58 protein-coding genes (2 of these 58 cut by a window edge) are annotated in these 57123 nt (G+C 47.0%); 27 read left to right on the top strand and 31 right to left on the bottom strand.

Annotated features, from left to right (window positions below):
- From H3L97_RS08875 to H3L97_RS08855, 5 genes are all read left to right on the top strand, one after another.
- Window positions 1-770: the 3' portion of a paraquat-inducible protein A gene (locus tag H3L97_RS08875; RefSeq protein WP_097113206.1), read on the top strand. It extends 532 nt beyond the left edge of the window; only the last 770 of its 1302 coding nucleotides appear in the window; its start codon lies off the left edge, out of view; it ends in the stop codon at window positions 768-770.
- A gap of 150 nt (window positions 771-920) precedes the next feature.
- A complete protein-coding gene (gene pqiB / locus H3L97_RS08870; RefSeq protein ID WP_097113205.1) occupies window positions 921-2642 on the top strand; it encodes an intermembrane transport protein PqiB in 1722 nt (573 codons plus the stop codon).
- A complete protein-coding gene (locus tag H3L97_RS08865; RefSeq protein WP_097113204.1) occupies window positions 2639-3178 on the top strand; it encodes a PqiC family protein in 540 nt (179 codons plus the stop codon). Before pqiB ends, H3L97_RS08865 begins: the two co-directional genes overlap by 4 nt.
- Window positions 3179-3223: 45 nt before the next feature.
- Window positions 3224-3706: a hypothetical protein gene (locus H3L97_RS08860; protein WP_097113203.1), complete on the top strand. Its 483-nt coding sequence runs from the start codon at window positions 3224-3226 to the stop codon at window positions 3704-3706.
- A 442-nt stretch (window positions 3707-4148) separates the two neighbouring features.
- Window positions 4149-5162: a tRNA dihydrouridine synthase gene (locus H3L97_RS08855; RefSeq protein WP_224446365.1), complete on the top strand. Its 1014-nt coding sequence runs from the start codon at window positions 4149-4151 to the stop codon at window positions 5160-5162.
- A 7-nt stretch (window positions 5163-5169) separates the two neighbouring features.
- Here the strand turns inward: H3L97_RS08855 and H3L97_RS08850 are convergent, their stop codons facing one another.
- The 8 genes from H3L97_RS08850 to mpl form a co-directional block, all read right to left on the bottom strand.
- On the bottom strand, window positions 5170-5712 hold the full coding sequence (locus H3L97_RS08850) for an RDD family protein (RefSeq protein ID WP_097113282.1): 543 nt from the start codon (window positions 5710-5712) through the stop codon (window positions 5170-5172).
- A gap of 215 nt (window positions 5713-5927) precedes the next feature.
- On the bottom strand, window positions 5928-6875 hold the full coding sequence (gene miaA, locus H3L97_RS08845) for a tRNA (adenosine(37)-N6)-dimethylallyltransferase MiaA (RefSeq protein WP_097113202.1): 948 nt from the start codon (window positions 6873-6875) through the stop codon (window positions 5928-5930).
- Window positions 6876-6964: 89 nt separating this feature from the next.
- Window positions 6965-7888: an agmatinase gene (gene speB / locus H3L97_RS08840; protein WP_034295711.1), complete on the bottom strand. Its 924-nt coding sequence runs from the start codon at window positions 7886-7888 to the stop codon at window positions 6965-6967.
- 202 nt (window positions 7889-8090) lie between these two features.
- Window positions 8091-9983: a biosynthetic arginine decarboxylase gene (gene speA / locus H3L97_RS08835; RefSeq protein ID WP_097113201.1), complete on the bottom strand. Its 1893-nt coding sequence runs from the start codon at window positions 9981-9983 to the stop codon at window positions 8091-8093.
- Between the two features lie 63 nt (window positions 9984-10046).
- The gene (locus H3L97_RS08830) at window positions 10047-10463 is read right to left on the bottom strand and encodes a type II toxin-antitoxin system VapC family toxin (protein ID WP_097113200.1); all 417 of its coding nucleotides are present in this window, start codon (window positions 10461-10463) and stop codon (window positions 10047-10049) included.
- Window positions 10464-10721: a hypothetical protein gene (locus H3L97_RS08825; RefSeq protein WP_097113199.1), complete on the bottom strand. Its 258-nt coding sequence runs from the start codon at window positions 10719-10721 to the stop codon at window positions 10464-10466. It abuts the gene before it with no gap.
- A gap of 46 nt (window positions 10722-10767) precedes the next feature.
- Window positions 10768-11268: a hypothetical protein gene (locus H3L97_RS08820; RefSeq protein WP_097113198.1), complete on the bottom strand. Its 501-nt coding sequence runs from the start codon at window positions 11266-11268 to the stop codon at window positions 10768-10770.
- A 126-nt stretch (window positions 11269-11394) separates the two neighbouring features.
- Window positions 11395-12753 carry a UDP-N-acetylmuramate:L-alanyl-gamma-D-glutamyl-meso-diaminopimelate ligase gene (gene mpl / locus H3L97_RS08815; protein WP_097113197.1) on the bottom strand — a complete coding sequence of 453 codons (1359 nt, stop codon included), beginning with the start codon at window positions 12751-12753 and terminating at the stop codon, window positions 11395-11397.
- A gap of 440 nt (window positions 12754-13193) precedes the next feature.
- On the opposite strand from mpl, the gene dinG reads away from it, so the two are divergent.
- From dinG to H3L97_RS08790, 5 genes are all read left to right on the top strand, one after another.
- On the top strand, window positions 13194-15344 hold the full coding sequence (dinG, locus tag H3L97_RS08810) for an ATP-dependent DNA helicase DinG (protein WP_097113196.1): 2151 nt from the start codon (window positions 13194-13196) through the stop codon (window positions 15342-15344).
- 560 nt (window positions 15345-15904) lie between these two features.
- A complete protein-coding gene (locus H3L97_RS08805; RefSeq protein ID WP_097113195.1) occupies window positions 15905-17194 on the top strand; it encodes a valine--pyruvate transaminase in 1290 nt (429 codons plus the stop codon).
- Between the two features lie 6 nt (window positions 17195-17200).
- The gene (gene ruvB, locus H3L97_RS08800; protein ID WP_097113194.1) at window positions 17201-18223 is read left to right on the top strand and encodes a Holliday junction branch migration DNA helicase RuvB; all 1023 of its coding nucleotides are present in this window, start codon (window positions 17201-17203) and stop codon (window positions 18221-18223) included.
- The gene (locus tag H3L97_RS08795) at window positions 18220-18666 is read left to right on the top strand and encodes an HAD domain-containing protein (RefSeq protein WP_097113193.1); all 447 of its coding nucleotides are present in this window, start codon (window positions 18220-18222) and stop codon (window positions 18664-18666) included. Before ruvB ends, H3L97_RS08795 begins: the two co-directional genes overlap by 4 nt.
- A gap of 2 nt (window positions 18667-18668) precedes the next feature.
- Window positions 18669-19730, top strand: a complete 1062-nt coding sequence (locus H3L97_RS08790; protein ID WP_097113192.1) for a histone deacetylase family protein — start codon at window positions 18669-18671, stop codon at window positions 19728-19730.
- A gap of 54 nt (window positions 19731-19784) precedes the next feature.
- Here H3L97_RS08790 and H3L97_RS08785 read toward each other — a convergent pair whose 3' ends face one another.
- Window positions 19785-20570, bottom strand: coding sequence for an exodeoxyribonuclease III (locus H3L97_RS08785; RefSeq protein ID WP_097113191.1), 786 nt, complete (start codon window positions 20568-20570; stop codon window positions 19785-19787).
- Between the two features lie 133 nt (window positions 20571-20703).
- Here H3L97_RS08785 and H3L97_RS08780 point away from each other — a divergent pair, with 133 nt between their 5' ends.
- From H3L97_RS08780 to H3L97_RS08740, 9 genes are all read left to right on the top strand, one after another.
- Window positions 20704-21273 carry a nucleotidyltransferase family protein gene (locus tag H3L97_RS08780; protein ID WP_097113190.1) on the top strand — a complete coding sequence of 190 codons (570 nt, stop codon included), beginning with the start codon at window positions 20704-20706 and terminating at the stop codon, window positions 21271-21273.
- Window positions 21274-21320: 47 nt separating this feature from the next.
- Window positions 21321-22352 carry an FRG domain-containing protein gene (locus H3L97_RS08775; protein ID WP_097113189.1) on the top strand — a complete coding sequence of 344 codons (1032 nt, stop codon included), beginning with the start codon at window positions 21321-21323 and terminating at the stop codon, window positions 22350-22352.
- A 49-nt stretch (window positions 22353-22401) separates the two neighbouring features.
- A complete protein-coding gene (gene pyrE / locus H3L97_RS08770; protein ID WP_097113188.1) occupies window positions 22402-23049 on the top strand; it encodes an orotate phosphoribosyltransferase in 648 nt (215 codons plus the stop codon).
- Window positions 23050-23169: 120 nt separating this feature from the next.
- Window positions 23170-23619 (top strand): Fe-S cluster assembly transcriptional regulator IscR, encoded by a 450-nt coding sequence (gene iscR, locus H3L97_RS08765; protein WP_097113187.1) that lies wholly within the window; start codon window positions 23170-23172, stop codon window positions 23617-23619.
- Between the two features lie 79 nt (window positions 23620-23698).
- Window positions 23699-24913 (top strand): IscS subfamily cysteine desulfurase, encoded by a 1215-nt coding sequence (locus tag H3L97_RS08760; protein ID WP_097113186.1) that lies wholly within the window; start codon window positions 23699-23701, stop codon window positions 24911-24913.
- Window positions 24914-25017: 104 nt separating this feature from the next.
- Complete coding sequence (locus H3L97_RS08755; protein WP_097113185.1) at window positions 25018-25569, top strand: hypothetical protein; 552 nt, start codon at window positions 25018-25020, stop codon at window positions 25567-25569.
- 58 nt (window positions 25570-25627) lie between these two features.
- On the top strand, window positions 25628-26011 hold the full coding sequence (gene iscU, locus H3L97_RS08750) for a Fe-S cluster assembly scaffold IscU (RefSeq protein WP_097113184.1): 384 nt from the start codon (window positions 25628-25630) through the stop codon (window positions 26009-26011).
- A gap of 74 nt (window positions 26012-26085) precedes the next feature.
- Window positions 26086-26406 (top strand): iron-sulfur cluster assembly protein IscA, encoded by a 321-nt coding sequence (gene iscA / locus H3L97_RS08745; protein WP_097113183.1) that lies wholly within the window; start codon window positions 26086-26088, stop codon window positions 26404-26406.
- Window positions 26407-26472: 66 nt separating this feature from the next.
- Complete coding sequence (locus H3L97_RS08740) at window positions 26473-27222, top strand: TatD family hydrolase (RefSeq protein ID WP_097113281.1); 750 nt, start codon at window positions 26473-26475, stop codon at window positions 27220-27222.
- Window positions 27223-27283: 61 nt separating this feature from the next.
- Here H3L97_RS08740 and H3L97_RS08735 read toward each other — a convergent pair whose 3' ends face one another.
- Window positions 27284-28477, bottom strand: a complete 1194-nt coding sequence (locus H3L97_RS08735) for an amino acid aminotransferase (protein ID WP_097113280.1) — start codon at window positions 28475-28477, stop codon at window positions 27284-27286.
- A 196-nt stretch (window positions 28478-28673) separates the two neighbouring features.
- On the opposite strand from H3L97_RS08735, the gene H3L97_RS08730 reads away from it, so the two are divergent.
- From H3L97_RS08730 to H3L97_RS08720, 3 genes are read left to right on the top strand one after another with little or no spacing between them, the layout of a single operon-like run.
- Window positions 28674-29387, top strand: coding sequence for an SIMPL domain-containing protein (locus tag H3L97_RS08730; RefSeq protein ID WP_097113182.1), 714 nt, complete (start codon window positions 28674-28676; stop codon window positions 29385-29387).
- A gap of 43 nt (window positions 29388-29430) precedes the next feature.
- A complete protein-coding gene (locus H3L97_RS08725; protein ID WP_097113181.1) occupies window positions 29431-30126 on the top strand; it encodes a hypothetical protein in 696 nt (231 codons plus the stop codon).
- Between the two features lie 46 nt (window positions 30127-30172).
- Entirely contained in the window at window positions 30173-30727 is a 555-nt protein-coding gene (locus H3L97_RS08720) for a tetratricopeptide repeat protein (RefSeq protein WP_097113180.1), read from the top strand.
- A 69-nt stretch (window positions 30728-30796) separates the two neighbouring features.
- Here H3L97_RS08720 and cysE read toward each other — a convergent pair whose 3' ends face one another.
- Window positions 30797-31606, bottom strand: a complete 810-nt coding sequence (gene cysE, locus H3L97_RS08715; RefSeq protein ID WP_097113179.1) for a serine O-acetyltransferase — start codon at window positions 31604-31606, stop codon at window positions 30797-30799.
- 80 nt (window positions 31607-31686) lie between these two features.
- On the opposite strand from cysE, the gene H3L97_RS08710 reads away from it, so the two are divergent.
- Together H3L97_RS08710 and H3L97_RS08705 are read left to right on the top strand one after the other, a co-directional pair.
- Complete coding sequence (locus H3L97_RS08710; protein ID WP_097113178.1) at window positions 31687-32040, top strand: Mth938-like domain-containing protein; 354 nt, start codon at window positions 31687-31689, stop codon at window positions 32038-32040.
- 133 nt (window positions 32041-32173) lie between these two features.
- The gene (locus H3L97_RS08705) at window positions 32174-33601 is read left to right on the top strand and encodes a sodium:proton antiporter (RefSeq protein WP_097113177.1); all 1428 of its coding nucleotides are present in this window, start codon (window positions 32174-32176) and stop codon (window positions 33599-33601) included.
- 61 nt (window positions 33602-33662) lie between these two features.
- On the opposite strand, the gene thrB is transcribed toward H3L97_RS08705, so the two are convergent.
- On the bottom strand, window positions 33663-34580 hold the full coding sequence (gene thrB, locus H3L97_RS08700; RefSeq protein ID WP_097113176.1) for a homoserine kinase: 918 nt from the start codon (window positions 34578-34580) through the stop codon (window positions 33663-33665).
- A gap of 89 nt (window positions 34581-34669) precedes the next feature.
- Complete coding sequence (pncB, locus tag H3L97_RS08695; protein ID WP_097113175.1) at window positions 34670-35866, bottom strand: nicotinate phosphoribosyltransferase; 1197 nt, start codon at window positions 35864-35866, stop codon at window positions 34670-34672.
- A 241-nt stretch (window positions 35867-36107) separates the two neighbouring features.
- On the opposite strand from pncB, the gene ubiA reads away from it, so the two are divergent.
- Entirely contained in the window at window positions 36108-36971 is an 864-nt protein-coding gene (gene ubiA / locus H3L97_RS08690; RefSeq protein WP_097113279.1) for a 4-hydroxybenzoate octaprenyltransferase, read from the top strand.
- A gap of 72 nt (window positions 36972-37043) precedes the next feature.
- Here the strand turns inward: ubiA and H3L97_RS08685 are convergent, their stop codons facing one another.
- The 8 genes from H3L97_RS08685 to ptsN all read right to left on the bottom strand — a co-directional run bounded on the left by H3L97_RS08685 (window position 37044) and on the right by ptsN (window position 42803).
- On the bottom strand, window positions 37044-37718 hold the full coding sequence (locus H3L97_RS08685) for a DUF3108 domain-containing protein (RefSeq protein WP_097113174.1): 675 nt from the start codon (window positions 37716-37718) through the stop codon (window positions 37044-37046).
- Between the two features lie 81 nt (window positions 37719-37799).
- The gene (gene purN / locus H3L97_RS08680; RefSeq protein WP_097113173.1) at window positions 37800-38426 is read right to left on the bottom strand and encodes a phosphoribosylglycinamide formyltransferase; all 627 of its coding nucleotides are present in this window, start codon (window positions 38424-38426) and stop codon (window positions 37800-37802) included.
- Between the two features lie 56 nt (window positions 38427-38482).
- Complete coding sequence (gene murI, locus H3L97_RS08675) at window positions 38483-39292, bottom strand: glutamate racemase (protein ID WP_371271204.1); 810 nt, start codon at window positions 39290-39292, stop codon at window positions 38483-38485.
- Window positions 39293-39333: 41 nt separating this feature from the next.
- Window positions 39334-40017 carry a 16S rRNA pseudouridine(516) synthase gene (locus H3L97_RS08670; RefSeq protein ID WP_097113171.1) on the bottom strand — a complete coding sequence of 228 codons (684 nt, stop codon included), beginning with the start codon at window positions 40015-40017 and terminating at the stop codon, window positions 39334-39336.
- Between the two features lie 3 nt (window positions 40018-40020).
- Window positions 40021-40602: a methionine biosynthesis protein MetW gene (gene metW / locus H3L97_RS08665; RefSeq protein ID WP_097113170.1), complete on the bottom strand. Its 582-nt coding sequence runs from the start codon at window positions 40600-40602 to the stop codon at window positions 40021-40023.
- Between the two features lie 8 nt (window positions 40603-40610).
- Entirely contained in the window at window positions 40611-40943 is a 333-nt protein-coding gene (locus H3L97_RS08660; RefSeq protein ID WP_097113169.1) for a hypothetical protein, read from the bottom strand.
- Window positions 40944-41029: 86 nt separating this feature from the next.
- Window positions 41030-42154 carry a homoserine O-succinyltransferase MetX gene (metX, locus tag H3L97_RS08655; RefSeq protein WP_097113168.1) on the bottom strand — a complete coding sequence of 375 codons (1125 nt, stop codon included), beginning with the start codon at window positions 42152-42154 and terminating at the stop codon, window positions 41030-41032.
- A gap of 196 nt (window positions 42155-42350) precedes the next feature.
- The gene (gene ptsN, locus H3L97_RS08650; RefSeq protein ID WP_097113167.1) at window positions 42351-42803 is read right to left on the bottom strand and encodes a PTS IIA-like nitrogen regulatory protein PtsN; all 453 of its coding nucleotides are present in this window, start codon (window positions 42801-42803) and stop codon (window positions 42351-42353) included.
- Window positions 42804-42971: 168 nt separating this feature from the next.
- Here ptsN and H3L97_RS11830 point away from each other — a divergent pair, with 168 nt between their 5' ends.
- A complete protein-coding gene (locus H3L97_RS11830; protein WP_224446366.1) occupies window positions 42972-43895 on the top strand; it encodes a SprT-like domain-containing protein in 924 nt (307 codons plus the stop codon).
- A gap of 53 nt (window positions 43896-43948) precedes the next feature.
- Window positions 43949-46006, top strand: coding sequence for a polyphosphate kinase 1 (gene ppk1 / locus H3L97_RS08640; RefSeq protein ID WP_097113166.1), 2058 nt, complete (start codon window positions 43949-43951; stop codon window positions 46004-46006).
- A gap of 72 nt (window positions 46007-46078) precedes the next feature.
- Here the strand turns inward: ppk1 and H3L97_RS08635 are convergent, their stop codons facing one another.
- The 10 genes from H3L97_RS08635 to H3L97_RS08590 all read right to left on the bottom strand — a co-directional run.
- On the bottom strand, window positions 46079-46402 hold the full coding sequence (locus tag H3L97_RS08635) for an HU family DNA-binding protein (RefSeq protein WP_097113165.1): 324 nt from the start codon (window positions 46400-46402) through the stop codon (window positions 46079-46081).
- Between the two features lie 216 nt (window positions 46403-46618).
- Window positions 46619-49054: an endopeptidase La gene (gene lon, locus H3L97_RS08630; protein WP_097113164.1), complete on the bottom strand. Its 2436-nt coding sequence runs from the start codon at window positions 49052-49054 to the stop codon at window positions 46619-46621.
- Window positions 49055-49240: 186 nt separating this feature from the next.
- Complete coding sequence (locus H3L97_RS08625) at window positions 49241-49624, bottom strand: diacylglycerol kinase (protein WP_097113163.1); 384 nt, start codon at window positions 49622-49624, stop codon at window positions 49241-49243.
- Window positions 49625-49637: 13 nt separating this feature from the next.
- On the bottom strand, window positions 49638-50744 hold the full coding sequence (locus H3L97_RS08620) for an anhydro-N-acetylmuramic acid kinase (protein ID WP_097113162.1): 1107 nt from the start codon (window positions 50742-50744) through the stop codon (window positions 49638-49640).
- Window positions 50745-50750: 6 nt separating this feature from the next.
- Window positions 50751-51530: a peroxide stress protein YaaA gene (gene yaaA, locus H3L97_RS08615; RefSeq protein ID WP_097113161.1), complete on the bottom strand. Its 780-nt coding sequence runs from the start codon at window positions 51528-51530 to the stop codon at window positions 50751-50753.
- A gap of 39 nt (window positions 51531-51569) precedes the next feature.
- Entirely contained in the window at window positions 51570-53015 is a 1446-nt protein-coding gene (locus H3L97_RS08610) for a sensor histidine kinase (protein WP_097113160.1), read from the bottom strand.
- A 136-nt stretch (window positions 53016-53151) separates the two neighbouring features.
- A complete protein-coding gene (locus tag H3L97_RS08605; RefSeq protein ID WP_097113159.1) occupies window positions 53152-53835 on the bottom strand; it encodes a response regulator transcription factor in 684 nt (227 codons plus the stop codon).
- A gap of 152 nt (window positions 53836-53987) precedes the next feature.
- Window positions 53988-55856, bottom strand: coding sequence for a PglL family O-oligosaccharyltransferase (locus H3L97_RS08600; RefSeq protein WP_097113158.1), 1869 nt, complete (start codon window positions 55854-55856; stop codon window positions 53988-53990).
- Entirely contained in the window at window positions 55853-56212 is a 360-nt protein-coding gene (locus H3L97_RS08595) for a DUF2069 domain-containing protein (protein ID WP_097113157.1), read from the bottom strand. Before H3L97_RS08595 ends, H3L97_RS08600 begins: the two co-directional genes overlap by 4 nt.
- Before the next feature lie 83 nt (window positions 56213-56295).
- Window positions 56296-57123 carry the 3' portion of a PilT/PilU family type 4a pilus ATPase gene (locus tag H3L97_RS08590; protein ID WP_097113156.1) on the bottom strand. 354 nt of this gene lie beyond the right edge of the window, so the window shows 828 of its 1182 coding nt (coding positions 355-1182); the start codon falls outside the window, past its right edge; the stop codon is at window positions 56296-56298.

Below are 57123 nucleotides of genomic sequence, written 5' to 3'. Positions count from 1 at the left end.
TGGCAGACATCAAAATGAGCAGCGTGTCGCAAGTGGAATTTGGGGCGGCATTTTGGTTGATGCCTGTGTTGGCATTGTTGGTGTTGCGAACCACTTTGGCGGTGCCGATTCATTGGGTGTATTACCAAATTCATCGCAGCGAAAACCACGATTTGTTTCATCATCATGCCGATGAGCCTAGGGTGTGTTGCACGCGCTGCCTGTATCATCGTCCTGTGGCTGAAAACATTTGTGGTGTGTGCGGTTCGCAACTGTTTCATCGCCGACCCAATAGTTTGAAAATTTCATTTTGTTTTTTGTTGGCGGCGACTTTGTTGTATTTGCCTGCCAATTTTTTGCCGATTATGATTTCTGCCGACCCAAGCAAAAAAATCGTCAGCACCATCATGAGCGGCATCATTTTGATGTGGCACGATGGCGATAAAATGATTGCCGCCATCATTTTCAGCGCGAGCATATTGGTACCCAGCCTGAAAATCGTGTCCATGGCAATTTTGCTGTATAACGCCAAATTTCAGCCGCGTTGGTCGGTGGAAAAATTGTCTTTGCAATACCGCATTACCGAGTGGGTAGGGCGGTGGTCCATGATAGACATTTTTGTGATTATCATTTTGATGACGGCATTTCACACGCCTGTGGCAAAAGTGATACCAGGGGCAGGGGCGTTGTATTTTTGCTTGGTGGTGATTTTGACGATGTTGTCGGCGCATTTTTTTGATGTGCGATTGATTTGGGATTGGAAAATGAAACAAAATCAATGGAAAAAATGATAAAAGGCGTTTTTAGGCAGCCTGAAATGTTTTTTGAAACGCAAACTGTTCCGCTTTCATGTATTTGGCTTGCTTTTTGAAAAAGAAAGTTGCCGAAGACAAAACCATTTTTTGTTGTGTACTTTTAATTCAAACCCATTTTGCGAAAAAATGAATACCGATTTGCAAGAAAATTCAAACAAAACCGAACCCGCCCAAGTGCGCCAAACTTTAACTTTGCTGTCGGCGGTGTGGCTGATTCCCTTGTTGGCGGCGATTATTGGCGCGTGGTTGTTGGCACAAAATCTGCGTAACAAAGGACCCGAAATCACTTTGCTGATTGACAATGCAGAAGGCATTGAAGTCAATACCACCGCCGTGCGGATTTTGAATGTGGACGTGGGGCGCGTAACGCGCGTTCGCCTGCTGCCCGACCAAAAAGGCGTGGAATTGACCGCCCGCCTTACCAAAGATGTGGAAGACCTGATGCGCGAAGACACCCAATTTTGGATTGTGAAACCGCGCATTGACCAAAACGGCATCACAGGTTTGGGGACTTTGGTGTCGGGTGCGTATTTGGCGTTTTCGCCTGGCAGCAGCCAAGTGGAAGCCAGCGAATTTAAAGTGTCCGATTTGCCGCCCGTTACCGCCATTGGGCAAAGCGGTGTTCGTCTGTATTTGTCGGGCAAAAACAGCAAAATGTTGGGTGCAGGCAGCCCCATTTTGTATGAAAGCCACATTGTCGGCACGGTGGAACACGCCAAATTCAATCCCACCACGCAAATGGTGGACTACACCATTTTCATTCACAGCCCCAACGAAAGCCTGCTGTCTTCAAACAGCCAATTTTGGCTGGAAAGCGGCATACACATTCGCACAGACGGCACAGGCGTGAGCATCAACACCCCACCGCTTTCGGCAATTTTATCGGGGGCGATTGCGTTTCACACACCGCGTTACAATGCCGATTCGCAAAAAGCGGTGCAAAATGGCGACACTTTCCGCATTTTTGACAACCGCAAAGAATTGGAAAGTCAAGCAGGCGAACGCACTTTGTATTATGTGGTGTTTTTTGATTCATCGGTGCGCGGTTTGGAAATTGGTGCGCCTGTGGAATATCGCGGCATGAAAATCGGTACGGTTGCCGATATGCCCTATTTTGATGAAAGCGACAATTTGAAATTGTTTCAAAGTGGCTTGATTCCTGTGCGTTTGCGCCTTGAACCGCATTTGATGGAGTCGGGTGGCGGCAATCAGCGCAATGTGGTGCGCGAAAGCCGCGAATATTGGCAAAATGAAATTCAGGCAGCCTTAAATCGCGGTTTGACCGCACGCTTGGCAAACAACAATTTGATTTTGGGCAGCAAAATGATTGAATTGAGCGATGCCTCTTCTGGCAATGCCGATGGCGTGTTGAAACCCGCGCGTGAATACCATGGGCATACGGTGATTGCCAGTCAAGGCGGTGGCGGTTTGGAAGATTTGCAAGCGCAAATTGGCAAATTGCTCAATAAATTTAACGCATTGCCATTGGATAAAACCATGGGCGAACTCAATGGCAGCCTGAAAGAATTGCGCCAAACTTTGAAATCGGCACAAACCTTGTTGGCAAGCACCAATCAAACCATGAACAGTGCCAATAAATTGATGAACAAACCACAAACGCAGCAAATTCCCAATGAAATCAACAAATCATTGCGCGAATTGCGTCAAACTTTGCAAGGCGTGTCGCCCCAATCGCCCATGTATCAAGATGTGCAACAAACTTTGCAAAGCATAGACCAAACCTTAAAAGACGTGAAACCTTTGGTTGATACGCTCAAAGCGCAACCCAATGCCTTGATTTTCAACAGCAGCACCCAAGACCCCACCCCGAAAGGACGTGAGCCATGAAAAAAAATCGTTTGCCCATTGCCGTGTTGGTGGCGGCGTTGAGCGCGTGCAGCAGCACCAGTGAGCCGATGCGCCATTATCAATTACCCGATAGCGCGTTCAGGCTGCCTGAAAATGCGGCTTTGCACCGTGAAATTGCCGTCAAAATTGTGTTGGCTGAACCTTTAAATGGCAATGGTCTGCTCTATCAAACCGATGATGTGCATGTGAATGTGGCGCAAAAAAACCTGTGGGCAACGCCATTGTCTGATGCTTTGGCGGCGAATCTTGCCAATAAATTGAATGAAAACACAGCGCATTCGGCATTTGTGCCACACAAATTGGCAAAAAACGCCAAAGGCAGCCTGAAAATTTACCTAGACCGCTTTCAAGGCACCCACCGTGGCGTAACCGAAATCAGTGGCTATGGGCAATGGGATGATGGCAGCAGTCGCGCCTTTCACGTTCAAACGCCACAAATTGGCGATGGCTACGCGCCCATGCTTGAATCGCTGAACACAGGTTTACAAAGCGTGGCAAAAACCTTGGCATACTGAATGCTAGCTGAATCATTTCACTTATCATTTTGACAGGAAAAAAAAATGAAAAAATCCCTTATCGCTTTGACCTTGGCGGCTTGCGCGACTTTGGCTCATGCAGAAAATGAAACCATTCAGTTGGTTGATGATTTTCGCCGTACACCAGCCCTTGCAGGCGAAGCGCAATACACCTTTTATGCAGTTGATGTGTCCGACACCATTGCCAGACGTTTGCCCAATCAACACATTTTTTCGCGCAATCAATTAAAGCAGCGTTTTTGCTGGGAATTGACGGGTTTGCCTGCCAATAAGCGTTTGTACAATGCCGATTTGTCGCTGACCGCACCGTCTGTAACCACCTTTTTGGATACGGATGGCAATCGAATCAGTTCCAATCAGCACGTCAGCCATGTTCAGTTGGAAGCGAAAGAAGGACGCATTGGCGAATGCGGTATGTTTGAAGCCAGCGACCCTGCGGGTACTTATGTGTTTCAAGTGAGTGTGGAAGGCAAAACCTATCCTGCCCAAAAAATCATTTTGCGTTAATGATTTGCAGGCTGCCATCATATTTAAAGCCCCACGCTGGTACTTTTATCATAAATTGAAAAAAGGCGGATATGCAATCCACGCCTACATCAGTTTGAAAGAGGGTTTTGTCAAGGTGCAGTATGGGGCTTTAATCAAAAACATAATTTATTGCTTTTTGAATGATTTGGTCATAGAATAACTTTGTCTGACAACAGAAAATCGCATTAGCTGTGTAATCATGGGCGGTTTATCGTCAAATGATAAATGGTGGGGATTGCGTCCACCCAGATAACACAAACGCCTGAATGATTTCGGTTTCAGGCGTTTTGCTTTTGTTGTTTGTTTGGGTTGGTGAGATTGTTCGCTACCATTGACACCATGTTTTTTCAAAACCGAAAATGGTGTAAATATGGTACACCATACCATCGGATAAGGCAGGCTAAAATAGGTAAAAAACGAAATGCAAAATACAAAAAATACAAGTAAAAACAATGAAATTATTGAAAATAATGAAAAAAGTAAGTTGCTGCTTGCCCCCATGCAAGGCTTATGCGATGACGTGATGAGAAATCTGCTCACCCAAATTGGCGGATTTGACGAATGCGTGAGCGAATTTGTTCGCATTACCCACACCGTGCATTCCAAATCAACATGGTTGCGCCATGTACCCGAACTGGCAAACCACAATCTAACGCCTGCTGGTGTGCCATGCGTGGTGCAAATTTTGGGCAGCGATGCCGAAATGATGAGCGTGAATGCCTTGGAAGCCGTGCGTTTGGGCGCAAACAAAATTGACATCAACTTTGGTTGCCCCGCACCCACCGTCAATAAACACAAAGGCGGCGCGGTGCTGTTGCAAGAACCCGAATTGGTGTATCACATCGTCAAAACCCTGCGTTTCAGGCTGCCTGAAAACGTGGATTTGACTGCCAAAATGCGTTTGGGCTACGAAAACACAGATTTGGCATTGGCAAACGCCCAAGCCATTGCCGATGGCGGTGCCAGTCTGCTGACCGTACACGCACGCACCAAAGTGCAAGGCTACGAGCCGCCAGCACATTGGGCGTGGGTCAAAAAAATTCAGCAACACATTGATATTCCAGTGGTTGCCAATGGCGATGTGTTCACGTTGGCAGATTATCAAGCCATTGTGCAAGAAAGCGGTTGCCAGCAAATCATGCTGGGACGCGGTGCCGTGATTCGCCCCGATTTGGCGCGACAAATCAAACAATTCCAGCAAAATGTACCTGTTCAGGCAGCCACGTTCAACGATGAAATCATCGTGTGGATACAGCAATTTGTGGATTTGTGTTGCGCCAAAGAAAGCAACAACAAATATCCCGTGGCGCGTTTAAAACAATGGCTGGCGATGATGAAACCCGCCTATCCCGAAGCTGTAGTGTTGTTTGAGCGCATTCGCACAATCAAGGAAATTGAGCAAATTAAACCGATTTTGCACGATTTTCGCGCCTAAAACCGTTTCAGGCAGCCTTTTTCGGCTTATCCCGATTTTGCCAATCCACCAATTCTGTGCCAGCCAAATAATCGTACAAAAATTGCTGGCGCGGATTGAATTTGGCAAAACCCCACGGCAAAATCCACCAAAGCAAAGCCAAACCCATCGCCAAACGCGGTTTCACGCCCATGCCAAAACGAAACGCCGCATACGCCACCAATGGCACAAACACCAAAAACACACACGCCCACACAAAACGCAAACGCAGTTCGCGCAAAGTGGCGCGGCTGCCTGAAACGCTTTGCAAGCCAATTTTCCACACGCGCATGGGCAAAGTTTGCTGTTCGCGCAACCAATTCATTTTAAAATAAAACCACCACGCACCAAACAAAGCCAGCGTGTACACAGGCATAAAAACATTTGGCGAAACAGCCACTTGCTGTTGAATAAACGTTTGCAGCATGCCCAACACCAGCAGCGTGAGCAGCGTAACCGAGCCAATCAACAGGCTTTCATAAGCCAGCGCAAACAAGCGGCGGCGCAGGGAAACAGGATTATGGTTCATCATCATTTTGTTTTTTATGGTTAAAAATACGTTCAGGACGCATTGCGGTTACGCGACACAATCAAAAGCACAACAAAATTTTTTATTTTATTTCAGTCATTTCAATTTTCAGGCTGCCTGAAATATTTTTCAAAGCCGTAACCATTGGGTGTCAATTCATTTGGCTTACTTTTTTAAAAAGTAAGTCGCCGAAGGCAAAAATTTGGTTGTTTGGCTTTTCAGGCTGCCTGAAAAAAGTTTTGCACAGCACACGATGTGCATTTCACTTGCTCATCAAGCGTTTGCGAAAAAGGGTCTAAAATCAAATCGCTGTGGGTTTTTCGCAACCAAGTGATTTGGCGTTTGGCGAGCTGGCGCGTGGCGGCAATGCCTTTATCCACAAACTCATGATAATTCAAACGATTTTCCAAAAAATCCCACGCTTGGCGATAACCCACGCAGCGCATGGACGGCAAATTTTCATGCAAATCAGGATAGCGTTCACGCAAAAATTGCATTTCATCTAAAAAGCCATTTTTTAACATGATTTCAAAACGTTGGGCAATTTGCGCGTGCAGTTGGGCGCGGTTTTCAGGCTGCAAAGTCAGCGTGAACAAATCCAACACAGGCGCAGATTTTTGTTCCGCAAAATGTTGGCTCAAAGGCTTGTTGGTTAAAAGAAAAACTTCCAAAGCGCGTTCTATGCGTTGGCTGTCGGCAGGTTCAAGCCGTGCGGCGGTGGTGGGGTCGCAATCTTGTAATTGTTTGTATAAAAACGATAAACCGTATTGGGCTTTATCTTGTTGTAATTGTTGGCGGATTTCGGGGTTGGCTTCGGGTAAATCGTTCAAGCCATGCGTGAGCGCGTGAAAATACATCATCGTGCCGCCCACAATCAGGGGGATTTTGCCACGCGCCGCAATTTCATCAACCAAACGCAGGCAATCGCTCAAAAATTCCGCCGCGCTGTACGATTGTAAAGGTGTAACAATATCAATCAGATGGTGTGGTACGGCAGCCAGTTCATCGCGGCTGGGTTTGGCGGTGCCGATGTTCATGTCGCGGTAAATCAATGCGCTGTCTAGGCTGATGATTTCGCAGGGGAATTGTTCAGCGAGCGCGAGTGCAAGTCGGGTTTTGCCGCTTGCGGTTGCGCCCAAAATGGTGAAGGCTTTGGGTGGTTTCATATTGAATTTAAAGTGAGAATGGGGTTTCAGGCTGCCTTAAAGATACAGGCAGCCTGAAAATCAACTAAACGACTTATTCATTGTTTTGATTAAGCCTTTTTGCTGCCTTGCAAATACAGCATTTCCAAAGCCAAAGTCGCGCCTGCCAAAGACGTGATGTCCGCATGGTCATAGGCTGGGGCAACTTCCACCAAATCCATGCCCACAATGTTCACATCTTGCAAACCGCGCAGGATTTTCAACACGCGGTCGGTGCTTAAACCGCCACAAACAGGCGTTCCCGTACCGGGGGCGTAGGCTGGGTCCAAACAGTCAATGTCAAAGGTTAAATACACGGGCAAATCGCCAACGGTCTCTTTGATTTTGTTGATGATATTCTCTACGCTGTCATCATTGACTTGTGGGGCTGGCAATACGGTGTAGGGCAAATTTTTGTCGTATTCGGTGCGAATGCCGATTTGTATGGAACGCGCTGGGTCAATCAAACCTTCTTTGGGCGCGGTGTAGAACATGGTGCCGTGGTCAAATTCGCTGCCATTTTCGTAGGTGTCGGTGTGTGCGTCAAAGTGCAGCAGGGCGAGTTTGCCGAAATGTTTGGCGTGGGCGCGTAACAAGGGCAGCGTGATGAAATGGTCGCCGCCAAAAGTCAGGCAGCGTTTGCCCGCAGCAAGCAGTTTTTCGGTATGGCTTTGTAATTTTTGTACAAAATCGCGGCTGTCGCCAAAAGCGTACACCAAATCGCCACAATCCACGATGTTCAAACGTTGGCGTACGTCAAAATCCCAAGGGAAACGGCAGCCTTCCCATGCCAAATTCACCGAGGCGCGGCGAATGCCTTCCGCCCCAAAACGGCTGCCTGTGCGCCCTGATGTGGCGATGTCGTAAGGCACGCCTGTAATCACCCAATCGGCATCGCTGTCGTAGGGCGAAAAATGGACAGGCAGCCTGCAAAAGCCAAAATTATTGGCAACCAAAGAAATGTCGGTTTGTCCATTTAAGGTGGTGAAAGTCATTTTGTGTTCCTTTTTGTGAAAAATTTGTTTCGTGCATATTTTCAGGCAACTTGATTACTGCCTTAATCATTTTTGCCTACCTATCCCCTCTCCTGTGGGAGAGGGTAAAGCTGTCAATGTTCAACGATTTTTCCCTCTCCCCAGCCCTCTCCCATAGGAGAGGGGGCAGATGGTGGCATCTCAAAGAAGGCAGCCTGAAAAATCACTCGTCTTCCAAATAAGTGTAACCGTTCAACCCTGCTTCCAATTCTTTCAAAAACGCAATCGCTTGTGAAGCAGGTAAATCCGAATGTTCAATTTGCTCGCGGTAACGTTGCAACAAGACTTTGGGGTCTTGATACACATATTCCAACATATCCGCCACCGTGTTGCCTTTGTCGTAATCGCTGATTTCAAAGCGATTGTTGTCGTGCAACCACACATCAACCGTTGTGGTGTCGCCAAACAAATTGTGCATATTGCCCAAAATTTCCTGATACGCGCCCACCATGAAAAAACCCAATAATGGCGGATTGTCTTCGGGGTAATCGGGCATGGGCATGGTGGTGGCAATGCCATCGCCGTCAATGTAATGGTCTACCGTGCCGTCTGAATCGCAAGTGATGTCCAACAACACCGCTCTGCGGGCAACAGGTTGATTCAACTGTGTAATCGGGCAAACTGGGAATAATTGGTCTATGCCCCAAGCGTCAGGCAGCGATTGAAACAGCGAAAAATTGACATACAATTTATCGGCAAACCGTTCTTGCAATTCGTCAATAATCGTGCGGTGCGAACGGTGTTTTGCATTAAATAATTCGCCAACTTGGTGGCAAATATTCAAATACAACTGCTCTGCCCAAGCGCGTTGTTGCAAACTCAACAAACCCACATTGTACTGATTATGCACATCTGATAAATCAAACTGGCTTTCGTGTATCCAGCTACGCAGCGAACGTTTTTCGCGTGAGGCGAAAATATCCGTCCACGTTTCCCACATGCTGTGCAAAACGCGTGGGTCTTCGGGGGCAGGAGCTTGCAGTTGTTCGGCTTTGTAGCGTTCCACGCCAATCACATTTGCCACCAAAACCGCATGATGTGCCGTGATACCGCGTCCGCTTTCTGTGATAATCGTTGGGTGTGGCAAACCGTATTCTTCGCAAGCCTGACCAATGCCCCACACCACCGTGCTGGCGTATTCATTCAAACCATAATTCACGGAACAATCAGATTGGGTGCGATTGCCTTCGTAATCCACGCCCAAGCCGCCGCCCACATCGAAGCAGCGAATGTTCACGCCCAATTTGTGCAATTCCACATAAAAACGTGCCGATTCGCGCACGCCTGTCGCCACATCACGAATGTTGCCCAGTTGTGAACCCAAATGGAAATGCAATAATTGTAAACAATCTAAATTGTCTTGCTCTTTCAATACATTAACCAAATGCAAAACCTGCGAAGCGGACAAACCAAATTTGGATTTATCGCCACCCGAAGCCTGCCATTTGCCCGAACCTTGCGATGCCAAACGCGCCCGTACCCCCAAACGCGGTTTCACACCAATTTTTGCCGCTTCTTCCAAAACCATTTGAATTTCAGACAGCTTTTCAATGACCAAATACACTTGATGACCCAATTTCTCGCCCATTAAGGCAAAACGAATGTATTCGCGGTCTTTGTAGCCGTTGCAGACGATGAGCGTTTGGGTGGTGCCTGCGTGTGCCAACACCGCCATCAATTCGGCTTTGGAACCTGCTTCCAAACCATGTGGCTGTTTGCTGTGAATCAGGCTTTCAATCACGCGGCGGTGTTGATTGACCTTAATTGGGTACACCAAGCAATAATCGCCACGATAACCAAATTCCGCGCGCGCATTGGCAAACGCTTGATTGATGGCGCGCAAACGATGTTGCAAAATTTGCGGAAAGCAAAACAAAATCGGCAAATGGGCTTGATGATGTTGTTGAACGTGTTGTGTGAGTGCCACCAACGAAATCTGATTTTCAGGCTGCTCGGGATTGGGGCAGACGGTCATCTCGCCAGCTTCATTGACTTGATAATAACGCATGCCCCAATAGGGGACGTTGCTGACTTCTTGCACGGTTACGGTATTCATGTTTATCTTTCTTTCTTTTGTCTTTTAATATCAATGGTAAGTGCTTTTTCAGGCTGCCTGAAATCAAATAAAGGGATTGAGCAATTTTACGCCTGTGGTATCAAAATCGGCAATATTGCGCGTTACCACAATCAAATCGTGTGTGAGTGCGGTGGCGGCTATCAACGAATCAAACGCGCTTTTGGGATTGGGAACGTGCAAATGGGCGCAACGCAGCGCAACTTCGGTGCTGATGGGCAAAATCCGCCCTTGATAAGTGGGCAAGATTTTGTTTTCAAAGCAATCGCGTAAACGTGCGCCTTGTTGTGGGTCTTTGCGTTCTTTGAGCAAAATGCCTTTTTGCAATTCCAAAATGCTAATCGCGCTGACAAACATTTCTTGCGGTTCAACGTCTTGGAAAAAATCCACTACGCCCAAATTGGCTTTTTGTTTCAAAGATTTGTAATCTTCGGAAATCACATTGCTATCAAGCAAATACATTTAGCACTCCCATTCAATATCGGCAATGGCGGCATTGGCAGACAAAATTTCTGCCATGCTGATTGCCCCTTCGCGTTTTTCGCGCTTGGGTACGCGCCCAATCAACATCGTGCCTTCTTCCAAAATTTGGAAATAGCCGCGTGTGGTCAATTCGCTGAAACGCTCGCGGAATGTGCGCCACACTTGTTCGCTGTCGGTGGGGGTGTCCAAGTGTTGCACGATTTGTTCTTCGGGATAATACACTTTGCTGATTAACATTTTGTTTCTCCTTGAAAAATGATTTTCAGGCTGCCTGAAAATGATTTCATCGCATGTATTTACGAATGATTTTGGCAATGCCATTTGCACGAAAAATCAGAATTAAAGAAATCACGCATTCTATCAATGTAACAACAACTGACGCTTTTTGGTCTGCGGCTAAAAATTGCCATGCACTTTTAGAGCTAACTTCTGTATTAAAAACAATCAATATATTCAACCATGCAATGAAATCCATTAAACCACGATAAAATCCCCATATGCCAATTAATACAATGCCCGTATTGAGCCAAGTGATTGTATCGCTAGGAATTTCTTGCTTTTCTTGTTGGTATTCAGGTAATAATAAACCTGCAATGGTCGCAGGGAACAACCATAAAAATAACCAACAGACCAAAAAGAAACCGTGCATGACCCAAAATGTCATTTGGTTGATGTTTTGGGCAATGTCTGATTGCGGTAAAAATACGGTGGTATTCAAAAAATGCAATCCCCATACAAGTGCAAATAAGCGAATACACACAATGAGAATTTGTTTTGGTGTCATGATGTTATGTTATCTTCTTGTTAATCAAATGCCAAATAATATCAATATAGGGTATGCCGTGCGCACCAAATTGCCATACAAATTTGATTTATTGGGAAATTCGGTGCGCACGGCACACCCTACGCCTTAACCACCCAATTTCGCCAACAGTTTATCGTGAATGCCACCAAATCCGCCATTGGACATAATCAAAATGTGGTCGCCATTTTGGGCGAATTGTGCCAAATCGTTCACAAAATCGTCAAAATTTTGTCCAATGTGCAATTTGTCGCCCAAAGGCAACAAGGCAGCCTGAACGTCCCAATCCACACCGCCAGCATAGCAGAACACCGCGTCCGCGCCACGCAAACTTTCAGGCAGCGCGGCTTTCATCGTGCCGAGTTTCATGGTGTTGGAACGCGGCTCCAATACAGCAACAATTCGCGCTTTGCCCACTTTTTGGCGCAAACCGTCCAGCGTGGTGGCGATGGCAGTGGGGTGATGGGCAAAATCATCGTAAACGGTTATGTTGTTGACCATGCCTTTGATTTCCATGCGTCTTTTCACATTTTTGAATTGGCTCAACGCTTCGCAGGCTGCCTGAACGTTCACGCCAACGTGTTTTGCAGCCGCAATCACGGCAAGGGCGTTTTGGCGATTGTGTTCGCCCAACAAATCCCACGCGATGTGTCCGACTGTTTCGCCGTGAAATTGCACGTCAAAGCTGCCGTCTTGTTGCAAGTTGCTGATTTGCCAGCCGCTTTGTTCGCCAAAAAATTGGGTGGGTGTCCAGCAGCCGCGTTCCAAGACGTTTTTCAGGCTGCTTTCGCGTCCGTTTGCCACGATTAAGCCTTCGCTTGGCACGGTGCGGACGAGATGATGAAATTGGGTTTGAATGGCGTTTAAATCGGGGAAAATGTCGGCGTGGTCGTATTCCAAATTGTTCAAAATGGCGGTGCGGGGGCGGTAGTGGACGAATTTGCTGCGTTTGTCAAAAAATGCGGTGTCGTATTCATCGGCTTCAATCACGAAAAACGATGAGCCGTTTTGTGGCAAACGCGCTGAAACATCAAAGTTTTGCGGCACACCGCCAATCAAAAAGCCTGCGCCATATCCTGCGTATTCCAACACCCACGCGAGCATGGATGCGGTGGTGGTTTTGCCGTGCGTGCCTGCCACGCCCAACACCCACATTTTGTGCAACACGTTTTCCGCCAGCCATTGCGGGCCCGATGTGTAGGGCAAGCCTTTGTTTAAAATGGCTTCAATCACGTCCATGCCGCGTTTGGCAACGTTGCCGACCACATACACATCGGCTGGGAAGGTGTCCAACTGTGCCGCGTCAAAGCCTTCGTGGATTTCAATGCCCAAGTTTTCCAGTTGTGTACTCATGGGTGGATACATTTTGGCATCGCAACCTGTTACTTTGAAACCTGCTTGTTGGGCGATGGCTGCCAGTCCGCCCATGAATGTGCCGCCTATGCCGATGATGTGAATGTGTGTCATGATGAAAATTCCGTGTGAAAAATGGGCAAATTATACGCGAAAAGATTTTGCCTTCGGCGACTTACTTTTTACTTTTTAAAAAAGTAAGCCAAACTTAAAGACCAACAGTTTCGTTTCAAAAAAATATTTCAGGCTGAAACCCTTGCAAAACTGTATTCGTAGGGGCGGATTTCATATCCGTCCTGTTTTGATGTGCCAATATTTTTAATTTTATCAAATATTTGTGGAAAGGGCGGATATGAAATCCGCCCCTACGTCTGTTTCACAATGGGTTTTGCAAAAGTTTCAGGCTGCCTGAAAATAAAATTTAAGGCGGTAACAGAATGTGGGTTATTTATTTGGCTTACTTTTTTAAAAAGTAAAAAGTAAGTCGCCGAAGGCAAAACAAGCCGAATAATTTGTTAAAATGCCCTTTTGCCACGATTTTCAGGCAGCCTGAAATGCTCACCGATTTAGAAAAAAACGCCATACGCGACCACTACCGCACCCTTTCCGACAATTTGCCGCAATTTCGCCCACGCCCCGCGCAGCGCGAGATGATAGCAGCCATTGCCAACGCCTTTTCGCGGACTTTATCGCGGCAAGAAGGCGATGAAAACCCACCCGACCGACAAGGCGAAAGCATTGCCGTGATTGAAGGCCCAACAGGCGTGGGCAAAAGTTTGGCGTATTTGCTGGCTGGCGGCATTATGGCGCAAACGCGCGGCAAACGGCTCATCGTGTCCAGCGCGACCATTGCGCTGCAAGAGCAACTGGTTGGGCGCGATTTGCCCTTTGTGGTGGAAAAAAGCGGTTTGGAAATGAGTTTCGCGCTGGCAAAAGGGCGCGGACGCTATCTTTGCCTCTACAAACTTTATCAGCTCACGCAAAGCCATGCCCAGCAAACGCTGTTGGGATTTGAACCCGCCCCCAGCGTTTTGTGGGACAGCAAACCACAACAAAGCGATTTGGATACGCTCACCGACATGGCAAAACAATTCGCCAACCGCCAATTCAATGGCGACCGCGACACTTGGTCTGAAAAAATTGATGATAATCTGTGGTTTAAAGTAACCAACGACCGACACGGCTGCCTGAAAAACGCCTGCCCCAATCGCCCCGAATGCCCCTTTTTCTTGGCGCGAGATGTGCTGGATACGGTTGATGTGGTGGTGGCAAACCACGATTTGCTGCTTGCCGACATCAGCATGGGCGGCGGCGTGATTTTGCCCGCCCCCGAACAGAGCTTTTATTGCATAGATGAAGCCCATCATCTGCCCAAAAAAGCCCTCAACCAATTTGCTGCCGAGCATTCGTGGTTGCAAGCCATTTGGACAATGGAAAAATTCCCCACCCAAAGCCAAAAAATCCTGACGTTTTTGCACGATAAATGGGAACTTGCCAATCTTGCCAACGAAGCCGCAGCCAGCCTGCTGGATTGTTTGAACGAATGGCAATTCCATTTGTACGATAGCCCCGAATTGAACCAAGAATCGGAGCGCGAACACGAAGCCATTTGGTTGTGGGAAGACGGCATCATTCCCCCCGATTTGGCAACTTTGGTGCACAATACCCATGTTTCAGCCAGCAGTTTACTCAAACACATCAATGCTTTAAATGACGCATTGGGTCAAGCGCGCCGCGACAAAAATCAAGACAATGCTCAACTGGACGCATTCAGCAGCGAATTTGGCGGCTTTGTGGCGCGCGCCGAGCAAATCGCCGCCGTGTGGGAACAGATGGCAACCGTTGCCGCCAACGAAAAAGAACCCCCTTTGGCAAAATGGATTAGCCGCCGTTTTGACGACAAAAACGTGGATTTTACCTTTCACGCCAGCCCCATCAGCAGCGCGGCAATGTTGGCAAGCGGCTTGTGGCGCAAGGCGGCTGGCGCGGTGCTGACTTCCGCCACCTTGCAAAGTTTGGGCAATTTCAATTTGTTGCTGCAACAAACGGGTTTGCATTGGCTGCCTGAAACCACCACGCTTGCCTTGCAAAGCCCATTCAATTTCGCGCAACAGGGCGAATTGTATATTCCACCGCTTTCAGCCAGCCCCAAAGACCCCATCGCCCACACCGATGAAGTCGTCAAATGGCTGCCCAAATTGATAGACGATAAAGCCGCCATTGGCACGCTGGTGTTGTTCACATCGCGCAAGCAAATGAATGATGTCGCGTTCAGGCTGCCTGAAAATTTGCTGCCCCACATTTTGGTACAAGGCGAACAATCCAAAGCCAAAATTTTGGAACAGCATTACGCCAATCTCCAAGAAGGCAAACCCAGCATCATTTTTGGATTAGACAGTTTTGCCGAAGGGCTGGATTTGCCCCACGAAGCCTGTGTGCATGTGATTATCGTCAAATTGCCGTTTTCCATGCCCGACAATCCCATAGAAAAAACCCAAAGCCGTTGGATAGAAAAGCGCGGCGGCAAACCCTTTATGGAAATCACCGTGCCAGAAGCCAGCATTAAGCTGATACAAGCCGTAGGGCGACTGATTCGCACTGAAAACGACTACGGGCGCATCACCATTTTGGACAACCGCATCAAAACCCAACGTTACGGACAACAAATGCTGGCGTGCTTGCCGCCATTTAAGCGATTGGGTTGATTACAGACTGCCACAAACCTACTCCCTCCCCCTATGAAAGGGGAGGGCTGGGGAGGGGGTTAGCGCGGCAATGTACCACCCACACCCTAACCCTCCCCCGCCAGACGGGGGAGGGGACAGATTACAGGCAGCCTGAAACTTTTGCAAAACTCGGTTTGTAGGGGCAGATTTCACATCTGCCCTGTTTAGAATTGCAGAAATTTTTATTTTTATCAATAACGTGAACTCGGGATAAGTCACTGTCAATTTGCCAACAAACCTGCCCTCTCTCCCTATGGGAGAGAGTCGGAGAGAGGGCTTGTTGAGCAGCATACCCTCTCCCCAGCCCTCTCCCGCAGGGAGAGGGAGCAAAGTGACTTAAATTGATTAATCACTTTTATCCCGAAATCGCGTTATCAATAAATTGAAAAAAGGGCAGATATGAAATCTGCCCCTACGAATTGAGTTTTGCAAAAGTTTCAGCCTGAACGTGGCGTTGCGCCGCCACACCCACGCTTTGGATTTGTGGCACTCGCCCATTTCACATAAAATACGCTTTCGCAAAATCACAAGGAAACATCATGGCATTTTCCAAATTCGGACAAAAATTCACCCAAAAAAGCGGCATTTTGCAGCTTATGGACGACTTGGGCAAAGCCCTAGCCAGCGACCAGCCCATCAATATGTTGGGCGGTGGCAACCCAGCCAAAATCCCCCAAGTCAATGCCGCCTTTACGCAAGTGGCACAAAACCTCATTCAAAGCGGACAAATCATTGACAGCATTGCCAATTATTCCACCCCACAAGGCGATGACGCATTCATCAAAACCTTGGCGGATTTCTTTCGTGCCGAATACGGCTGGAACGTGCAGCCTGAAAACATCGCCTTAACCAACGGCTCACAAAACGCCTTTTTCTATTTGTTCAATTTATTTGGTGGCGAATTTGAAGGCGGTAACAAACGGATTTTGTTGCCCCTTTCGCCCGAATATGTGGGTTATGCCGATGCCCACATTTCAGGCAGCCATTTTCAAACCGTGCGCCCCAAAATTGAGCGCGTGCAACACAATGGCAAAAGCGGCTTTTTCAAATACCGCGTGGATTTTGACGCGCTGGAAACGCTGCCTGAATGGGAAAATGGCGAAATTGGCGCGATTTGCTGTTCACGTCCCACCAACCCCACGGGCAATGTGCTAACAGACGAAGAAATGGCGCGGCTGGACAAATTGGCGCAGCAACACGGCATTCCCTTGATTATTGACAATGCCTATGGCGCACCGTTTCCCAACATCATTCACACCGATAATCAGTTGATTTGGCACGATAATATTGTGTTGTGTTTCAGTTTGTCCAAAATCGGCTTGCCCAGCGCGCGCACGGGCATTGTTTTGGCAAATGCAGAAATCATCAATGCCATCAACAGTTTGAATGCCATCATCAATTTGTCGCCCACACGCATGGGCGCGGCAATGGTTACGCCCATGTTGCAAGATGGCAGCCTGAAACAATTATCCAACGAAGTCATTCGCCCCTTTTATGCCGAGCAAGCCGAATACGCCATTGCCCTGTTGCAACACGAATTTGCCGATTATCCGCTTGCCATACACCAGCCCGAGGGCGCGATTTTTCTGTGGTTGTGGTTTGAAAATTTGCCCATATCCAGCAAAGAGTTATACGAAATTTTGAAACAACGCGGAACCTTAATCATTCCCAGCGAACCGTTTTTTGTCGGTTTGGATACGCGCGACTATCGCCATGCCCACGAGTGCATACGCATGAGCATTGCTGGCGACAAAACCGTTTTGCAACAAGGCATTGCCACCATAGGCGAAGTGGTGCGTGAATTGTATGACAACGCCGAAGGCAAGTAATATTGTATGATTGAAACCGATAATTTAAGCACCGCCCACCGCATAATCAGCGCACAAAAAATGTCGCAGCAAGAAGAACAACTTGAACGCGCCTTACGCCCCAAATTGTTGGCAGATTACATTGGGCAACACAAAGCCAAAGAACAACTGGGCATTTTCATTCAGGCAGCCAAAAATCGCCAAGAAGCCCTAGACCACACCTTGCTTTTTGGTCCCCCAGGTTTGGGCAAAACCACGCTTGCCAATATTGTGGCGCGAGAATTGGGCGTGAATTTGCGCCAAACATCAGGGCCCGTGCTGGAACGCGCTGGCGATTTGGCGGCATTGCTGACCAATCTTGAACCGCACGATGTGCTTTTTATTGATGAAATTCACCGTTTAAGCCCCGTGGTGGAAGAGATTTTGTATCCTGCCATGGAAGACTATCAGCTTGACATCATGATAGGCGAAGGGCCTGCCGCGCGCAGCGTCAAAATTGATTTGCCGCCGTTCACGCTCATTGGCGCGACCACACGCGCAGGCATGCTCACCAATCCCTTGCGCGACCGTTTTGGCATTGTGGCGCGTTTGGAATTTTACGAAACCGCGGATTTGGCAACCATCGTGGCGCGTTCCGCCCAATTATTGAACATGGATTTGGACGAGCAGGGCGCGTGGGAAGTTGCCAAACGCAGTCGTGGCACACCGCGCATTGCCAACCGTTTGTTGAGACGGGTACGCGATTATGCCGAAGTGAAACATTCAGGCAGCATTGACGCGGCAATCGCAGACGCAGCCCTGTCCATGCTGGACGTGGACAAAATCGGCTTGGACATGATGGACAGAAAATTTCTTGAAGCCGTGTTGCACAAATTCAACGGTGGACCTGTGGGTTTGGAAAACGTGGCAGCCGCCATTGGCGAATCCACCGACACCATTGAAGACGTGATTGAACCCTATCTCATTCAACAAGGCTTTTTGCAACGCACCCCGCGCGGACGCATGGCAACCGAAGCCGCCTTTTTGCATTTTGGATTGAACGCGAAATGATGATTTTTTTGGATTTTGATGGCGTATTGCATTCCGCGCACCATCATTCAAACGACACGATGTACAGTCAATTACCGATTTTGGAAGGTTTTTTCAGGCAGCCTGAATTTGCCCACATTGATTTTGTGATTTCGTCCACATGGCGACACGGGCGCGATTTGGCACAGTTGCGCGAGCCATTTTCGCCCGATTTTCGTGAACGCATTGTGGGCAAAACGCCCAGTTCATCATTCTGTTTTGCCAAACCCATTGGCGGACGAGAACGCGAAATTTTGAAATATTGCCAAGCCCATCATGTTGAAAAATGGTTGGCTTTGGACGACATGGGCAGCCATTTTCAACGCCACCTAGACCGCGTGTTTTTGTGCCAATCCAGCACAGGTTTAACCGAAAACGATTTGCCGCGTTTAGCCGCATTGATTAACGAAATTCAGGCTGCCTGAAAATGCTGTTTTCTTTTTTAAAACAAATGCTTGCCAAGATTTTGCAATACCCCATTACCCAAGAAACCTTTTTGGCACAATGGCGTTTTGTGAAACGGCGCATTTACCAAATTTTGGGCATGAAAGGGCGCACCGCATTCATTACCGCACCGCATTGTCGCGCCCATTTTATGAACGATTTGCACCCCGAAAGCCCCATGCGCTTGCAAGTCATTGAACAAGCATTGAAAAAAACGCATATTTGGGCGCGTATGCAAAAAATTGTCGCCCCCGAAGTATCAGACGTGCAACTGGCGCGCGTGCATACGAGGCAATATTTGCACAGCTTGGAAAACCAAGTTCCCGAAAACGGCACAGTCAAAATTGCCGAAGACACCTATTTGAGCCGCGACAGTTTACAGGCAGCCCGTTTTGCCGCAGGCGCGGTGGTCAAAGCCGTTGATATGGTCATGAAAAAACACGCCAAAAACGCCTTTTGCGGTGTGCGCCCCCCTGGTCATCACGCCCATGCAAATAAAGCGAGCGGATTTTGTTTCATCAACAATGTCGCGGTGGGTGCCATGCACGCCATTGCCGAATACCGCTTGGCGCGGGTGGCGATTATTGATTTTGACCTGCATCATGGCGATGGCACCGAAGACATTTTCCAAAACGACCCGCGCGTGATGCTGTTGTCGGCATTTGAGTATCCGCTTTATCCATTCAGTGGCGTGGATTACGCAGGTTCAAATCCGCACATCATCAATTCGCCCCTTAAAGCAGGCGATGGCAGCGAAGCGTTTCGTGATTTGGTCAGACAAGTTTGGTTGCCCAAATTGGCGAGCTTTCAACCGCAAATGATTTTGTTGTCGGCAGGATTTGACGCGCACGAAAAAGACGCATTGGGGCATTTGAATTTGCAAGACGATGATTTTGCGTGGCTGACTGAAAAAATCATGTTGGTGGCGCAACGCCATGCACAAGGGCGGATTGTGTCGGTGTTGGAGGGCGGCTACAATTTGAACAGCTTGGCAAGTGGTGTGAAAGCGCATTTGGCGAGTTTGGTCAGCGCAAGTCGGTTTTAGGCTTTTGGTGTGGCTTTGTTTTTGAAAAGCCGTTGCCAAAAGCCCAATCATGGTTTACTTCACAAAATCAAAATCATAGTCCACCACCAAAGGCGCGTGGTCGGAAAATTTTTCATCTTTGTAAACGTGGGCGGCGGTGGCTTTTTGCGCCAAGTTGGGCGTAACCATCTGATAATCAATGCGCCAACCCACATCTTTCGCATAAGCCTGACCGCGATTGCTCCACCAAGTGTAGCCTGCCTGATTGGGGTAGAGCGTGCGCCAAATGTCCACCCAGCCCAGTTTGGCAATCACATTGCCTATCCATTCACGCTCTTCGGGCAGGAAACCTGAATTTTTCAAATTGCCTTTCCAGTTTTTCAAGTCGATGTTTTGGTGGGCAATGTTCCAATCGCCACACACCACCGTATTGCGCCCTTCGGCGTGCAAAGCCGCCAACATGGGGTAAAACACGTCCAAAAAGCGGAATTTGGCTTGCTGGCGTTCTTCCGCGCTGCTGCCTGATGGCAAATACAGGGAAATCACGGTCAAATTCACATCATCAAAATCGGCGCGAACAAAACGCCCTTCGCAGTCAAATTCTGCTACGCCCATGCCGATTTGGACGCGGTCGGGCGTGCGTTTGCTGTAAATTGCCACGCCACTGTAACCGCGTTTTTCGGCACAATGCCACACGCCGTGCATGCCGTGTGGATTTTGCATTTCTGCTGATAAATCTGTTTCTTGTGCTTTCAATTCTTGCACGCAAACAATATCCGCGCCGCTTTGCAAAATGTAGTCGTGGAAATTTTTTTTGTAGGCAGAGCGAATGCCGTTCACATTCGCGGAAATAATACGCATGAAATCAACCTGATTATTTGTTAAAATCAATATTGTAAAGCGTTTCAGGCTGCCTGAAAAATGGGAGGCGATAGATTTTGTTGATGTATCGTACTGTTATTTGCAAAACCGTGCTTTAAATCAAAGAAAAAACATGGAAACACACATTCAAAAAACCGAGCGTTTAATCAAAGAAATCAATCAGATACATTTTCAGTATTCACAAGATTATTTTGAAACAGGCAAAGTGGCGAAAATCAATTTGAGCCACACATTGCCCAAAGTGCCGATTGAACACATTTTGTCATACCGCCTGAATTTGCACGAAGCCATTAACGATTATTTGGCATTTGCCAATACGCGCAACATTGATTTTTTCTATCGCGTGAAAACCGCCGAAAGCATACACGATAAAATCCACCGCTATTTGCAGCGTGAAAACCATTATCCCGTGAACAATATTTTGAACGACATTTTCGGGGCGCGTGTGATTTTGCCGTCTGAAAGCGTGGCGGAAATCATGGCGCATTTGGACAACTGGAAAAACGAATACAGCTTAAAAAACTGGTATTTGCGCGATGTGGACGGCTATATTGGCGTACACGTTTATTTTAAAAACAGCAGCAATTTCTGCTATCCGTGGGAATTGCAAATTTGGGACGAGCGCGATGCCAAAGCCAATATTGTCAATCATCAAAAATACAAACGTGATTTTGTGAAATAATTTTCAGGCAGCCTGAAAAATAATCTTGAATTTAATGGAGAAATAAAATGACAAAACCAGCAAATGAAATTCACAGCGTAAAAGATTTACTGGATATTTTAGATAGATTGGGCGAAGCCGAACACGGTAAAACGCGCTTTTTTCGTGGACATTCCAAATCCAGTTATTTGATGCTGCCGAGTATTTATCGCCAAAGCTACTTGATTAAAAATGAAGATAAAATCATACGCGATGCCATCGTGAATTGTCCCGATGATTTTTCGCCTAATGATACACTTTTTGAAAAACTGGTTAAATTACAACATTATGGTTATACAACGCGATTGCTTGATTTAACATCAAATGCTTTGGTTGCTTTGTATTTTGCTGCCTTATCACAAGAAGCAGAAGATGGGGAGTTGATTATTTTGGATATTCCTGATGAACAAATTAAATATGATGACAGTGATACAGTCGCAGTTTTGTCAGCAATAAGTTTACAAAAGGTAAATTTTTTTGATTTATGTAAATGCCAAGAAGATTCAGACCTTAACTCGATAATGGAAAACTTAAAATTTCTCAAACTTACTCAAGAATTCGCTCAATTTCTAGAAAAAGAGTATGAACAAAACTCAACAGAATTAAACCGCATTCTTAACATAAAAACAGCAGATGAATTTATAAAAAAAATAAATACATATAACAAAAAATTTATTAATGAAAATAAGATTAATGCTTTTAATGAACACCCAATGATATTTCCCTTATTAAATACAATCAGACAAGATAAACCCAACTTTGCACCTAAAATCGAATATACCGATTTTGGTAGGGTTATTCCTGTTCGTGCCAAATTAAATAATGCTCGCATTTCACGTCAACAAGGTTTATTTTTATTATTTGGTATTAATGGTAAAAAAGTTAATCCAGCCAATGTGCCTGATGAATGGTTACGCAAAGTGAATAAGCAACAAATCATCATTAAAAATAAAAAACAAATTATGAAAGAACTGAAATCTTTTGGTATCAGTAAACAAACTTTATTCCCTGAATTGGAAAGCCAAGCACAAGAAATTATGGCGCAATACAAGCCAAAATAATTTTCAGGCAGCCTGAAACCCCATTCCCCCAAAAAACAAGGAAAACAACATGAGCAACTTCCGTCAAGATTTCCTGAATTTCGCCTTGCAACAAAATGTGCTGAAATTCGGCGAATTTACCACCAAAGCAGGTCGCCAATCGCCCTATTTTTTCAATGCGGGTTTGTTTAACGATGGCGCGTCCACGCTCAAATTGGCGCGTTTCTACGCCCAAGCGATTTTGGAAAGCAAAGTGCAATTTGATATGCTCTTTGGACCTGCCTACAAAGGCATCATTTTGGCTGCCGCCACCGCCATGATGTTGGCAGAACAAGGCGTGAACGTGCCGTTTGCCTACAACCGCAAAGAAGCCAAAGACCATGGCGAAGGCGGTGTGTTGGTCGGTGCGCCCTTGCAAGGTCGCGTGTTGATTATTGATGATGTGATTTCGGCTGGCACTTCGGTGCGCGAAAGCGTGAAGTTGATTGAGCAAGCAGGCGCGACACCAGCCGCCGTAGCCATTGCGCTTGACCGCATGGAAAAAGGCACAGGCGAACTTTCTGCCGTGCAAGAAGTGCAACAACAATACGGTTTGCCCGTGGTGGCGATTGCCAATTTGTTGGATTTGTTTGCCTTATTGGAACAAAACCAAAGCGCGGACTTGACACAATTTATTGAGCCGATGAAAGCCTATCGCGCCCAATATGGCGTGGCATGATTTTCAGGCTGCCTGAAACGGATTTAGCGTTTATCTATTTGGATTATTGAACAATTAAACTTGACTAAAATACTGGGGTATTGCACAATTCGCGCCACACAAAAATGGAGCAGCCTCAATATGCGTCTTACCACCAAAGGTCGTTTTGCCGTTACCGCCATGCTGGATTTGGCAATGAATGCCAATCATCATGCCGTGAAACTCAACGCCATCAGCGAGCGACAAAACATCTCCCTTTCCTATTTGGAACAACTGTTTAGCAAGTTGCGCCGTGCAGGTTTGGTGGAAAGCATACGCGGACCTGGTGGCGGCTACATTTTGGGCAAACCGCTTGATGAAATCAACATCGCCCAAATCATTGAAGCAGCCGAAGACCAACTTGATGCCACCGTTTGCAAAGGCAAAGCAAATTGTCAAAGTGGCGCACCGTGTCTCACGCACCATTTGTGGGAAAATTTGAACTATGCCATTTACGATTATTTAAGTGGCGTAACCTTGGCAAGCCTTTTGGCAGAAATGCCGCCCGAGCCACACAGCCAAGTTGTGAAATTCACGCACATTCATGTGTAAAAAAAAACCGTTTCAGGCAGCCTGAAAGCCCCTTTTTCATTACTTTTTTGATAAAAACACCACTTCAAGGACAGAGACCATGACCATCAAAACCCCCATCTATTTGGATTACGCAGCGACCACCCCCGTTGATAAACGCGTGTTGGACAAAATGATTCCCTATTTGACCGAACACTTTGGCAACCCCGCGTCCAACGGACACCCATTTGGCTGGACAGCCGAAGAAGCAGTAGAAAACGCGCGTAACGAAGTTGCCAAATTGATTAACGCCGACCCCAAAGAAATCGTGTGGACAAGCGGCGCAACCGAATCCAACAACTTGGCAATCAAAGGCGCAGCGCAATTTTACAAAACCAAAGGCAAACACCTGATTACCGTGAAAACCGAACACAAAGCCACTTTGGACACCATGCGCGAATTGGAGCGTCAAGGCTTTGAAGTAACCTATTTGGACGTGCAAGAAAACGGCTTGATTGATTTGGACGTGTTGAAAGCAGCCGTTCGCCCCGACACCATTTTGATTTCCGTGATGTGGGTCAATAACGAAATTGGCGTGATTCAAGACATTCCAGCCATTGGTGCGTTCTGCCGCGAAAACAAAATCATTTTCCACGTTGATGCCGCCCAAGCCTGTGGCAAAACGCCTGTTGATGTGGAAGCCGCGCAAGTGGATTTGTTGTCCATGTCTGCCCACAAAATCTATGGACCCAAAGGCATTGGCGCATTGTACGTTCGCCGCAAACCGCGCGTTCGCTTGGAAGCGCAAATGCACGGTGGCGGTCATGAACGCGGTTTCCGCTCTGGCACTTTGCCCACGCACCAAATTGTCGGCATGGGCGAAGCCTTCCGCATTGCGCGTGAAGAATTGGAACAAGACATTGCCCACGCCTTGAAATTGCGCGAAATTTTCTTGAAAGGCATTGAAGGCATTGAAGAAGTGTACATCAATGGCGATATGGCGAACCGCGTTGCCACCAATTTGAACGTGAGCTTTAACTACGTTGAGGGCGAAAGCCTGATTATGGCGGTAAAAGAAATCGCGGTATCAAGCGGTTCGGCTTGTACTTCCGCCAGCTTGGAGCCAAGCTACGTTTTGCGTGCTTTGGGTCGCAATGACGAATTGGCGCACAGCTCTTTGCGCGTAACCTTCGGTCGCATGACCACAGAAGAAGAAGTGGCTTACGCGGCTGAATTGATTAAAGCCAAAATCGGCAAATTGCGCGATTTGTCGCCTTTGTGGGAAATGTTTAAAGACGGCATTGATTTGAGCAAAGTGGAGTGGGTGGAACACTAATTCCATTTTAATTTGAGTTTTCAGGCTGCTTGAAAGGGGTGAAATGGCGGTTTCAGCAGGCAGCCTGAAAAATAATTTATTAATTTAATTAAGGCGTAAGAAAAATGGAACAACAATTGATTGATTTAGGTATCAGATTGGCTGAGGCATTAGCAAAAAATACGGCTAGTGCAGTTGCAACGAAAATCAAACTAATTAAAACCAAAGAAGATGATAAAGAGAGAATTAATGAATTAGAAGAAATCATTCAAGAACTAATTTCTGATAAGAATGAATTAACTCAAATTGCACAAGCATATCAACAAGAATTATCAGCTCAAAAAATAAGTGAAGCTGAATTAAATTATATTACAGAAAGCTTTATACCAAAATTACAAGAATTTATTCAAGCTAGTGGTAATAATCAAGAATTGATGAATGCCATGAGTATACTTGCTCCATTAGTATCAAAAGAAACTTTAACCATTTTTCAACTTTTAGGCTTTAATTTCAAAAAAGCAATAGGCGAACCCTTAACAGAAGTGGTTCAACAAATGATTTTAACCAAATTACCTCCTAATGCAGAAATGCAAAAAATGCAGTTAGAAGTACAATTAGAAACAGTAAAAGCTTTACGTAACAATCCAAAATTGATAACAAAATTGGGAAATCAGTAACTAAAAACAACATTTTCAACAAAACCCCTTTATTAACAACACACAAGGAACTTAAATCATGGCATACAGCGATAAAGTGATTGACCACTACGAAAACCCACGCAACGTAGGCTCGTTCAACAAAGACGACCAAGACGTAGGTACAGGCATGGTGGGTGCGCCCGCTTGCGGCGACGTGATGAAATTGCAAATCAAAGTGAACGCGCAAGGCATCATTGAAGACGCGAAATTCAAAACCTACGGCTGCGGTTCAGCAATCGCCTCTTCCAGCTTAATTACCGAAATGGTTAAAGGCAAAAGCTTGGACGAAGCCTTGGCAATTAAAAACAGCGACATCGCTGCCGAATTGGAATTGCCACCTGTAAAAGTGCATTGCTCTTTGTTGGCAGAAGACGCGGTTAAAGCCGCGATTGAAGATTATCGCCAAAAACAAGCAGCGTAATTTTTCAGGCTGCCTGAAAAAACCTCTCAGGCAGCCTGAAAGCGATTTAAATCGGTCAAATCAAAGGAAAAATCATGATTACCATTACCCAAAACGCGGCAAATCACATCAGCAATTTTCTCGCCAAACGCGGTAAAGGCGAAGGCATTCGCTTGGGTGTAAAAACAAGCGGCTGCTCGGGCATGGCGTACACCATGGAATTTGTGGACGACATTCAAGCCGATGACTTGGTGTTTGAAGAATTGGGCGTGAAAATTTTCATAGACCCCAAATCCCACGTTTACCTAGACGGCACGCGCGTGGATTACACCAAAGAAGGCTTACAAGAAGGCTTTAAATTTGACAACCCCAATGTGAAAGAAAGTTGCGGTTGTGGCGAAAGTTTCCATGTGTAAAATGCCAATGATGTCAACCCCATTGCCAGTTCATTTTGAGCTGGCAATTTTTTGGGCAAATTTTTGATGAAAAAACCCGTATTCACCGACACACATTGCCATTTGGCAGAACCGATTTTGCGTTGCAGGCTGCCTGAAATCGTGGCGCAAGCGGCAGAACAAGGCGTGGCACAATTTATCGTACCCGCCATCACGCCAAACGATTGGCAAACCCTGTTGGCATGGCAAACGCAGCCTGAAATTCACGCGCTGGCTTTGGGCGTACACCCTTGGTTTTGTGAGACTTATTCGCCACAAAGCCATGCAGATTTGGCGCAACATTTGCACGATAATCCGAGCTTGTGGGTGGGCGAAATTGGCTTGGATTTTCATCACACAGAGTTGCGTGAACCGCAAATGGCGGTTTTTCAGCAACAGCTTGATTTGGCAAAACAATATTCGCGCCCCATTATTGCCCACAACGTGAAATCTTTGGACACTTTCACACAAATCATCAAGCAAAAACGTTTTAAATGCGGTGGCATTGCCCATGCCTTTTCAGGCAGCCTTGAACAAGCCAAAATATTGATTCAAATGGGATTCAAAATTGGCATAGGCACTTTGTTGCTCAATCCCAATGCCAAAAAAACCCGCGCCGCCGCCCAATTTTTGCCGATTGAACATTTGCTGATTGAAACCGACAGCCCATTTTGGCGTGGCAGCAATCAAGCCACCCCCGTTTTGTTGGCGCAAATTGCACAAGAGTTGGCAAATTTACGCGGTATGGATTTGGCAGATTTGGCAGCGATTTTGGCAGAAAATTTGGCTGAAATGTAATCAGGATTTTCGTTAAAAAACAAAGGGGTGGATAAGCAATCCACCCCATTATTTTTATGAATTACAGTACTTTAACAATGCTTTCACACAAATAGCGAATATTGTCATCGGTCATGCCTGCCACGTTAATGCGACCCGAGCGCACCGCATAAATGGCAAATTCATCACGCAATCTGTCTACTTGCTCGGCGGTTAAGCCACTGAATGAGAACATACCATTTTGTTTCACAATAAAATCAAAATCTTGTGTTGCACCACATTCTTTGAGCGTGTCCACAAATTTTTGGCGCATGGTTTTGATGCGTTCGCGCATTTCGTCCAATTCGTCAGTCCATTGTGCTTTTAAATCAGGGTCTTGCAGCACCAGTGCAACGGTGCTTGCGCCGTGTGATGCGGGGTTGGAATAAATCGTGCGGATAATCGATTTGGCTTGGCTGAATGCGCGATTGGCAATTTCGGCATTGTCGGCAACCAATGTGAATGCGCCCACGCGCTCGTTGTACAAACCGAAGTTTTTGGAGTAGGAGCTGGCAATCAGCAATTCGCGGTTCAGTTTGGCAAAGGCGCGTAAGCCGTAAGCGTCTTCTTCCAAACCGTTGGCAAAGCCTTGATAGGCAAAGTCAAACAGGGGCAGCCAGCCTTTTTCTGCTGCCATGTTTGCCAAAATGTCCCATTGTTCGGGGGTGGGGTCTATGCCTGTTGGGTTGTGGCAGCAGCCGTGCAACAACACCACATCGCCTTGTTTGGCTTGTGATAAATCGGCAATTAAGCCGTCCCAATCCAAGCTGTGGGTGTTTTTGTCGTAGTAGCGATAATCGCGTACTTCCATGCCCACTGCCTGAAAAATGGCATTGTGGTTGGGCCAAGTGGGGTTGGAAATCCACACGGTTTGGGCTTGAACTTGGCGTTTGGCAAATTCGGCGGCAATGCGCAATGCGCCTGTGCCACCCAAACTTTGTGCGGTTTTGGCGCGTTGGTTGGCGATGATTTCGTGGTTTTCGCCAAACAACATGGCTTGGGTGGCGGCATTGTAGGCTGCCACGCCGTCAATGGTCAGGTAGTTTTTGGTTTTTTCTTCTGCCAGCAAGCGCGTTTCTGCGGCTTTGACGGCACGGGGAATGGGCGTTTCGCCCTGTGCATTTTTGTAAATGCCAATGCCCAAGTTCACTTTTTCGGGGCGGGTTTCGGCTTTGAATGCTTCGCCCAAGCCCAAAATGGGGTCGGCAGGGGCGGCTTGAATTTTGTCAAAAAACATGATGTTTGCTTTCAAAATGAAGTTGGAGGCGTAAGAACCTGTGTTCATCATCTTAAATGAAGTCATCAATCTTGTAAACATGGGTTCTAAAAGGGAAATGGCATCGCCAAATCATTTTGGCTGCCTGAAAACAAGCAAATCTTTTATAATTCGGCTTTTTTAAACTGTTTCAATTTTAATTTGTGGGAGTAAAAACATGAAAAAATGGTTTTTGAGTGTGGCTTTGGTTATGGTCAGCTTGTCGGCTTATGCTGAAAATGCCTTGCATTACAATATTTTGGAATTTCAAGAACGTGCGAATGTGTCGGTTGCCAACGACACCATGCACATGACTTTGGTGGTGCAGGAGCAACACGCCAACCGCTTAACCGCCACGCAAAATGCCACGCGCAAATTGAACGCTTTGCAAAATAAATTGAAAAAATACAGTCAGGTAAAAGTGGAGCAGGGCAGCCGCAATGTTTATCCGCAACGCAACAGCAAAAACCAAATCACGCATTGGCAAGATACGGTGTCGCTGAACATCAAAAGCACGGATTTTGAGGCAATGAGCCAAATCATTGCGGACAGTGAGCAAGAGGCAATGTTGCGTGGTGTGTATTTCAGCGTGTCGCCCGAAAAACGGATTAAGGCGGTGGAGCAAGCCAGCGAACAGGCACTCAACGCGATTAAGCAACGTGCGGATTTCATTAGCAAAAAATTGGGCTTTTCGGGCTACACGTTTGTTAAAGTGGAATTGAACGACAGTTTTGAACAAAATCAACGTTTTGCCAAATCGTCTTATGATTTGCCTGTTGCGCCCATGGTGGCGATGAGCATGTCTGTCGATAGCCGTATGCCCATTGATGAGCAACAGGCTGGCGAAGCGGAAATCAGTCAAAGTGTGCGCGTGTCCATTCAAATGAAGTGAGGGGGCGGTGTCAGGCTGCCTGAAATCAACATAAAGGAAACCGATGATTAATTTATACAAAGTTTTGCATTTGTCGCCCTATGCCAGCGAAAGTGAAATTCGCCTTGCGCTGCAAGAAATGGAAACGAGCTTGAACGAACGCACGATTAAAGCGGTGTACGAATGGCTGTTGGTGGATTCGGTGCGGGCGCGTTATGACATGAAATTGCGCGAAACCTATCCCGATTATTTTGCTCAATTTCGTGTGCCTGTGGCACAAAACGGTGGCAATTTTGCGAAAAAACAGGTGGGTTCGAGCCGAAAAGTGGTCAAACACCAAACGCTTGCCCAGCAATATGTTTATCCACGCGCTGATGTGCCTGAATTGTGGAATCCGAATGCGGCGGTAAATTGGTGCATTGTGTTTAATGTGGTGTTTGGTGCGGTGATTCATGCTTTGAATTGGTCGGAATTGGGCGAAGATGATTTGGCGCAGTCTAATTGGATTGTGGCTGGCATAGGTTTTTGTTTGATTTTGTGTGCGATGGTGTTCAGTCCTGTATTTAGTTTTTTGAATTTCGTGTTGTTGATTGTCTGGTATTTTGCGCTGGCGAAAAAGCAGGCTGCCTACATCAAAAAAGAATTGCGCGGACAATATCAGAAAAAAGGTTGGGGCATACCGATGGGCATCACCATTTTGGTGGGGCTTGGCTTGATTTTGTTGCTGATTGTTTTATCGGCTTTGGTAAAATCGGCTTGAAACTGGGCAGCCTGAAAAATCATTCTTTAAATAAACGGATTGAAATATGAAAAAATATTTATTGGCGTGTGCAATGATGTGCGCTTGGCAAACGGTTTTGGCTGCGCCCTCTGCGCCAAATCAGGCGATTTATGCCCAAGCTGCTGCTGCCGCCAACAAGCAGGATTACGCCACCGCTTTGAAATTGTTGCGCCCTTTGGCAAACAGGGGCGATGCCACCGCGCAAAACAATTTGGGCGTGATGTATGAAGACGGCATGGGCGTGAAACAGGATTTGAAACAGGCTTTGCATTGGTACAAAAAAGCCGCCCAGCAGGGTGTGGCAGACGCGCAATTCAGCGTGGGTTTGTTTTACGCGCAAGGTAAAGGCACAAAAGCGGATTTGGTTCAGGCTGCCAAATGGTATGAATTGGCGGCAAAACAAGGTCATGCTGACGCGCAAAACAATTTGGCAGCACGTTATGCCACTGGCACGGGTGTGCAACGCAATCTGTTTCAAGCCAAATATTGGTATGGCATGGCGGTGCGTCATGGACACCCCACTGCCGCCGCCACTTTGCGCGAATTACAACGCCAAGAACAGTTGGGCAACATCAAATAGGGTTTCAGGCAGCCTGAAATGTTTTTTGAAACACGAATTTTTGTCGCGTATTTTCAGGCAGCCTGAAACTCAAATCACAAAATTAAAATCATCGCATTCGCTGAAATCCTGTTTCATTTCATCGGCAGGTTTGCTTTGTGCCGACACGCCCACCACTTTGGCAGGCACGCCCACTGCCGTGCTGCACGGGGGAATGTCGCGCACCACCACGCTGCCTGCACCGATTTTGGCGTTTGCCCCAATGCGAATGTTGCCCAAAATGGACGCATTTGCCCCTATCATCACACCATTGCCGATTTTTGGGTGGCGGTCGCCGGATTCTTTGCCCGAACCGCCCAGCGTTACGCCATGCAAAATGGAAATGTCATTGCCCAACACGGCGGTTTCGCCAATGACCACGCCTGTGCCGTGGTCTATCATGATGCCGCAGCCGAATTTTGCCGCAGGGTGAATGTCCACACCAAACACTTCCGACACGCGATTTTGCAAAAAATACGATAAGGTGGTGCGCCCCTGTTGCCACAGCCAATGGTTGATGCGGTGCGCTTGAATCGCATGAAAACCCTTAAAATACAACAAGGGCAAACAATATTGGTCGCAAGCAGGGTCGCGGTTGTAATAAGCCATAATGTCGGCTTGCACCGCTTTTTCCAACGATTCATCGGCAGTTAAGGCTTCGGCGAACACTTCGTACAAAGACCGCGAATCCATCACGCTGTTGGACAATTTGCTGGACAAATGAAATGCCAACACACGCGCCAAACTGTTGTGGCGCAACACGGTTAAATGCAAAAAGCTGGCAAGCATGGGTTCTTGGTGGGCAGATTGGGCGACTTCATCGCGTATGGTCTGCCACAAATTGAATGAGTTGGGGTTCATTTTGTAAACTTGGGTTAATTTGTGAAAGCCGCTACTATACCGAAAAAGCCTGCCTGAAACCATTTTTTAAAGGGAAAAACATGAATTTTGAAGAACACACCACCCACACCCCCACATATTATGGCGACCATTTTCAATTTGGCGAACAGATATTCAGGCAGCCCATCGTGTTTGGCAACGACACCGTGCAAACGCTGCCTGAAAAACCATGGCAAGATTGGCACAGCCACGATTTTCAGGCAGCCATCGGTGCAGGCGCAAACCTGATTTTGCTGGGTACAGGCAAACAACAGCACTTTCTCGCCGCCGAAATCAGGGCAGAACTGAGCGCACAAGGCGCAAGCGTAGAGTGCATGAACACCGCCGCAGCTTGCCGCACACTCATGCTTTTGCACAGCGAAGGGCGCAAAGTTTGGGCATATCTTTTTTTGTAAAGAAGGCAAATGAACCCACCATCAACACGCGCAAGTTTCATAGACAAGGCGCGTGTTTTTGATTATATTTAGTCATCATATTCAGGCGACTTGTTTGTCTGGTTCATTAACCACTCAACAAAAAGGAAACATAATGCGCTTTAAAGCCGCCTTTCTTGTAGCACTTTGTGCTTTTCCCAGTTTATCCCACGCTGCCGCTTTTAATGGGGCAGAATTGAGTTTGTGGTGGGGTTTGCCTTTTGCGCTTATCTTATTGTCTATTGCCACAGGACCTTTGTTTTTTGCCCATACTTGGCATCATCACTATGGCAAAATCACCGCTTTGTGGACGGTCTTGTTTTTATTGCCATTCACATTTGCCTTTGGTTGGGGCGAAAGCGTGCATTTAATCGCACACGCTTTGGTGGGCGAATACATTCCCTTTATTTTATTGCTGTTGGCTTTGTACACCATTTCAGGGGGGATTTTGGTGTGGGGCAATTTGCACGGTTCAGCCAAACTGAATACAGGCATTTTGGCGATTGGCACTTTGCTCTCGTCCATTATGGGGACAACAGGGGCAGCCATGTTGTTGATACGCCCCCTGCTTAAAGCCAACGACAACCGCAAACACAATGTGCATGTGGTGGTGTTTTTCATCTTTTTGGTGGCAAACATTGGTGGTGGCTTAACCCCATTGGGCGACCCCCCCTTGTTTTTGGGCTTTTTAAAGGGCGTGGATTTCATGTGGACGGTCAAAAACATGATGTTGCCCGTGTTGTTCAGCAGCGTGGTGTTGCTGGTGCTGTTTTATTTGCTGGACAGCCACTATTTCAAGCAGCCTGACGAAATTTTGCCACGCGACCCCAGCCCCGATGCCCCCGAAAAACTCAAAATCATGGGCAAATGGAATTTTGCATTATTGGCTGGTGTCATTGGCGCGGTGTTGTTGTCGGGCATGTGGAAACCGAATCATGCGGGATTTGACGTGTTTGGCACACCCTATTTGTTGCAAAATGCGGTGCGCGATGGCATTTTGTTGATTTTGACCGTGTTGTCTTTAAAAATCACCGCCAAGCCGATACGCGCAGGCAACGAATTCAACTGGGAACCGATTGCCGAAGTGGGCAAATTGTTTTTGGGCATATTCATTACCATTTCGCCCGTGTTGGCGATTTTACAGGCAGGCAGCCAAGGCGCATTTGCATCGCTTATCGCGTGGGTACACGATGCCAACGGCACGCCCATCAACACCATGTATTTTTGGGTAACGGGATTGTTGTCGGCATTTTTGGACAATGCGCCCACTTATTTGGTGTTTTTCAATATGGCAGGGGGCGATGCGTCTGCTTTGATGGTTGAGCCGTTGTTTCACACTTTGCTTGCCATTTCAATGGGTTCGGTGTTTATGGGGGCATTGAGCTACATCGGCAACGCACCCAATTTTATGGTTAAAGCCATTGCCGAACAACGCAAAGTTGCCATGCCCAGCTTTTTTGCTTATTTGCTGTGGTCGTTTGGGATTTTGGTGCCGTTGTTTGTGGTGCAAACTTTGATTTTCTTTGTATTCAAAATCGTGTAAACGCGAAAAAGGCAGCCTGAAAAACACATTCAGGCTGCCTTTTTTAATTTGGTTTACCCCATTAGCGGAAAGTCAGCAATAAATCGCGAAAGGCATTGGGGTCTTTAATGAAGGTCAATTCGCCTTCGGCAGGAAAATGGTAGTCCAACAAACGCGACACCCAAAAACGCACACACCCTGCACGATGGGCAATGGGCAAATAATCACGTTCCGCCACCGTGAGCGGACGCACACTCTGATAACCGCGCATAAAAGCCGCTTGTAAATTGCCGTCCAAAGTGTGATTGGCGTGCCGCGCCCAATCGTTTACCGCAATGGCAATGTCGTACACAAAGCTGCCTTGACATGCATAATAAAAATCAATAAAACCCGCCACTTTTTCGCCGTCCAGCAACACATTGTCTTTAAACAAATCGGCGTGAATGATGCCGCTTGGTAAAGTGTCATCGGGGTTTTGCGCCAAAAATGCGATTTCATTTTGCAATAATTGCGCGTCATCGTCTGCCAAATGTGGCAGCAATTTCAGGCAGCTTTGCGTCCACCATTCGGTGTGGCGCGGATTGGGCATGGTTTGGGCAAACGATAAGCTGGCAAGGTGCATTTTTGCCAACATTTCGCCCACGGCAAAACATTGTTGTTCGGTGGGGAATGCGGTGTCGCGCCCTGTTAATTTGCTGACAATGCAAGCGGGTTTGCCTGCCACTTGGGTGTGCAATTTGCCCGATTTTTGCGCGATGGGGGCAGGGCAAGCCACACCGTTTTCACTCAAATGTTGTTTCAACTGCAAATAAAAGGGCAATTCGTGTTCGTGTAGGGCTTCAAACACGGTTAAAACGTAAGTGCCTGTGCTGGTATGCAAAAAGAAATTGCTGTTGGTAATGCCTTGGGCAATGCCTTGCAGAGATTGAAATTCGCCAATGGCATAATGCGTGAGCAAATCGCGCATTTCATCATCGCTGACTTTGGTGTAAACGGACATGGTTTGCTGCCTGAAATGAAGTTGAAAAGAAAGATGTTTTATCAGAAAAATCAGGCAGCTTTTGTGTTTTCAGGCTGCCTGAAAGACCATTATTCAATTTGAAAAACCTGACGCAAATACGCCAAAAACGTGTTGTTGGTGGTCATGGTTTTGCCTTGCGTATCGGAAATTTTGGCAACCGATTGCCCATTGCATTCCACCAATTTCAACACAATGTGCAAAGTTTCCTGCCCCATATCGTTGGTTAAATTGGTGCCTATGCCAAAGCTGGTTTTGAATCGCCCTTTAAAATATTGGTGCAAATCCCACGCCTTTTCCAAATCCAAGCCATCGGAAAACGTGAGCATTTTGGTGCGGCTGTCAATTTTCAATTTTTGATAATGGGCATAGGCTTTGTCGCCCCAAATGTAGGGGTCGCCGCTATCGTGGCGCAAGCCGTCAAACAATTTGGCAAAATACAAATCAAAATCGCGCAAAAATGCGTCCATGCCCACCACATCGGTCAGCGCAATGCCCAAATCGCCACGGTATTCATCTACCCAAGATTGCAAAGCCGCTTTTTGGAAATCGCGCAAACGCACCCCCAAGCCTTGAAATGCTTGCAAAAATTCGTGAGCCATCGTGCCAATGGGCGTGATGCCCAATTTTTTCGCCAAATAAACATTGCTTGTGCCACGAAACACATCGGGCGCGGCTGCCTGTAAACTTTGCACCACATATTCGTGCCATTGGCGATTGTAGCGGCGGCGCGTGCCAAAATCCGACACCAAAAACGGTGGGTCATCGGGGTGTTGGCGCATTGCCAGCTTTTTGATAAATTGGCATTTTTCTTGCAATCGGCGTTCGCCCTCTTGCAAAACGGCTGGGGTTTCCAAACGGCGGAAATACAGCTCGTTCACAATCGCCAACACATAAATCTCAAAAAACATGGCTTGAATCATGGGGCCTTCAATGCGAATATTCAGCCTGCCTTTTTCATCGCCCCACACTTGAACAAAACGGCGTTTGAGTTGAAACAGTTCCAAATAATCCACAAAATCGGTTTTGATAAAACGCAATCCGCGCAAATAAGCCAACTCGTCTGCCTGAAAACGCAACTGGCACAAAGCGTCCAATTCACGTTCAAATTCGGCTTGAATATCGGCAAGGGGATAGGCGGTTTCGTTGCGGCAACGAAATTCGTACACACCATGCGTTTCGGGAAATTGGTGCAACACCACTTGCAGCATGGTAAATTTGTACAAATCGGTGTCCAGCAATGAGCGGATAATGGGTTGGCGATTCATGGTTTCAAACCTTTGCCTTGCAAAAGGGTAATTAAAGCAGTTTTTGCGCCAATGTGCCACATTTTCGTTTGATAAAAAGGCTGCCTGAAAGGGTGCATTGTTCAAATTTTGAATTTATAATGCGCCCAACAATGCTGATTTGGAAAGTTCAATCATGAAAAAAATTGCCCGATTATGGCAACACGCCCAAAATGCCATAGCCAGCAAAAAGGCGTATTTAAAACAACCCCATGTGCAACAAATGATGGTACAAAAAAGCCGCATTTATTTGCAATTAATGCGCGCCGATAAACCCATAGGCACATTGTTGCTGCTGTATCCCACATTGTGGGCGGTGTGGATTGCGTCTCATGGCAAACCTGCGTTAAGCACGCTCATTGCCTTTACCATAGGCGTGTTTTTAATGCGAAGTGCAGGCTGCGTGGCAAACGATTGGGCAGACCGCGACATTGACGACAAAGTGGAACGCACCAAAACACGCCCAGCCGCATTGGGTTTGGTCAGCAAACGCGAAGTGGTGCGCTTGACTTTGGGATTGAGTTTTTTGGCGGCATTGTGTTTGTTGCCATTCAGTTGGAAAACTTGGGTTATGGCAATTCCAGCCTTGTGTTTGGCATTGATTATTTACCCTTTGGCAAAACGTTGGTTTCCCATTCCCCAATTGATTTTGGGCGTGGCGTTTTCATTTGGCATACCCATGGCATTTATGGCGGTGCAAAATGACATTCCCCCATTGGCTTGGTGGTTGTTTGCCGCCAATGTGTGTTGGACTTTGGCTTACGACACCATTTACGCCATTTCCGATAAACCCGATGATTTGAAATTGAACATCAAAACATCTGCCATCACATTTGGGCGATACGATGCCGAAGCCGCCATTTTGAGCTACGCTTTATTTGACATTTTGATGATGCAAGTGGGTTTGATGTTGAATGCGGTGTGGTGTTATTGGGCGATGTTGGCGATTTCGGTGTATTGGCAATGGCAATATTATCTGAAAATTCAAAAGCGTCATCGTGAAGTGTGTTTGGAAGTTTTTTTGGACAACAAGAAAATTGGCGCGGCGTGGTTGATTGCCATCATCATGCACTATTCGTATATGTAAACGCAAAAAAGGCTGCCTGAAATGCATTTTCAGGCAGCCTGAAACTTGGGTCAAACACCGTATTTTGTTGCTTTAAGGCTGAACCGTTTTTCCGTTAATGGTTGCCGATTTGAGCGTTAAATTGTATTTTGAGCCATCGTCATCGTTGTAGCCAATTTGCGCTGGCACATTGTTCAACACAGGCGCGAATCCGTAAAACACATTGCCATCGCCACGGTGTGCTGTAAATTGATTGACCGCCGTTTTTTTGCCCGCCACGCTCATTTGCTTGCTGCCTGTTGGCACAAATGCGCCTAAACGGGAAATTTTCTTGCCATTGGTAATGTGCATATTGCTGGGCAATTTGCCTTCGTTAAAAGCCAACTGCCACGACAGGGTAAACAAATCCATCACGCTGCCTGAAACGGTCTTGGTGTAGCTTTCGCCTGCCTTGCCATAGGTAACGCGATTGCCCGAAAATTTGGTGTAGGCATACAATTTACCGTTGCGCGTGTCGGTGTAGTAGCTGGGTTTTAAGTCGTTGCCCACAATTTTGCCGCCGCTTTCAAAACGGATTTTGTAAAGCGGCACGTTGATGTTTGCCACGACTTTGTAGTTGTCGCCATTGCGGTTAAACGTCATGGTGGCAGGAATGCCCATTGTGCCACTGTATTTTAAGTTTGCCGATTGGGGGATTTCTGCCGCTTGTGCGGGCAAAGCCCATGCTGCCGCCACCAAATTTGCCAATAAAATGCGTTTCAACATCATGCTTTCCTGATTGATAGAATGAACAAGGGCGCAATGTAACACACCCTTTTGTTAAACAAATTTGTGGCAATGTAAAATTTTCTACGCCAACATTTGGGCAGATGAATCGGCTTGATGGCGTTTGATAACGCGCTTGCCCACTATTTTCAGGCTGCCTGAAACAAAATCCGCCACCGCTTGTGGCAATAATTGATGTTCCACCGCCAAAACACGCGCGGCAACATCATCTGCCGTATCATTATCCAAAATCGGCACAACGCCTTGGGCGATAATCGCGCCATTGTCCAACACTTCGGTAACAAAATGAATGGTACAGCCTGCCACGCGACAGCCTTCATCAATCGCGCGTTGGTGGGTGTGCAAGCCCGTAAAAGAGGGCAACAGGGAAGGGTGTATATTGATGCAACGCTCGGCATAATGTTGGCAAAATGCGGGGGTCAAAATCCGCATGAATCCAGCCAGCACCACCAAATCGGGTTCGTAAGCGTCAATCAACAACATCATGGCTTGGTCAAATGCCTCGCGGCTGGCAAAATCTTTGTGATTGAGTGCGGCGGTGGCAATGCCGCGTTCGGTTGCCCATGCCAAACCTGCCGCATCGGGATTGTTGGACAGCACCGCAACAATATTGGCATTGGGAATGTTCGCATTCACAATGGATTGCATATTGCTGCCACGCCCAGAAATCAAAATAACGATGTTTTTCATGTTTTCATCTCAAATGTTCACAAAAATCGCTTTCAGGCAGCCTGAAAAATGGTAATTTAACCCAAACGCATCATCTCAATTTGTTCCAAACTGCGACCCAAAAAGCGTTCGCCTATCGTTTGGAAACGCAAGGGAATATCGGAAACATAAAACCGATAATCAGGCGATTGACCGCTTGTGTTGAGCAAATTGGCGGCTGCCAACGATTGAGCGGTGGCTTCGGCGGTGGTAATGGAAGAGTCCACCAGTTCAATATTGGGGGCTTCTTGTTTAATCAAGGGTTTGAGCAGGGGAAAATGGGTGCAACCCAAAATCAGCGTGTCAATGTTGTCTGCCAAAATGGGTTTCAGGTATTCACGCACGGTTAAGCGCGTGATTTCATTGTCCAACCAACCTTCTTCCACCAAGGGTACGAGCAGGGGGGTGGCTTGCGACAAAATGCGCGTGGCGGCATTGTGGGCATGAATGGCGCGGGCATAGGCATTGCTGTTTACCGTGGTGCTGGTGGCAATCACGCCAATGTGGTTGTTTTGTGTGGTACGCAATGCGGCTTGTGCGCCAGCTTCAATCACGCTCAATACGGGCATATTGCCAGCCATTTGTTGTACGCGCTTGCCTGCCACCGCCGCAATGGTGTTGCAGGCAATGACCAAAGCCTTCACTTCATTTTGCAACAAAAAATCAACGATTTGAGCGGTAAATTCTTCAATCGTGTTGCGCGATTTGACACCATATGGCACACGCGCGGTGTCGCCAAAATAGACGATGTTTTCGTGTGGCAATCGTTCCATCAAGGCACGAACCACGGTCAAGCCGCCCACGCCTGAATCAAATACCCCTATGGGTTTGGCAGAATCTAACATCATTTTCCACTTTCAGGCTGCCTGAAAACAGCCGTTTTCTCATTTTAAGGTTGAATAAAACGCCACTCGCCAGCCGCCAAATCTTGCGTATCCCAATCGCCAAAACGTTCGCGGTGCAAAGCCGCCACGCGATTGCCAGCCGCAGCCACCATGCGTTTGACTTGGTGGTATTTGCCTTCGCAAAGGGTCAAAATCAGCGTGTGTGGGTCGTGCAAAATGGCATTTTCGGCAACAACGGTTTCATTTTCATCGTGCAACAACACGCCATTTTTCAAGGCAGCACACAAAGTTTCATCAGCCGCGTGTTTGAGTGTAACGCGATACACTTTCGCCACTTTGTGTTTGGGCGAAGTCATGCGATGGTTGAATTGCCCATCGTTGGTCAGCAACAACACACCTGTGGTGTCCGCGTCCAAACGCCCAATGGCTTGCAAATTGCCCACACGCAACTGGTCGGGAAACAAACTGAACACGCTGGGATAATCACGCGGTTTGTGCGAAGTTTCGTAATCGGCAGGTTTGTTCAACAAAATGTAATAATGGGGCAGGGGAATGACCACCGCTTCTTCATCGTCAATGTGCAAGCTGTGAACCTGTTCTGGCACAATCGGCATTTTTTCATCGTTTGCCAATTCGCCATTAATGCGAACACAATCGTGCCGAATCAACCATTGGCAGCCTTTGCGAGAGTCTATGCCTTGTTCTTGTAAATATTTCAATAAATTCATGGATTATCCCACCCGATAAAACGCCAAACTGCCCAAACAGTTGTGCAAATACTTAATGCGTTTATCGCCCGTCATTACTGCGCGTTCCAGCACCGCCACCTTGTTTTTGGCGCACAGCAATTCAAAATCTTTGAGCGTACACAAATGGATATTGGGCGTGTTGTACCAATGATAGGGCATGCGTTCGCTCACAGGCATATTGCCCACAAAAGCGATTTGCAAACGGTTGCGCCAATAACCAAAATTGGGAAAACTCACAATGGCTTGTTTGGCAATGCGCGTTAAATCACGCAAAATCAATTCGGTGTCTTTCATCGCTTGCAGGGTTTGGCTCAACACAATCACATCAAAACTGTGGTCGGCAAAAATGCTCAACCCCTTTTCCAAATCCGCTTGTATCACATTCACACCATGCTCAATGGCTGCCTGAACGCTGTTGCCGTCAATTTCCACGCCATAGCCTGTACAGTTTTTTTCATTCATCAGCGCGTGCAGCAATTCACCCTTGCCACAGCCCAAATCCAAAACGTGCGAACCAGCAGGCACCCAATCGTAAATTAATTGCAAATCATTGCGTAAATTCATGTTTTTACTCAATCTTTTAAATACCAACGTCTGTCTTTTGCATTCCAAGTCAAAAAAGGTTTGGCATAACCATTTTCATACGACAATTCAAAGCCTTGCTCGGTACGGCGATAGTTTGGTTGCCAACCAAATTGTTTATCATGGCGAAAATCCAAAGCCTTAAACACCGCTTCATCGTTGTTTTCAGGCAGCTTTTTGTGCGTTTTTTCGTAAGATTCAATTTTCGCAACCAGTTGATTGCCCAACTGAATGTCTTTGTGTCTGCGCCATTCAAATGGCATCAGCAAATAAGCCAAAGGAATCAGAATCAATGCCGTTATGCCAATTAAGGTTTCTTTCATTAAAAAATCCTTTAAGTTCAATTTTTTGCCTTACGATTTGTGCTGAAACAACATTTTCAGGCTGCCTGAAAAGAGCAGGGCGGTGTTCACACCACAATATTCTTCATATAAGCACGAACCGCATTGATGTAGGGCGCGTCTTCCATCAGAAACGCATCATGCCCATGGTGCGATTCCACTTCAATGTATTGCACCGACTTTCTCATGCCAATCAATGCCTTAACCAATTCATGCGAACGAGACGGGGCAAAACGCCAATCGCTGCTGAAACTTGCCACAAAAAATTTCGCCTGAACATTTTTTAAGGCAGCCTGCAAATCATTGCCAAACTCCGCAGCAGGGTCAAAATAATCCAAAGCCTTGGTCATCAACAAATAAGTGTTTGCGTCAAAATGGTCGGCAAACTTATCGCCTTGATAACGCAAATAACTTTCCACTTCAAAATCAACATCATAATTATACTGATATTGATTTTGTTTCAACTGACGACCGAATTTTTTGCCCAAACCATGTTCTGCCAAATAAGTGATGTGTCCCATCATGCGCGCAATACGCAAACCACGTCTGGGTTTGGTGTTGAAACGCGCATAATTGCCATTGTGAAAATCGGGGTCGGTAATGATTGCCTGTCGCGCCACATCATTAAAAGCAATGTTTTGCGTACTCAAACGCGGCGATGACGCAATCACCAAAGCATGGCGCACCCGTTGTGGAAAATCAATCGTCCATTGCAAAGCCTGCATCCCCCCCAAGCTGCCACCAACCACCGCAGCCCAAGTCTCAATGCCAAAATAATCCGCCAACATGGCTTGCGATTTCACCCAATCGCGCACGGTAACAACAGGAAAATCAGCACCATAAGGTTCATTGGTTTCAGGATTCAAACTCAAAGGTCCTGTGCTGCCTGCACAACCGCCCAAATTGTTTACACCAACCACAAAAAAGCGATTGGTATCAATCGGTTTGCCAGCACCGACCATATTGTCCCACCAGCCAGCGTGTTTATCGCTCACATGATGCCGACCTGCCACATGGTGCGTGCCAGATAAAGCATGACAAATTAAAATGGCATTGGATTTGTTTTCATTTAAAGTGCCATATGTTTCCACAATCAAATCAAAGCGCGGCAGGGTTTGCCCATTTTGCAAAGAAAAGGGCGCATCAAATGCAATGGTTTGTGGCACAACAATGGTTTGGCTGGTAACGGTCATAATCAAAATCATGGGTTAATATTGACACGAAATTATAGCCGAAAATGGACGCAGTTCGCATTTTAATATCCATAATTTGACATAATATAGATTATTGGAACTTGAATATCTGAATATTGACGATGAACATCATTCCCCCACCCTTTGTTTGATGTGGAAAATCCCACCAATTTTGTTGATTGATGGGATTGGTGGTTTAATTTTGATTCATCAGTAATTGACGTACGGTTTGGACATCGTTGCAATTCATTAAGGCATCGCGTACGCTTTTTTCGGAAAAGCGTTCTGCCAAATGCGACAAAATTTCCAAATGCTCGCCCATGGCGTTTTCTGGCACCAACAACACGAACACCAATGACACGGGTTGATTGTCGGGCGCGTCAAAATCTATCGGCTCTTGTGTTCGCACAAATGCGGCAACCACCTGCCCTTCGCCTGTGGTGCGCCCATGTGGAATGGCGACACCATGCCCCAAACCTGTTGTGCCCAATTTTTCTCGCGCAAACAGGCATTCAAACACTTCGGCACGCGCCAAACCTGCATGGGTTTCCAGCATTTCGCCCACTTGTTCAAACAGGCGTTTTTTGCTGCTGACTGCCATGTCCAAGGCAATGTGCGCTTCGGGTAAAATCTTGCCAATCAATTCCATAACTTCTGCTATCGTTAATTATTCAGAATGCGGATTTTAACGCTTGCTTACGTTTATCTCAAATTTTTTTACGGGCTTGGGCTTTTTCAGGCTGCCTGACGGTGTTTCTTGCCAAATTGTTTTTTGGATTGTACAATCCAAAATATGATTTTTTTAGGAAAAACAACCGTGTCTCCTTTGCCTTATCCCAAAATTGCGCCCACCAATCAGGTTCATCAGGCTTTGCAATTTGCTTATGATTTTTTTAATCGCAGTTTGTTTGGTGGCGAATTGCCGTTTTGTTTGATTTCTTTGCAACGCAAAGCGAAAACGCAGGGCTATTTTTCTTTTCGCCGTTTTATTTCGGAAGATGGTCGCTACACCGATGAAATTGCGTTGAATCCTGAATTTTTTGGGGTGTTGCCTGTGTTGGATACGCTCAGTACGCTGGTTCATGAAATGTGCCATTTGTGGCAACAGCATTTTGGTAAACCTGGACGGCGTGGCTATCACAATAAGGAATGGGCAGATAAAATGGAATCCATTGGCTTAATGCCGTCTGACACCCACAAACCTGGGGGCAAGCGCACGGGCGAACACATGGGTGATTATATTTTGGAAAACGGTTTGTTTATGCAAGCGGCTCGGCATTTGCTTGATACGGAATTTTCCATTCATTGGTATGATGTGTATCCGCCCTACTCGGCTTCGTTTGGGCAGGCGGTTACGCACACGTTTTTGCTCAATATTGAGAAGGATTTAAAACGCCCGCCTGCTTTGGCGGTGGAACGGGGTATGCGCCCGATGTATGCTACTCCAACAACGCAACCCTATGAATATGCAGACAATGAAACGGAGGCGGTGCGCTTTTTCAGGCTGCCTGAAAAGGAAAATGGCGAAGAAAATGCGGCAGTCAAACAGGAATGGGTTTCATCGTTAGACCCTGCCGCTCCTCATCGTTTGGTGGGCGAATGGACGCCACGCGCCCTGCCCCCTGAAAATCGCAGTAACCGTGTGAAATACCAATGTCCATGCTGCCTGAACGCGGTGTGGGGCAAACCCAAATTGAACATCATTTGTGGCGATTGCCAGCAACATTTTCAGCCAGCCTGAAACCGCAATTTCGGCTATAATTTCAAACACAATTTAAGCAAAAGGAAAACGCCATGTTCCACCAAATATTGTGTCGTGAGTTGAGTTTATTGGCATTCAATCGCCGCGTGTTGGCGCAGGCAGCCGATGAGCGCGTTCCCTTGTTGGAACGTTTGCGCTTTTTGTGCATTGTTTCGTCCAATTTAGATGAATTTTTTGAAGTGCGCGTGGCAAGATTGAAACGTGAACAAAAAAGCCTACCCACTTTAATTTACGATTCAGGCAGCACCCCTGCCGAAACCATTGCCGCCGTCAATGAAGAAGCCCACAAATTGATTCAAGAGCAATATCAATTATTGAACGATATTTTGCTGCCTGAATTGGAACGCGAAAACATCTTTTTCTATCGCCGCAACAAATGGACAAACGAACAACGCGCATGGATTGAACAATATTTCAACCGCGAACTCCTGCCCGTGCTGACCCCCATCGGTTTGGACGCAGCCCACCCCTTCCCCCGATTATTGAACAAGTCCTTGAATTTTGTGGTGGAATTGGAAGGCGAAGACGCATTCGGTCGCACCGCCAATATGGCGATTGTGCAAGCCCCCCGTTTGCTGCCGCGCGTGGTTAAGCTGCCTGAAAACCTGTGCAATGGCGCAGACGGTTTTGTGTTTTTATCGTCCATTTTGCACGAATACGTTTACAAATTGTTCCGAGGCATGACCATTAAAGGCTGCCACCAATTCCGTCTCACGCGCGACAGCTCCCTGCTGGTAGATGAAGACGACATGACGCGCAACAATTTGCGCATCGCCATCAAAAGCGAATTGCGCGACCGCGATTTTGGCAACGGTGTCCGTTTAGAAGTCACCGACAAATGCCCCGAACACATCGCCCAATTTTTATTGAAACAATTTCATTTGCAAGAAAACGAACTCTATCAAGTCAAAGGTCCTGTGAATTTGGTGCGATTGATGTCGGTGCCGGATATGCTTTCGCGCAATGATTTGAAATTCAAGCCCTATTTGCCAAGCTACCCTGCCCAATTCAAAAAAAACCGACAAATTTTAAACGAAATTGCCCAAGGCGACATTTTGTTGCACCACCCCTATCAATCGTTTGAGCCAGTGGTCAAATTCATTCAAGATGCCGCGCGCGACCCCGATGTGGTTGCCATTAAAATGACAATTTACCGCACAGGCGAAAATTCCGCCTTGGCAGCCGCGCTGGAAAAAGCCGCATTGGCAGGCAAACAAGTTACCGTGGTGGTGGAATTGATGGCGCGTTTTGACGAAGCCAACAACATCAACTGGGCTGGCAAATTGGAAGAAGCAGGCGCACATGTGGTGTATGGCGTGTTGCATTACAAAGTACACGCAAAAATGGCTTTGGTGATTCGCCGCGAAAATGGCGTGTTGAAAAAATACGCGCATTTGGGTACAGGCAATTATCATCAAGGCACATCGCGCATTTACACCGATTTTGGGCTGTTTACTGCCGACCCCGACATCACACGCGATGTGAACGACTTGTTCATGATAATCACGGGCATGGGCAAACAAAATCCGCATAAAAAGTTGTATTCCAGCCCATTTTTGTTGCACCCCATGATTATGCAGCGCATTGAACGCGAAACCGAACACGCCCAAGCTGGCAAACCTGCTCGCATTATCGCCAAAATGAACGCGCTGATTGAACCCAAAGTGATTGATGCGCTCTATCGCGCCAGTCAAGCAGGTGTGCAGATTGATTTGATTGTGCGCGGTATGTGTGCTTTGCGTCCGCAGGTGGCGGGGCTGTCTGAAAACATTCGCGTTTATTCCATTATTGGGCGTTTGTTGGAACACAGTCGCGTTTATTATTTTGAAAACGATGGCAAGCAAGATGTGTTCATTTCCAGCGCAGATTGGATGGGACGCAATTTCTTCAACCGCGTGGAAACCGCCACACCCATTGAATCGCCCAAATTGAAACAGCGCGTGATTGAAGAAAGTTTAACGCTGGCATTGCAAGACACCTTCAACGCATGGCAAATGGACGGCGATGGCAATTACACGCGCGTTCAGGCAGGCGAAAACGAGGAAATGCAAAGTTTGCAGAATACTTTATTGAACCGTTATGCTGCCTGAATGAATCATCAAAAAAGCAGCCTGAAAAATCATCTTTTCAGGCTGCTTTGGCTTTATCTCAATAGGATAAAATTATTTTTTGGCGGCTTTTTTGGCAGGTGCTTTTTTAGCAGGCTCTTCGGCTGGCAACAAAGCGTCTTTCAAAGTTTTGCCGGGTTTGAATTTGGGGACACGCGCGGCAGGAATGGTAATCGCTTCTTTGGTTTTGGGATTCAAACCTTGGCGTTCAGCGCGTTCTGCCACCACAAATGAGCCAAAGCCCACCAAAGTGATGTCGCCACCTGATTTCAAAGTTTCTTTTACTACATTGGTAAATGCGTCCAAGGCTTTGCCAGCGTCCGTTTTGGTCAAGCCAGATTCTTTGGCAATCGCGTCAATCAATTCAGATTTGTTCATGATTATTCCTTCATTAAGGGGTTGGGTTTGGGGGCTGAAACGCCCAATTACTGGGCGTTTCACACGTTTTGCAACGATGTTTCGCTTTATATCAAGCCACAAAATACCGTGTCAAGCCCCAAAGTGGGGAAAATGCCGATTTTCCGTGCTTTCAGGCTGCCTGAACCGCATTTTCGGCGTTTGTGTAACATTTTCACACCGTTTTGCGGCTGTTTTTTAATGACGCGCCTTGTTGCTGGCGCGTGGTTTTTTTGGCGTTTCCAATGCGGTTTCAGGCAGCGCGTCCGCCTGATACGGCTGTGGCTGATACTGCAAACCGTGTGCAAACACCTCATCAATCCATTGCACCGCGTGAATGGTCAAGCCATCTTTCACGTTTTGCGGAATTTCCTCCAAATCTTTGACATTGTCTTTGGGGATTAAAACGTGTTTGATGCCACCGCGCAATGCCGCCAACAGTTTTTCTTTCAAACCGCCAATCGGCAACACTTCGCCACGCAAGGTAATTTCGCCCGTCATCGCCACATCAGCACGAACAGGAATGCCCGTCAAAGCCGATACCATAGCCAAAGTCATGGCAATGCCCGCGCTTGGGCCATCTTTGGGCGTTGCGCCTTCGGGAACGTGAACGTGCATGTCGTTTTTCTCGTAAAAATCGGGTGCAATGCCCAAACTTTCCGCGCGTGAACGCACCACCGACCAAGCTGCCGTAATGGATTCCTGCATCACATCGCCCAATTTGCCTGTGCGGACAATATTGCCCTTGCCTTTGAGTGCGACCGCTTCAATCGTCAGCAATTCGCCGCCCACTTCCGTCCATGCCAAGCCTGTTACTTGACCGACGCGGTTTTCGCCAGCCGTTACACCATAATCAAAACGGCGCACGCCCAAAAATTCGCCCAAATTTTGCTCATCAACGTGCAAAGTTGGCGATTTTTTGCGTGATTTCGTGGTTTTCAGGCTGCCTGAAAGCTCATTTTGAATCACGGCTTTGCGGCAAATTTTGGCGATTTCACGGTCAAGCGAACGCACACCCGCCTCGCGCGTGTAGTAGCGCACAATATCGCGCACGGCAGATTCATCAATGGTCAATTCGCCTTCTTTTACGCCATTGCGTTGCATTTGTTTGGGCACCAAATATTGCATGGCGATGTTGATTTTCTCATCTTCCGTGTAACCCGACAGGCGGATAATCTCCATGCGGTCAAGCAGCGCAGGTGGAATATTGAAACTGTTGGAAGTCGCAATAAACATCACTTCGCTCAAATCAAAATCCACTTCAACAAAATGGTCGGCAAATGCGGTATTTTGTTCAGGGTCAAGCACTTCCAACAAGGCAGCAGCAGGGTCGCCACGGAAATCGTTGCCCAATTTGTCAATCTCGTCCAACAAGAAAAGCGGATTTTTCACGCCAGCCTTAACCATATTTTGCATGATTTTACCTGGCATGGAGCCGATGTAGGTGCGGCGATGTCCGCGAATTTCGCTTTCGTCTTTCACGCCACCCAAAGCCATGCGAATGTATTTGCGCCCTGTGGCTTTGGCGATGGATTCGCCCAAGGAAGTTTTGCCCACACCTGGGGGACCTACGAGACACAAAATCGGACTTTTGAGTTTATCGGTGCGTTTTTGCACGGCTAAATATTCCAAAATGCGCTCTTTGACTTTTTCCAAGCCGTAGTGGTCTTCGTTCAGCACCAAGTCGGCTTTGGTTAAATCTTTGGAAATGCGTGTTTTCTTCTTCCAAGGCAACTCAATCAGCGTTTCAATGTAATTGCGAACCACGGTGGCTTCGGACGACATGGGCGGCATCAATTTGAGTTTACGCAATTCAGACAGGGCTTTTTCTTCGCCTTCTTTGCTCATGCCTGCATTTTTGATTTCTTGCTCCAAACGCAAGATTTCGCCTTTTTCGTCTTCTTCGCCCAATTCTTTTTGAATGACTTTGATTTGTTCATTCAAATAGTAATCGCGTTGATTTTTTTCCATTTGGCGTTTGACTTTGCCGCGAATGCGTTTTTCAAGCTGGGCAATTTCCAATTCGCTTTCAATTTGGGCGAGCAAATATTCCATGCGTTTGGTCAAATCTGCCAAATCCAACAGGGTTTGACGCTGCTCCAATTTTAATTGCAAATGGGCGGCAATGGTGTCGGCAAGGCGACCGTTGTCTTCCAATTCGTGTATGCTTGCCACGATTTCGGCTGGAATTTTTTTATTGTTTTTAATCAGTTGGTCAAATTGGGTCAGCAAGGTGCGGCGCAGGGCTTCGTGGGTGTCGGCAATTTGTGTTTCTTCGTCCAACACTTGCACTTTGGCTTGCAAAAAGTTGCCATTGTCGCGCAATTCGGACACTTTGGCGCGAGAAACGCCTTCCACCAACACTTTGATGGTGCCATCGGGCAAATTCAAAATTTGCAAAATTTGTGCCACCGTGCCTGTTTCGTGCAAATTGCCCAAATCGGGTTCTTCTTCGCTGCCCACTTTTTGCGCCAACAAAAATACAGGCTGCTGATTTTCTTCGGCAAATTTCAGCGCAGCAACCGATTTGGCGCGCCCCACAAACAGGGGCAAGACCATGTGCGGATAAACCACCATGTCGCGCAGGGGCAAGGTTGCCAGTTCAAATTCGTTGGTTTTTTTTCTTCGTGCCATAGTTTTGCTCGTTGTGTTTTGATGTATTGGCGGTAAATGGGGCGGATTTGGGGCTTTTCAAGGTTTGTTTTTTCAAAATGCTGTTTCAGGCTGCCTGAAAGTATGGGACAAAAGCGGAATGGTTTGCGTTTCACAAAACATTTCAGGCTGCCTGAAAAAAATAATTCATTGTTTTTTTATTTAAATTTATCCAAATAAAGCCAGCAACCACAAAATGCCTTGTGCCGTCATCGCCAACATTTGCGCGGCGGAACCCACGTCTTTGGCGCGTTTGGCAAGTGGGCGTTTGGCGAGCGAAATGTCGTCCACCACGGCTTCTATGCCTGTGTTGAACAATTCCACAATCAGCGACAATGCCGATGCCAGCAGCAACATCATGCGTGTGGCGGTGTCAAAATCGCACCAAAAAATCAATATTATCAATGCGCCATTCAAATAAACAAGCTGCCTGAACGCGGCTTCGTGGGTGTAGGCTGCCTGTAAGCCGTCTTTGGAATAATGGGCGGCATTGATGATTCTGGTGAAACCTGTTTTGCCTTTTAATTCGTTGTTTGGGGGTTGATTTTCCATGATTTTTCCTTTTTCACGCAAAATGCCCTGCACCCAAAATCACGGCTTGTCGCGCGCCTGTGGCGTGGTGCGGATTGCTGGGCATTTGCACACACCAGCACGCTGCCAACCACGCAAATGCGGCGGCTTCCACCCATTGCGGATTGAGATGAAGTTGTGCTGTACTGTGCCATTTGATTGATTTTTCATCAAAAAGATTTTGCAAACACGACATCAAAGTGGCATTTTCAATGCCGCCACCGCACACAAACACATTTTGCACATTGGGGGCAGCCTGAACAATCGCATCGGCAATGGTTTGCGCGGAAAATTGCGCCAAAGTTCGCAACACATCGTGCGGATTTTCATCGCCACGCAAAAAAGTTTTCAGCCAACCCAACGAAAACAATTCGCGCCCTGTGCTTTTGGGATAGGGTAAAGCGAAATATTCTTGCTGGCTAAGTTGTGCCAACAATTCGGGCAACACCCTACCCTGTTGTGCCAATTCGCCATTTTTATCATAGTCTTGCGACCAAATGTGTTGCGTCCAAGCGTCCATCAGCATATTGCCTGCGCCTGTGTCAAAACCAAACGCCTCGCCCTGCGTGGGCAAAACGCTGATGTTGGCAATGCCACCAATGTTCAGCACCACGCGCGTTTCATTTTCATTTGAAAACAATGCTTTGTGGAAAGCTGGTACAAGTGGCGCACCTTGCCCACCTGCTGCCAAATCGCGGCTGCGAAAATCGCCAATCGTGAAAATGCCTGTTTTTTCAGCCAGCAAGGGCAAATTTGCCAACTGTATGCTGTATCCGTATTGCGGCGCGTGGCGCACGGTTTGTCCGTGGCAGCCAATGGCGCGAATTTGCTTGGCTTGCAAACCATTGTTTTGCAATAATTGTTGCACAACTTGCGCGTACAAATCCGCCAAATCCTGTGCCAAAATTTGGCTGCGGTGCAATTCATTGTCGCCCACATTTTGCAGGGCAAGCAAATCGCGTTTCAGGCTGCCTGAATACGGCAAAAAGGCATGGGCAAACGCCCCTTGCCATTGCCCACCGTTCATGCGAATGGCAACCGCATCCACGCCGTCCATGCTGGTGCCAGACATTAAGCCGATGTAAATTTGTGCTGTGTTCATCATGGTTTATGCCGTGTGGTCGCGCAAAAACACCCATTCGTTTTCGCTGGAAGCGGCAGCATTGAACGCATAGCCTTCCAAATCAAAATTTTTCAGCAATGCCACATTTTCAATGGCATTTTCGGCAGCGTAGCGCACCATCAAGCCACGCGCCCGTTTCGCATAAAAGCTGACAACTTTGTAATTTGCCCCATTTTTGCCATCTTTAAACACGGGCGTGATGATTCGCGCATTCAATTTGGCAGGCTGAATCACTTTAAAATACTCTTGCGATGCCAAATTGACCACAATATCGTCTTCCGAACAGCCCAATGTGAAATTCAGGCGCGTGGTAATGCGTTCGCCCCAAAATTCGTACAGATTTTTGCCACGCGCATTGGGCAGAGCCGTTCCCATTTCCAAACGATAAGGCTGCATCAAATCCAAAGGACGCAACACACCATACAAACCCGACAAAATCCGCACATGATTGTGAATGTAGCTGATTTCTGCCTCGCTGCGTTGGTAGGCATCGATGCCTTCGTACACATCGCCATTGAACATGTAAATGGCTTGTTTGGCATTTTCGGGGGTAAATGGAGGCTGCCACGCGGCATTGCGTTCAGCATTGAGCAACGCCAATTTGTCGGAAATGTGCATCAATTCTGCCAACTGCTGTGGCGCAAGTGGGCGCAAGTCTTTCATCAACTCTTCCGCTTGGTCAAGCAAGGGCGGCAGTGAGTAAAACTTGGGCGTGAAATCGCGCGTTTCATTCAAATTTTTGGCTGGGGACAGGAGAAAATACATGATGTGTGCTTTCAAAATGGAAAAAGTGGGTTTAGGGCATCAATTTTCAGCGCAATCGGCTTTATCATCAAAATGGTGGCTGTGGTTGCCGCCTTTATTTTTGTTTTTGACTTTGTGGCATTTGGGAAAAATAAAGTGCATTTTCAAGCCATTGGGTTTCACATTTTCGGCAATGATTTTGCCACAATGCTGTTCGGTAACGTGCTTGGTGATTGCCAAGCCCAAACCCGTGCCATTTTTACCATTGCTGCTGTCGGCACGATAAAAGGCGGTAAAAATGTGCGGTATTTGCTCTTCTTTAATGCCGTTGCCGTTGTCAATGACTTCAATGTGCAAATTTTTGCGGTCTTCATACAAAAGCACTTTAATTGTGCTGCCTTGTGGGCTGTAATTCATCGCATTGCGAATCACATTGTCAAAAGCGCGATAAAGGTAATTTTCATTGCCATCAAAACGGGCTTTTTTGTCCAAGTTTTTCACTTCTAAAACCACAGTATGCTGCATTTGGCTGGCAACCGATTGGCTGTCTTCCACAATTTGCTGCATGAATTCCACAATGGGAATGGGTTCTTTTTCCATGGGCATATTGGCGGTTTCCAAACGTGACAATGTGAGCAATTCGCCCACCAAAATGTCCATGCGCGTCAATTCGCTTTCCAAACGTGCGATGTATTTGTCGTGATTTTGCGGCTGGGCTTCCAGCAAGCCCATAATCGCCTGCATACGCGCCAAGGGCGAACGCATTTCGTGTGAAACATGGTGCAATAAATGGCGTTCTTTTTCCACCAGTTTTTGTAATTGTGCTGCCATTTTGTCAAACTGAATGCCCAAATTGGCAAGTTCGTCTTTGCGGTCGTCCAGTTGTGGCGAAACGCGTGTGTCCAATTCGCCTGCTGCCAAGCGGTTCATGCCGTGTTCCAAAATGCGAATGGGTTGGGAAATGTTGCTCGCCAAAATGTATGCCAACAGCAAGCCTATCGCCAATGTGGACGACAAAATAATCAATTCATGCCAAAACGGTGCAAGTGGCAAACCGGGAATCAACAAAGGGCTGGGCATGCGTTCAATTTGTGAACGGTCAAAATGGCGAATGAAAAACAGGTATTCTTCGCCAAATGGGTCATAGTGAATCACCGCCAAATTGTTGTTGGGGTTTTTCATGGCGTATTGGTAGGCGTTTTCGATTTCTTCGTGCGACACTTTGCGTTGTAATAGGTCTTTGTAATCGCTGCTGGTTACGACCATGACGCTGCGGGCTGCGGGGTGGGTTTCCCAACGTTGCAATAAATCGCGTACGGCTTTTTCGCCGCCCACTTGTAGGGCGTTGAGTGAACTGCCCAATAAGCTGATTTCCATATTGCGTAATTGCTTGAATTGATTTTCGGCTAGCCTTTTTTGTACCACCCAAAACGATAAACTCGCCACAAAAATCGCACAAATGATGACCATGCAAAATGTGGCAAAAATGCGTTGAAATAAGCGCATTGGGTCTCCTTATCTTCAATGCAATAAAATGGGATTGTAACGCGCGTTTGGGGCATTTACAAATGCAAATTCAGGCTGCCTGAACCATGCCAAAAGCACTTTCAGGCAGCCTGAATGGATTTTGCTCAAATCAAAATCAGTTTTTCACAAACAAATAGCCCAAACCGCGCACGGTTTGAATCAGAGACGCATCGCCCAATTTATGACGGATGCTGGAAATATGCACATCAATGCTGCGGTCAAATTTTGCCAATTTGCGGTCAAGGGCTTCCAGCGAGAGGGTTTCTTTGCTGACCACTTGACCTGCGTGGCGCATTAAGGCTTCCAGCAGATTAAATTCGGTGCTGGTCAATTCCAAAGGCGTGTCGCCGATGGTGGCTTGGCGTTTGGCTGGGTAAAGCGTTACATTGCTCACCGAAATGCTGTTGGCGGTGGCAGATGTGTCGGCATTTTGTTGTGAACGGCGCAAAATGGCGTTGATGCGTGCCAGCAATTCGCGCGGTTGGCAAGGTTTGGGAACGTAATCGTCTGCACCCATTTCCAAACCGATGATGCGGTCAATGTCATCGCCTTTGGCGGTGAGCATAATCACGGGGATTTTGCTTTGGGCGCGTACGGTTTTCAGCACGTCCAAACCGTTCATTTTGGGCATCATGGAATCCAAAATCACGACATCGTAATGGTTGCCACCCAAAATTTCTTTTACGCCGCTTTCGCCATCGGGCATGCGATTGACTTCCAAACCTTCGGCGGTTAAATATTCAGCCAGCAATTCGGTCAGGGCATCGTCATCATCAACCAGTAATACTTTATTGCTCATCGTTTTTCCTTTCGGATTGGGGGTAGAATTGAAAACGGGCTTATCTTAACAGTTACGTCTTTACATTTACAGTAGGCAGCCTGTGTTTTTTGCGCTTTTTTGCATGCAAACACGCTTTCTTTACAATTTTACTGTTTGTTTCGTATGCCAATTTACATTTCAGGCTGCCTGCTGGCGGCTTTTGTTTGTGGGTTGGGTGGCAAACCTTCGGCGCATTGGCTGGTTTGCTGAATGCGGCGATAATAATCTTGGCAAATGCGTGTGTAGTCATCGCGCAATTTGGGGTAATGCGGTGCATTCATCACAATGCTGCCATAATAGGGCATTTTGCTGGGATAGTAGCGATACATGTGTTGCAACCATTGTTGCGCGGTTTCAATTTCACCTTGTTGATAGGCGGTAAAGCCCCAATGGTGGGCGTTGGCATAGGGGCGAAACAGGGCGTTGTCTCGCGCCACACGATATGCCCATTTGGGTTGATTGGTGCTGTGTGGGTTCAAATATTCCAGCAGCGACAAATCGGCATAATAACGCAAAATGGGTTGGGTTTGACTGATGTGGCGCAAACCCATGATTTTTTCATTTTTTTCAACAAGGTTGCCGCCTGTACGCGCAAAGCGGTTTAAATCGGCATAGGCAAAAGCCAAACGCACGGTGCCTGCCAACATTGCCAAACACAAGGCGGTGGCAAGGGCAATGCCGATTTTTTCGCGTTTCAGGCTGCCTGAATGGGTGTTTTCGGTGTTGGGGGGATTGTCGTGCAGGCAAATAAACAGGGCAAACGCACTCAAAAAATACACATACCAAAGCGGATATTCCAACACACTGTGCAGCAATGACACCGACATCAACGCCAACAACAGCAAACTTGCTGATGAGCGTGGCTGTTTCAGGCTGCCTGAAATCGCCCAAACCATGCCGCCCAACACCAGCACCGTCCCCAATAAACCCATTTCAGCCAGCAAATTCAAAAACGAATTGTGGCTGTGGGTAAACAACACATTGGTTTCATAAGGGCGAAAACCGTTGGGATACACGTCCAGCAAAAAACCTTGGTAAGCATAGCTGCCCCAGCCGTGTCCCCACAAAGGTGCCGACAGGAAAATTTGCCACGCTTTTTGCCATTCATAATTGCGCCCCGAGCCGCCAAAAGCGTGGTTGTTCAAACGCTCTGCCGCGCTTTCCAAAGCCGCGTTTTGGCTGAAAAAGCGCATCAGGTCTTCCACAAAAAATTGCGCCAGCACCACGCCAATGCCCGCCAAAGCCAAAGTCGCAATATGGCGATTGTGCGATTTGTCGGCAAACACACGCCACACAGGCAGCAACAACGCCAGTCCCAACACATAAGCAAAAATCGTCCGCGAACCTGTGAGTGCCATTACTGCCGAAAAATTCATCAGCAAAATCAAAGCCAATATGCCATGCAAACGCTTCTGCCCCCACAGCCACGCACACGACAGCACACCCCACATCATGTAATGCCCAAAATGATTGCGTTGCCCCAATTGCCCTTCCACAATGCCTTGACGATACATCAAATAGCCAGAAAAATGCCCTGCCAAATCAGTATATTGCAACCAACCCACCACACTTTGCGCCAAAGCCCCCAGCACCAAAGCCCATGCCAAAATCGCCACAATAGGCTCTTGCCCCACCCGTTTTATCCACGCGCGACACGCCCACGCCAACAAAGCGTATCCCACAAAAATCCACGCCACCACATCGCTCAAACCCACATACACCACGTTTAAAGCACGCGCTTGTATCGCCCAAAATGCCGCCATCGCCAAAAAATACCAACTGGCGCGTGGCACATTTTTCAGGCTGCCTGAAAGGTTTTTGCCCAGCAAAACACTCGCCAAAACAAACAACAACACAAACAGCAAAGAACCGCTTTCAATAAAAAAACCCAACTGCGGACCCGTGCGCCAAATGGACAAAAACGGCACCGCTGCAATCAACACAAAACCCACCCACACAGGCAACAAAGCCATGCGCCATAAAGATTGATTGTTTGTCATTTTGTTTTGACCTTTTTGATTTTAAACTGTTTTAAATACGCCAAACACGATACGAAAAATGCCACGCTCAATGCGATTTCGGTGGCAGCAAGCGTTTGCCCCCACACATTTTGGCCGACCACGCGCATGACCCCTTCGGTAAAAAACGCCAAAATCAACATGGAACAATATTGAAACGTGTAAACGCGCCCCGCCACAATGCCACGCAAGGGCAAAGCCAATAAAATCAATTTTATCAACATCATGTAATAAAGTGGAAACAGCAAACCGTCCCACACCAGCGTGAGCAAAATCAAACCGCCCCATGCAAATAGGGCAAAATAAAACCATTTGTTTTTGAAATTGTGAGCAGACATTTTTCAGGCAGCCAAATTGGGGTTAAAAACGGCATTCAGGCAGCCTGAATGTTTTTTCAGGCTGCCTGAAAAAGGCACAAGGATTATTCTTCTTCTGGCTCTTCAAATTCGGTCAAAGCCAAACTGTCCAGCACATTACCCGAACCTGCGGTGGTGTTTTTCTTGCTGTTCAGTTGGATTTGCAAACGCAAGTCATTGACCGAATCAGCATTTTTCAAAGCCTCATCGTAGCTAATCAAATCGGATTCATACAAATCAAACAGCGATTGGTCAAACGTTTGCATACCAATATCGCGCGATTTTGCCATGATTTCTTTCACGCCATGAATGTCGCCACGCAAAATCAATTCGGAAATCAGGGGCGAATTGAGCAAAATTTCCACCGCCGCACAGCGTCCCTTGCCTTCTTTTTTGGGAATCAGACGTTGAGAAATGAAACCCTTTAAATTCAAAGACAAATCATTCAACAACTGATTGCGGCGTTCTTCGGGGAAAAAGTTAATAATGCGGTCAAGTGCTTGATTGGAGTTATTCGCGTGCAGCGTTGCCATACACAAATGCCCTGTTTCGGCAAAGGCAAGGGCATAATCCATGGTTTCGCGGTCGCGGATTTCGCCAATCAAAATCACATCAGGGGCTTGGCGCAAAGTGTTTTTCAGCGCGGCAAACCAGTCTTGCGTGTCCACGCCCACTTCGCGTTGCGTGATGATGCAATTTTGGTGTGGGTGAACAAATTCAATCGGGTCTTCAATCGTGATGATGTGTCCGTAGCTGTTGGCATTGCGGTAGTCAATCATCGCCGCCAAAGACGTGGATTTACCCGAACCCGTACCGCCCACGAAAATCACCAAACCGCGTTTTTCCATAACCACTTGTTTCAACACAGGTGGCAAATTCATGTTTTCAAATTT

This window comes from Alysiella filiformis (assembly GCF_014054525.1).
Lineage (GTDB): Bacteria > Pseudomonadota > Gammaproteobacteria > Burkholderiales > Neisseriaceae > Simonsiella > Simonsiella filiformis.
Note: the sequence above shows the minus strand (reverse complement) of the source record. Positions and strands in the feature narration are given on the sequence as shown.

Excerpts from the sequence above, each read along its gene's own strand:
- pqiB (WP_097113205.1), top strand. The coding sequence starts at position 921 with ATGAATACCGATTTGCAAGAAAATTCAAACAAAACCGAACCCGCCCAA.
- H3L97_RS08865 (WP_097113204.1), top strand. The coding sequence starts at position 2,639 with ATGAAAAAAAATCGTTTGCCCATTGCCGTGTTGGTGGCGGCGTTGAGC.
- H3L97_RS08860 (WP_097113203.1), top strand. The coding sequence starts at position 3,224 with ATGAAAAAATCCCTTATCGCTTTGACCTTGGCGGCTTGCGCGACTTTG.
- H3L97_RS08855 (WP_224446365.1), top strand. The coding sequence starts at position 4,149 with ATGCAAAATACAAAAAATACAAGTAAAAACAATGAAATTATTGAAAAT.
- H3L97_RS08850 (WP_097113282.1), bottom strand. The coding sequence starts at position 5,712 with ATGATGAACCATAATCCTGTTTCCCTGCGCCGCCGCTTGTTTGCGCTG.
- miaA (WP_097113202.1), bottom strand. The coding sequence starts at position 6,875 with ATGAAACCACCCAAAGCCTTCACCATTTTGGGCGCAACCGCAAGCGGC.
- speB (WP_034295711.1), bottom strand. The coding sequence starts at position 7,888 with ATGACTTTCACCACCTTAAATGGACAAACCGACATTTCTTTGGTTGCC.
- speA (WP_097113201.1), bottom strand. The coding sequence starts at position 9,983 with ATGAATACCGTAACCGTGCAAGAAGTCAGCAACGTCCCCTATTGGGGC.
- H3L97_RS08830 (WP_097113200.1), bottom strand. The coding sequence starts at position 10,463 with ATGTATTTGCTTGATAGCAATGTGATTTCCGAAGATTACAAATCTTTG.
- H3L97_RS08825 (WP_097113199.1), bottom strand. The coding sequence starts at position 10,721 with ATGTTAATCAGCAAAGTGTATTATCCCGAAGAACAAATCGTGCAACAC.
- H3L97_RS08820 (WP_097113198.1), bottom strand. The coding sequence starts at position 11,268 with ATGACACCAAAACAAATTCTCATTGTGTGTATTCGCTTATTTGCACTT.
- mpl (WP_097113197.1), bottom strand. The coding sequence starts at position 12,753 with ATGACACACATTCACATCATCGGCATAGGCGGCACATTCATGGGCGGA.
- dinG (WP_097113196.1), top strand. The coding sequence starts at position 13,194 with ATGCTCACCGATTTAGAAAAAAACGCCATACGCGACCACTACCGCACC.
- H3L97_RS08805 (WP_097113195.1), top strand. The coding sequence starts at position 15,905 with ATGGCATTTTCCAAATTCGGACAAAAATTCACCCAAAAAAGCGGCATT.
- ruvB (WP_097113194.1), top strand. The coding sequence starts at position 17,201 with ATGATTGAAACCGATAATTTAAGCACCGCCCACCGCATAATCAGCGCA.
- H3L97_RS08795 (WP_097113193.1), top strand. The coding sequence starts at position 18,220 with ATGATGATTTTTTTGGATTTTGATGGCGTATTGCATTCCGCGCACCAT.
- H3L97_RS08790 (WP_097113192.1), top strand. The coding sequence starts at position 18,669 with ATGCTGTTTTCTTTTTTAAAACAAATGCTTGCCAAGATTTTGCAATAC.
- H3L97_RS08785 (WP_097113191.1), bottom strand. The coding sequence starts at position 20,570 with ATGCGTATTATTTCCGCGAATGTGAACGGCATTCGCTCTGCCTACAAA.
- H3L97_RS08780 (WP_097113190.1), top strand. The coding sequence starts at position 20,704 with ATGGAAACACACATTCAAAAAACCGAGCGTTTAATCAAAGAAATCAAT.
- H3L97_RS08775 (WP_097113189.1), top strand. The coding sequence starts at position 21,321 with ATGACAAAACCAGCAAATGAAATTCACAGCGTAAAAGATTTACTGGAT.
- pyrE (WP_097113188.1), top strand. The coding sequence starts at position 22,402 with ATGAGCAACTTCCGTCAAGATTTCCTGAATTTCGCCTTGCAACAAAAT.
- iscR (WP_097113187.1), top strand. The coding sequence starts at position 23,170 with ATGCGTCTTACCACCAAAGGTCGTTTTGCCGTTACCGCCATGCTGGAT.
- H3L97_RS08760 (WP_097113186.1), top strand. The coding sequence starts at position 23,699 with ATGACCATCAAAACCCCCATCTATTTGGATTACGCAGCGACCACCCCC.
- H3L97_RS08755 (WP_097113185.1), top strand. The coding sequence starts at position 25,018 with ATGGAACAACAATTGATTGATTTAGGTATCAGATTGGCTGAGGCATTA.
- iscU (WP_097113184.1), top strand. The coding sequence starts at position 25,628 with ATGGCATACAGCGATAAAGTGATTGACCACTACGAAAACCCACGCAAC.
- iscA (WP_097113183.1), top strand. The coding sequence starts at position 26,086 with ATGATTACCATTACCCAAAACGCGGCAAATCACATCAGCAATTTTCTC.
- H3L97_RS08740 (WP_097113281.1), top strand. The coding sequence starts at position 26,473 with ATGAAAAAACCCGTATTCACCGACACACATTGCCATTTGGCAGAACCG.
- H3L97_RS08735 (WP_097113280.1), bottom strand. The coding sequence starts at position 28,477 with ATGTTTTTTGACAAAATTCAAGCCGCCCCTGCCGACCCCATTTTGGGC.
- H3L97_RS08730 (WP_097113182.1), top strand. The coding sequence starts at position 28,674 with ATGAAAAAATGGTTTTTGAGTGTGGCTTTGGTTATGGTCAGCTTGTCG.
- H3L97_RS08725 (WP_097113181.1), top strand. The coding sequence starts at position 29,431 with ATGATTAATTTATACAAAGTTTTGCATTTGTCGCCCTATGCCAGCGAA.
- H3L97_RS08720 (WP_097113180.1), top strand. The coding sequence starts at position 30,173 with ATGAAAAAATATTTATTGGCGTGTGCAATGATGTGCGCTTGGCAAACG.
- cysE (WP_097113179.1), bottom strand. The coding sequence starts at position 31,606 with ATGAACCCCAACTCATTCAATTTGTGGCAGACCATACGCGATGAAGTC.
- H3L97_RS08710 (WP_097113178.1), top strand. The coding sequence starts at position 31,687 with ATGAATTTTGAAGAACACACCACCCACACCCCCACATATTATGGCGAC.
- H3L97_RS08705 (WP_097113177.1), top strand. The coding sequence starts at position 32,174 with ATGCGCTTTAAAGCCGCCTTTCTTGTAGCACTTTGTGCTTTTCCCAGT.
- thrB (WP_097113176.1), bottom strand. The coding sequence starts at position 34,580 with ATGTCCGTTTACACCAAAGTCAGCGATGATGAAATGCGCGATTTGCTC.
- pncB (WP_097113175.1), bottom strand. The coding sequence starts at position 35,866 with ATGAATCGCCAACCCATTATCCGCTCATTGCTGGACACCGATTTGTAC.
- ubiA (WP_097113279.1), top strand. The coding sequence starts at position 36,108 with ATGATGGTACAAAAAAGCCGCATTTATTTGCAATTAATGCGCGCCGAT.
- H3L97_RS08685 (WP_097113174.1), bottom strand. The coding sequence starts at position 37,718 with ATGATGTTGAAACGCATTTTATTGGCAAATTTGGTGGCGGCAGCATGG.
- purN (WP_097113173.1), bottom strand. The coding sequence starts at position 38,426 with ATGAAAAACATCGTTATTTTGATTTCTGGGCGTGGCAGCAATATGCAA.
- murI (WP_371271204.1), bottom strand. The coding sequence starts at position 39,292 with ATGATGTTAGATTCTGCCAAACCCATAGGGGTATTTGATTCAGGCGTG.
- H3L97_RS08670 (WP_097113171.1), bottom strand. The coding sequence starts at position 40,017 with ATGAATTTATTGAAATATTTACAAGAACAAGGCATAGACTCTCGCAAA.
- metW (WP_097113170.1), bottom strand. The coding sequence starts at position 40,602 with ATGAATTTACGCAATGATTTGCAATTAATTTACGATTGGGTGCCTGCT.
- H3L97_RS08660 (WP_097113169.1), bottom strand. The coding sequence starts at position 40,943 with ATGAAAGAAACCTTAATTGGCATAACGGCATTGATTCTGATTCCTTTG.
- metX (WP_097113168.1), bottom strand. The coding sequence starts at position 42,154 with ATGACCGTTACCAGCCAAACCATTGTTGTGCCACAAACCATTGCATTT.
- ptsN (WP_097113167.1), bottom strand. The coding sequence starts at position 42,803 with ATGGAATTGATTGGCAAGATTTTACCCGAAGCGCACATTGCCTTGGAC.
- ppk1 (WP_097113166.1), top strand. The coding sequence starts at position 43,949 with ATGTTCCACCAAATATTGTGTCGTGAGTTGAGTTTATTGGCATTCAAT.
- H3L97_RS08635 (WP_097113165.1), bottom strand. The coding sequence starts at position 46,402 with ATGAACAAATCTGAATTGATTGACGCGATTGCCAAAGAATCTGGCTTG.
- lon (WP_097113164.1), bottom strand. The coding sequence starts at position 49,054 with ATGGCACGAAGAAAAAAAACCAACGAATTTGAACTGGCAACCTTGCCC.
- H3L97_RS08625 (WP_097113163.1), bottom strand. The coding sequence starts at position 49,624 with ATGGAAAATCAACCCCCAAACAACGAATTAAAAGGCAAAACAGGTTTC.
- H3L97_RS08620 (WP_097113162.1), bottom strand. The coding sequence starts at position 50,744 with ATGAACACAGCACAAATTTACATCGGCTTAATGTCTGGCACCAGCATG.
- yaaA (WP_097113161.1), bottom strand. The coding sequence starts at position 51,530 with ATGTATTTTCTCCTGTCCCCAGCCAAAAATTTGAATGAAACGCGCGAT.
- H3L97_RS08610 (WP_097113160.1), bottom strand. The coding sequence starts at position 53,015 with ATGCGCTTATTTCAACGCATTTTTGCCACATTTTGCATGGTCATCATT.
- H3L97_RS08605 (WP_097113159.1), bottom strand. The coding sequence starts at position 53,835 with ATGAGCAATAAAGTATTACTGGTTGATGATGACGATGCCCTGACCGAA.
- H3L97_RS08600 (WP_097113158.1), bottom strand. The coding sequence starts at position 55,856 with ATGACAAACAATCAATCTTTATGGCGCATGGCTTTGTTGCCTGTGTGG.
- H3L97_RS08595 (WP_097113157.1), bottom strand. The coding sequence starts at position 56,212 with ATGTCTGCTCACAATTTCAAAAACAAATGGTTTTATTTTGCCCTATTT.